At 74.1% G+C, this 57,115-nt stretch carries 48 protein-coding genes and 1 tRNA gene (1 of these 49 only partly in view); 22 read left to right on the forward strand and 27 right to left on the reverse strand.

Annotated elements, in window-relative coordinates:
• Window positions 1-108 precede the first annotated feature (108 nt).
• The gene (locus Sdia_RS28615) at window positions 109-894 is read right to left on the reverse strand and encodes an SDR family NAD(P)-dependent oxidoreductase (protein WP_100456803.1); all 786 of its coding nucleotides are present in this window, start codon (window positions 892-894) and stop codon (window positions 109-111) included.
• Between the two features lie 525 nt (window positions 895-1,419).
• On the opposite strand from Sdia_RS28615, the gene Sdia_RS28620 reads away from it, so the two are divergent.
• Window positions 1,420-1,821 (forward strand): nuclear transport factor 2 family protein, encoded by a 402-nt coding sequence (locus Sdia_RS28620; RefSeq protein ID WP_223123504.1) that lies wholly within the window; start codon window positions 1,420-1,422, stop codon window positions 1,819-1,821.
• A gap of 68 nt (window positions 1,822-1,889) precedes the next feature.
• On the opposite strand, the gene Sdia_RS28625 is transcribed toward Sdia_RS28620, so the two are convergent.
• Window positions 1,890-4,397, reverse strand: coding sequence for an SUKH-4 family immunity protein (locus Sdia_RS28625; RefSeq protein ID WP_115067868.1), 2,508 nt, complete (start codon window positions 4,395-4,397; stop codon window positions 1,890-1,892).
• Window positions 4,398-4,402: 5 nt separating this feature from the next.
• On the reverse strand, window positions 4,403-5,380 hold the full coding sequence (locus Sdia_RS28630) for an SMI1/KNR4 family protein (protein WP_100456806.1): 978 nt from the start codon (window positions 5,378-5,380) through the stop codon (window positions 4,403-4,405).
• An 896-nt stretch (window positions 5,381-6,276) separates the two neighbouring features.
• Here Sdia_RS28630 and Sdia_RS30455 point away from each other — a divergent pair.
• Both Sdia_RS30455 and Sdia_RS28640 read left to right on the forward strand, forming a co-directional pair.
• Window positions 6,277-6,711: a YwqJ-related putative deaminase gene (locus tag Sdia_RS30455; protein ID WP_164381548.1), complete on the forward strand. Its 435-nt coding sequence runs from the start codon at window positions 6,277-6,279 to the stop codon at window positions 6,709-6,711.
• Window positions 6,711-7,226 (forward strand): SUKH-3 domain-containing protein, encoded by a 516-nt coding sequence (locus Sdia_RS28640; protein ID WP_100456808.1) that lies wholly within the window; start codon window positions 6,711-6,713, stop codon window positions 7,224-7,226. The genes Sdia_RS30455 and Sdia_RS28640 overlap by 1 nt, the downstream gene beginning before the upstream one ends.
• A gap of 446 nt (window positions 7,227-7,672) precedes the next feature.
• On the opposite strand, the gene Sdia_RS28645 is transcribed toward Sdia_RS28640, so the two are convergent.
• Window positions 7,673-9,007 (reverse strand): sensor histidine kinase, encoded by a 1,335-nt coding sequence (locus Sdia_RS28645; RefSeq protein WP_115067866.1) that lies wholly within the window; start codon window positions 9,005-9,007, stop codon window positions 7,673-7,675.
• Window positions 9,008-9,245: 238 nt separating this feature from the next.
• Between Sdia_RS28645 and Sdia_RS28650 the strand changes: the two genes are divergently transcribed.
• The 4 genes from Sdia_RS28650 to Sdia_RS28665 all read left to right on the forward strand — a co-directional run bounded on the left by Sdia_RS28650 (window position 9,246) and on the right by Sdia_RS28665 (window position 12,473).
• A tRNA-Gln gene (locus tag Sdia_RS28650) sits at window positions 9,246-9,316 on the forward strand.
• Window positions 9,317-9,458: 142 nt separating this feature from the next.
• Window positions 9,459-10,904 carry a bifunctional UDP-N-acetylglucosamine diphosphorylase/glucosamine-1-phosphate N-acetyltransferase GlmU gene (gene glmU, locus Sdia_RS28655; RefSeq protein WP_124287610.1) on the forward strand — a complete coding sequence of 482 codons (1,446 nt, stop codon included), beginning with the start codon at window positions 9,459-9,461 and terminating at the stop codon, window positions 10,902-10,904.
• 143 nt (window positions 10,905-11,047) lie between these two features.
• A complete protein-coding gene (locus tag Sdia_RS28660) occupies window positions 11,048-12,022 on the forward strand; it encodes a ribose-phosphate diphosphokinase (RefSeq protein WP_100456812.1) in 975 nt (324 codons plus the stop codon).
• Window positions 12,023-12,158: 136 nt separating this feature from the next.
• Window positions 12,159-12,473, forward strand: coding sequence for a hypothetical protein (locus Sdia_RS28665; protein ID WP_189500102.1), 315 nt, complete (start codon window positions 12,159-12,161; stop codon window positions 12,471-12,473).
• Between the two features lie 142 nt (window positions 12,474-12,615).
• On the opposite strand, the gene kilB is transcribed toward Sdia_RS28665, so the two are convergent.
• Window positions 12,616-13,062: a plasmid transfer protein KilB gene (kilB, locus tag Sdia_RS30920; RefSeq protein ID WP_487251285.1), complete on the reverse strand. Its 447-nt coding sequence runs from the start codon at window positions 13,060-13,062 to the stop codon at window positions 12,616-12,618.
• A gap of 252 nt (window positions 13,063-13,314) precedes the next feature.
• Between kilB and Sdia_RS28670 the strand changes: the two genes are divergently transcribed.
• The 3 genes from Sdia_RS28670 (at window position 13,315) to Sdia_RS28680 (ending at window position 15,311) form a co-directional block, all read left to right on the forward strand.
• Window positions 13,315-13,896, forward strand: coding sequence for a 50S ribosomal protein L25/general stress protein Ctc (locus tag Sdia_RS28670; protein ID WP_100456814.1), 582 nt, complete (start codon window positions 13,315-13,317; stop codon window positions 13,894-13,896).
• A gap of 160 nt (window positions 13,897-14,056) precedes the next feature.
• A complete protein-coding gene (gene pth / locus Sdia_RS28675; protein ID WP_115067865.1) occupies window positions 14,057-14,644 on the forward strand; it encodes an aminoacyl-tRNA hydrolase in 588 nt (195 codons plus the stop codon).
• Between the two features lie 136 nt (window positions 14,645-14,780).
• Window positions 14,781-15,311 (forward strand): hypothetical protein, encoded by a 531-nt coding sequence (locus Sdia_RS28680; RefSeq protein WP_229830845.1) that lies wholly within the window; start codon window positions 14,781-14,783, stop codon window positions 15,309-15,311.
• 86 nt (window positions 15,312-15,397) lie between these two features.
• Here the strand turns inward: Sdia_RS28680 and ppc are convergent, their stop codons facing one another.
• Complete coding sequence (gene ppc / locus Sdia_RS28685; RefSeq protein ID WP_107488285.1) at window positions 15,398-18,076, reverse strand: phosphoenolpyruvate carboxylase; 2,679 nt, start codon at window positions 18,074-18,076, stop codon at window positions 15,398-15,400.
• 351 nt (window positions 18,077-18,427) lie between these two features.
• Here ppc and Sdia_RS28690 point away from each other — a divergent pair, with 351 nt between their 5' ends.
• Together Sdia_RS28690 and Sdia_RS28695 are read left to right on the forward strand one after the other, a co-directional pair.
• A complete protein-coding gene (locus tag Sdia_RS28690) occupies window positions 18,428-19,417 on the forward strand; it encodes an acyl-CoA desaturase (RefSeq protein WP_115067864.1) in 990 nt (329 codons plus the stop codon).
• Window positions 19,414-20,091, forward strand: a complete 678-nt coding sequence (locus tag Sdia_RS28695) for a TetR/AcrR family transcriptional regulator (protein ID WP_100456818.1) — start codon at window positions 19,414-19,416, stop codon at window positions 20,089-20,091. The genes Sdia_RS28690 and Sdia_RS28695 overlap by 4 nt, the downstream gene beginning before the upstream one ends.
• Before the next feature lie 74 nt (window positions 20,092-20,165).
• Here the strand turns inward: Sdia_RS28695 and Sdia_RS28700 are convergent, their stop codons facing one another.
• On the reverse strand, window positions 20,166-20,540 hold the full coding sequence (locus tag Sdia_RS28700; protein ID WP_189500103.1) for a VOC family protein: 375 nt from the start codon (window positions 20,538-20,540) through the stop codon (window positions 20,166-20,168).
• Entirely contained in the window at window positions 20,540-21,370 is an 831-nt protein-coding gene (locus tag Sdia_RS28705; protein ID WP_100456820.1) for a trans-aconitate 2-methyltransferase, read from the reverse strand. Before Sdia_RS28705 ends, Sdia_RS28700 begins: the two co-directional genes overlap by 1 nt.
• A gap of 122 nt (window positions 21,371-21,492) precedes the next feature.
• On the opposite strand from Sdia_RS28705, the gene Sdia_RS28710 reads away from it, so the two are divergent.
• Window positions 21,493-21,990, forward strand: coding sequence for a MarR family winged helix-turn-helix transcriptional regulator (locus Sdia_RS28710; RefSeq protein ID WP_026048349.1), 498 nt, complete (start codon window positions 21,493-21,495; stop codon window positions 21,988-21,990).
• A gap of 265 nt (window positions 21,991-22,255) precedes the next feature.
• Here the strand turns inward: Sdia_RS28710 and Sdia_RS28715 are convergent, their stop codons facing one another.
• The 4 genes from Sdia_RS28715 to galT all read right to left on the reverse strand — a co-directional run bounded on the left by Sdia_RS28715 (window position 22,256) and on the right by galT (window position 26,667).
• The gene (locus tag Sdia_RS28715; protein WP_100456983.1) at window positions 22,256-23,014 is read right to left on the reverse strand and encodes a LuxR C-terminal-related transcriptional regulator; all 759 of its coding nucleotides are present in this window, start codon (window positions 23,012-23,014) and stop codon (window positions 22,256-22,258) included.
• Between the two features lie 334 nt (window positions 23,015-23,348).
• Window positions 23,349-24,560 carry a galactokinase gene (galK, locus tag Sdia_RS28720; protein ID WP_100456821.1) on the reverse strand — a complete coding sequence of 404 codons (1,212 nt, stop codon included), beginning with the start codon at window positions 24,558-24,560 and terminating at the stop codon, window positions 23,349-23,351.
• Entirely contained in the window at window positions 24,557-25,603 is a 1,047-nt protein-coding gene (galE, locus tag Sdia_RS28725) for a UDP-glucose 4-epimerase GalE (protein WP_100456822.1), read from the reverse strand. Before galE ends, galK begins: the two co-directional genes overlap by 4 nt.
• Window positions 25,600-26,667: a galactose-1-phosphate uridylyltransferase gene (gene galT / locus Sdia_RS28730; RefSeq protein ID WP_100456823.1), complete on the reverse strand. Its 1,068-nt coding sequence runs from the start codon at window positions 26,665-26,667 to the stop codon at window positions 25,600-25,602. Before galT ends, galE begins: the two co-directional genes overlap by 4 nt.
• A gap of 299 nt (window positions 26,668-26,966) precedes the next feature.
• On the opposite strand from galT, the gene Sdia_RS28735 reads away from it, so the two are divergent.
• Together Sdia_RS28735 and Sdia_RS28740 are read left to right on the forward strand one after the other, a co-directional pair.
• On the forward strand, window positions 26,967-28,640 hold the full coding sequence (locus Sdia_RS28735) for a sodium:solute symporter family protein (protein WP_100456824.1): 1,674 nt from the start codon (window positions 26,967-26,969) through the stop codon (window positions 28,638-28,640).
• Between the two features lie 33 nt (window positions 28,641-28,673).
• The gene (locus Sdia_RS28740; RefSeq protein WP_100456825.1) at window positions 28,674-29,030 is read left to right on the forward strand and encodes a hypothetical protein; all 357 of its coding nucleotides are present in this window, start codon (window positions 28,674-28,676) and stop codon (window positions 29,028-29,030) included.
• Window positions 29,031-29,085: 55 nt separating this feature from the next.
• Here the strand turns inward: Sdia_RS28740 and Sdia_RS28745 are convergent, their stop codons facing one another.
• From Sdia_RS28745 to rsmI, 10 genes are all read right to left on the reverse strand, one after another.
• A complete protein-coding gene (locus Sdia_RS28745) occupies window positions 29,086-29,820 on the reverse strand; it encodes a helix-turn-helix transcriptional regulator (RefSeq protein WP_100456826.1) in 735 nt (244 codons plus the stop codon).
• A 251-nt stretch (window positions 29,821-30,071) separates the two neighbouring features.
• A complete protein-coding gene (locus Sdia_RS28750; RefSeq protein ID WP_100456827.1) occupies window positions 30,072-31,982 on the reverse strand; it encodes an outer membrane protein assembly factor BamB family protein in 1,911 nt (636 codons plus the stop codon).
• Between the two features lie 106 nt (window positions 31,983-32,088).
• The gene (locus tag Sdia_RS28755; protein WP_115067861.1) at window positions 32,089-33,870 is read right to left on the reverse strand and encodes an outer membrane protein assembly factor BamB family protein; all 1,782 of its coding nucleotides are present in this window, start codon (window positions 33,868-33,870) and stop codon (window positions 32,089-32,091) included.
• A 150-nt stretch (window positions 33,871-34,020) separates the two neighbouring features.
• Window positions 34,021-35,829: an ABC-F family ATP-binding cassette domain-containing protein gene (locus Sdia_RS28760; protein ID WP_100456829.1), complete on the reverse strand. Its 1,809-nt coding sequence runs from the start codon at window positions 35,827-35,829 to the stop codon at window positions 34,021-34,023.
• A 69-nt stretch (window positions 35,830-35,898) separates the two neighbouring features.
• Window positions 35,899-36,843: a 4-(cytidine 5'-diphospho)-2-C-methyl-D-erythritol kinase gene (locus Sdia_RS28765; RefSeq protein WP_100456830.1), complete on the reverse strand. Its 945-nt coding sequence runs from the start codon at window positions 36,841-36,843 to the stop codon at window positions 35,899-35,901.
• Between the two features lie 55 nt (window positions 36,844-36,898).
• Window positions 36,899-37,762 carry a 16S rRNA (adenine(1518)-N(6)/adenine(1519)-N(6))-dimethyltransferase RsmA gene (gene rsmA, locus Sdia_RS28770; RefSeq protein WP_100456985.1) on the reverse strand — a complete coding sequence of 288 codons (864 nt, stop codon included), beginning with the start codon at window positions 37,760-37,762 and terminating at the stop codon, window positions 36,899-36,901.
• Between the two features lie 339 nt (window positions 37,763-38,101).
• Window positions 38,102-38,992, reverse strand: coding sequence for a TatD family hydrolase (locus Sdia_RS28775; RefSeq protein WP_100456831.1), 891 nt, complete (start codon window positions 38,990-38,992; stop codon window positions 38,102-38,104).
• Between the two features lie 64 nt (window positions 38,993-39,056).
• Window positions 39,057-41,042 (reverse strand): glycoside hydrolase family 84 protein, encoded by a 1,986-nt coding sequence (locus Sdia_RS28780; protein WP_189500104.1) that lies wholly within the window; start codon window positions 41,040-41,042, stop codon window positions 39,057-39,059.
• A gap of 173 nt (window positions 41,043-41,215) precedes the next feature.
• Window positions 41,216-41,695 (reverse strand): FmdB family zinc ribbon protein, encoded by a 480-nt coding sequence (locus Sdia_RS28785; RefSeq protein ID WP_100456833.1) that lies wholly within the window; start codon window positions 41,693-41,695, stop codon window positions 41,216-41,218.
• Between the two features lie 150 nt (window positions 41,696-41,845).
• Window positions 41,846-42,712 (reverse strand): 16S rRNA (cytidine(1402)-2'-O)-methyltransferase, encoded by an 867-nt coding sequence (rsmI, locus tag Sdia_RS28790; RefSeq protein ID WP_100456834.1) that lies wholly within the window; start codon window positions 42,710-42,712, stop codon window positions 41,846-41,848.
• A gap of 125 nt (window positions 42,713-42,837) precedes the next feature.
• Here rsmI and Sdia_RS28795 point away from each other — a divergent pair, with 125 nt between their 5' ends.
• Entirely contained in the window at window positions 42,838-44,574 is a 1,737-nt protein-coding gene (locus tag Sdia_RS28795; protein ID WP_100456835.1) for a dolichyl-phosphate-mannose--protein mannosyltransferase, read from the forward strand.
• Window positions 44,575-44,770: 196 nt separating this feature from the next.
• Entirely contained in the window at window positions 44,771-45,148 is a 378-nt protein-coding gene (locus tag Sdia_RS28800; RefSeq protein ID WP_229830860.1) for a hypothetical protein, read from the forward strand.
• A gap of 3 nt (window positions 45,149-45,151) precedes the next feature.
• Here Sdia_RS28800 and Sdia_RS28805 read toward each other — a convergent pair whose 3' ends face one another.
• Complete coding sequence (locus Sdia_RS28805; protein ID WP_100456859.1) at window positions 45,152-45,496, reverse strand: DUF1330 domain-containing protein; 345 nt, start codon at window positions 45,494-45,496, stop codon at window positions 45,152-45,154.
• Window positions 45,497-45,795: 299 nt separating this feature from the next.
• Here Sdia_RS28805 and Sdia_RS28810 point away from each other — a divergent pair, with 299 nt between their 5' ends.
• Window positions 45,796-47,415 carry a penicillin-binding transpeptidase domain-containing protein gene (locus Sdia_RS28810; RefSeq protein ID WP_164494971.1) on the forward strand — a complete coding sequence of 540 codons (1,620 nt, stop codon included), beginning with the start codon at window positions 45,796-45,798 and terminating at the stop codon, window positions 47,413-47,415.
• Between the two features lie 127 nt (window positions 47,416-47,542).
• A complete protein-coding gene (locus tag Sdia_RS28815; RefSeq protein ID WP_100456861.1) occupies window positions 47,543-49,255 on the forward strand; it encodes a penicillin-binding transpeptidase domain-containing protein in 1,713 nt (570 codons plus the stop codon).
• Between the two features lie 351 nt (window positions 49,256-49,606).
• On the opposite strand, the gene Sdia_RS28820 is transcribed toward Sdia_RS28815, so the two are convergent.
• Window positions 49,607-49,930, reverse strand: coding sequence for a hypothetical protein (locus Sdia_RS28820; protein WP_100456863.1), 324 nt, complete (start codon window positions 49,928-49,930; stop codon window positions 49,607-49,609).
• Window positions 49,931-50,054: 124 nt separating this feature from the next.
• Window positions 50,055-51,068 (reverse strand): restriction endonuclease, encoded by a 1,014-nt coding sequence (locus tag Sdia_RS28825; RefSeq protein ID WP_189500105.1) that lies wholly within the window; start codon window positions 51,066-51,068, stop codon window positions 50,055-50,057.
• 167 nt (window positions 51,069-51,235) lie between these two features.
• On the opposite strand from Sdia_RS28825, the gene Sdia_RS28830 reads away from it, so the two are divergent.
• Together Sdia_RS28830 and Sdia_RS28835 are read left to right on the forward strand one after the other, a co-directional pair.
• A complete protein-coding gene (locus tag Sdia_RS28830) occupies window positions 51,236-51,799 on the forward strand; it encodes a YbaK/EbsC family protein (protein WP_100456866.1) in 564 nt (187 codons plus the stop codon).
• A complete protein-coding gene (locus Sdia_RS28835) occupies window positions 51,796-52,647 on the forward strand; it encodes an EamA family transporter (RefSeq protein WP_100456868.1) in 852 nt (283 codons plus the stop codon). The genes Sdia_RS28830 and Sdia_RS28835 overlap by 4 nt, the downstream gene beginning before the upstream one ends.
• Before the next feature lie 651 nt (window positions 52,648-53,298).
• On the opposite strand, the gene Sdia_RS28840 is transcribed toward Sdia_RS28835, so the two are convergent.
• A complete protein-coding gene (locus Sdia_RS28840; RefSeq protein WP_189500106.1) occupies window positions 53,299-54,531 on the reverse strand; it encodes a serine hydrolase domain-containing protein in 1,233 nt (410 codons plus the stop codon).
• A 308-nt stretch (window positions 54,532-54,839) separates the two neighbouring features.
• On the opposite strand from Sdia_RS28840, the gene Sdia_RS28845 reads away from it, so the two are divergent.
• Window positions 54,840-55,292 (forward strand): SsgA family sporulation/cell division regulator, encoded by a 453-nt coding sequence (locus Sdia_RS28845; RefSeq protein WP_100456871.1) that lies wholly within the window; start codon window positions 54,840-54,842, stop codon window positions 55,290-55,292.
• Window positions 55,293-55,373: 81 nt separating this feature from the next.
• Here the strand turns inward: Sdia_RS28845 and Sdia_RS28850 are convergent, their stop codons facing one another.
• A protein-coding gene (locus tag Sdia_RS28850; protein ID WP_115067838.1) for an MMPL family transporter crosses the window boundary here: on the reverse strand, window positions 55,374-57,115 show its 3' portion. It continues 520 nt past the right edge of the window; the window shows 1,742 of its 2,262 coding nt (coding positions 521-2,262); its start codon lies off the right edge, out of view — the gene reads right to left on this strand; the stop codon is at window positions 55,374-55,376.

Genomic DNA, 57,115 nt, shown 5'->3' on the forward strand with positions numbered 1-57,115 from the left:
TCGCCCGCCTCACCCGCGCCCGTCATGTCGGCATGATCCGGCGGGCGGGGCGGCGGCGCAGGGCGGACAGGGCGGATGGCGTACGCCCGGCCGGGGCCCTGCGCGGCGTCACGCTCCGCGCAGCGCCTGGAGCAGTGGCTGGTTGCTGTTGAGGACGCCGCCGTCCACGGGCAGCGTGACGCCGGTGATCCAGGCGGCGTCCCGGGAGGCCAGGAACGCCACGGCCGCCGCGACGTCCTCGGGCCGGCCGACCCGCCCGAGCGGGTAGTGCGCGGCGGCCGCCGCCAGTCCCGCCTCGCGCCCGGCCCAGGCCGGGGTGGCGACGGTGCCGGGCGCGACCAGGTTCACCCGCACCCCGCGCGGCGCCGCGTGCCCCGCGAGGGTCCGCGTCAGTCCGGCGAGCCCCGCCTTGGCGGCGCTGTACGCGTGGCCGCCGAAGTCCTGTTCCCCGTTGACCGAGCCGACGCTGACCACGGCGCCGCGTCCGCCGGGGGCGGCCGCGAGGTGGGGCAGGGCGGCGCGGGCGCAGCGGTAGGCGCCGGTGAGGGTGATGTCGAGGTCCCGCTCCCACACCTCGTCGGTGCCGTCCTCGAAGAGCGGCGGGTCCTGACCGGCCGAGCAGGCGTTGTTCACCAGCACGTCGAGCCCGCCGAACCGCTCGACCGCGTACGCCACGGCCGCCTCGACCGCCGCCCGGTCCGCCACGTCGCAGGCGAGCGCCGCCGCCTCGCCGCCCGCCGCCCGCACCCCGGCCGCCGCCTTCTCCGCCCGCTCCGCGTCCAGGTCGGTGACCAGCACCCGCGCGCCCTCGGCGGCGAACCGCCGGGCGACGGCCTCGCCTATCCCCTGTCCGGCGCCGGTGACCAGGACGCCGTATCCGTCGAATCGCTCCATGCGCTCGTGGCTACCCGTCACCGCCGCCCGCGAACCAGCGGCTGCCGCGCCGCGGCCAGGCAGCCGTTCCGCCGTCCCGCCCCTGACGCGGGGTGTCCCCGTGACGGCTCCGCCACCCCCTCGAAGCGCTCGCCCGCCCCACCGGGGCCGCGGTGGACGCCGCCGTCGCGGAGACGGGGCCGCGACCTCGGCCCGACGGTGGCCGGCTCCCGGGCCCGCTCCTCCTCTTCCCGGTCGGCGTCCACCTCGCCCCCGGTCGAGACAGGCGCCCCCGTCGTCCCGCCGCCCGTCGAGGTCCCCGAGACCTGACCCGCCGCCGGGAGACCTGACCCGGTAGCCGGCCCGATGGTGGAGGGCGTGGCGGGAGCCGCCGTTCGCCGGCGGGGGCGAGGGCCGGTGGCGGCCGGCCGCTCCACGGGCCCCGCACCTCGGCCCCGCGCCTCGGGCGGCGACATTTCCCTTGCCGCCGCGCTCCTCCCGTGCTCGACTGGCCACCCCGTGACCCGAGCCAGGAGGACGAGCCACGTGGCCACCGCCGACTCCGCCCACACCCCTGACCGGTCCGTCTCCGCCGCGATCCGGGGCGAACTGGCGCTCCTCGGACGGGAGGTCCGCTCGGCCCCCGACCGGGCGGCCCGGCTCCTCGACCCGGAGTTCTCCGAGACCGGCGCGTCAGGCAGGCGCTGGACCCGCGAGGCCCTCCTCGCCGCGCTGCCCACGTTCGAGGCCGACGACGAACCGGCCGCCGAGGTGGGGGAGATGAGCGGCAGGCTGCTCGCCCCCGGGTGGGTGCAGCTCCGCTTCACGACGGTGCGCGGGGAGCGGCGGGTGCACCGGACCTCGCTGTGGCGGCTGGGCGAGGACACCGAGGGCGGGGAGCGCTGGCGGTTGTACCACCACCAGGGAACGCCGGCCGCGACCGGGTGACGCCCGAGGCCCCCGTGCGCGACGGACGCGTACGGGGGCCTCGGCGACGGGTCCGGCGGGGGCCCGGGTCAGAACAGCCCGTCCCACATCTGCTCCAGGACCACCGACCACCAGTTCTCCGGCGAGCCGAGGGCCGCCGGGTCGAGGGCGGCGAGCTGGGCCTGGAAGTCGACCGTCCAGCGGCCCGCCTGCTCCTGGTTGAGCCCGAAGCGCAGGTGCCACATACGGGCCAGCAGGGCCAGGCAGCGGACGAACTCGGGCAGCCCGCTGTTGACGAACTGCGGCGGTACGGGCGCACCGCCCGGCCCCGCCTCCACCGGCACCGCCACGATGTGCGCGGTGCCGTACTGGACGCAGAGCGCCTTGCCGAAGTCACTGCCCATCACCAGGTACGACCCGGCGTCGGAGGCGGGCTGCACGCCGCGCTCCTGGGCCAGTTCGGCGAGGGTCGGGACGGGCCGGCCGGGCTGGGCCTGGGCCCAGAAGAACGGGCCGAGGTCCAGCGGCAGCCCGGCCCAGACCAGGGTGTGCGCCACGATGTCGGGGACGCCCTGCCGGGAGACGGCGTGCTGGTCGAAGCGGAAGACGCCCTGCGGCCCGACGGCACCGGCCAGTTCCTGGGCGATGACGTCCGGCCCGACCTGCGGCGCCGGGGGCACCGGCGGCAGCGGCGCGCGGACCGGCGCCGGACGGGCCGGCCCGTCCGCCACCTGGTGCAGCTCGCCCTGGTGTTCCAGGAGTTGGCGCATGCCTTCCTGACGGGAGGCGTGGTCGCGACCGTACGGGGCGATGGAGGTGATGCGGGCCTGCGGGAAGGTCTCGCGGATCATCCGGGCGCAGTAGGCGCCGGGCAGTTCGCAGGATTCCAGCTCGGTGTGGAGTTCCAGCACCTGCTGCGGCGGTACGCCCATCGCCCGCAGCTCGTGCAGCATCTGCCACTCGGGGTGCGGGGTGCCGGGCGCGGAGCGGCGGATGAGCTGCTGCTCGGAGCCGTCCTGGGCGCGGTAGCGCAGCACCGCCTGGTAGCCGGGGCCCACGGTGGGCAGCCCGCCGGGCTGCTGGGGGTAGCCGTAACCGGCGCCGGGCGCGGGGCCCTGCGGCGGGGGGGCGGGCGGGCCGGGAGGGCGCGGCACGTCGGGGCCCTGGCCGGGGCCGGGCCCGGCCAGCATGGTCGGGGCGTGGTGGACGCCGCCGGGCGGGGTGCCAGGTGCGGCCGGGGGCGGTGTACCGGGGGCGCCGGGCGTACCGGGCGGACCGGGAGGGTGCGGCACGTTCCCGCCCTGACTCGGACCGGCCAGCATCGTCGCGGCATGGTGGACGCCGCCCGCGGGCGTACCCGGGGCACCGGGCGGAGGCGGCGGCGTACCCGGGGCACCGGGCGTACCGGGCGGACCGGGAGGGTGCGGCACGTTCCCGCCCTGACTCGGACCGGCCAGCATCGTCGCGGCATGGTGGACGCCGCCCGCGGGCGTACCCGGGGCACCGGGCGGAGGCGGGGGCGTACCGGGGGCACCGGGCGTACCGGAGGTGCCGGGGGCCGGCGAGTCCGGAAGCGGGGAGGCGAGTTGCGTCGGCAGGTGGGCCGCGCCGCCGCCCTGCGAGCCCGTTCCGGCCGGGGCGCCGGGGGCACCCGGCGGCGGAGGCGGCGGCGGGGTCGCACCAGGGGCGCGGGGGCCGCGCGGGGCGGCCTCGGCCTTGCTGGTGGCGGCGTCCGCGATGTCCTCGGCACCGGGCGGGACCGGGCGGCCCGGCTCGGGGGCGGGCGGCGCGGCGGGCGCCGAGGGAGCGGCGGCCGGCGGGCCGGCCGGGATGTCGTGGGCGGGGACGACCGCGGTGGCCGGCAGGGCGCTGCCGCCGGAGATCAGCGCGGTCTTGGCGTCCGGGGAGACCCCGGGCGGCGGCGTCCGCCCGTCGTCGTCCGCACCGCTGAGCGGCGGGGCGAAGACCGTGGCGGGCGCGGGCACGGCCCGGTCCTCGTCGGTGTCGCTGGTGTCCGTGCCCGCCCACGGCGTCGCCTCCGCGGCCGCGCCGTCGGCCGACGCCGCGGCGGGCCAGGGTGTACCGCCGCCTGGCGTCCCCCCGGGCGGCGCCGGGTCGGCGGACGGCTCGGGGGCGGGCGGGGCCTGGGTGTCCGTACCGGTGCCCGGGTCCCGCCCCGGGTCCGTGCCGCCGCTCGTGCCCGCCGCCTCGCCGCGCCGGTCCGGGATGCCGAGCTTGTCGGCGGCCTCCTGGAGCCACTCGGGCGGGCTCAGCAGGAAGGAGGTCTGTTCGAGGTCGCCGCTGCGGGGCGGTGCGGGCGGCTCGGCGGCCTGTCCGGCACGGCCGTACTCCTCCTCGTACCGGCGGACCACCTCGCCGACCGGCAGGCCCGGCCACAGGGTGGTGTCGCCGCTGTCCCGGGCGATGACCAGGCGCTGGCGACCGCCGTCGGAGACGGGCCCGCCCTCACGGTCCTCGGCCCAGACCACGAACCCCAGGTCGAACTCGCGGACCTTCACCTCGCGGTGCTGGTACGCGGGCAGATCGGCGTTGATCCACTCCTCGGCGCGCTCCTGCGCCTGTGCGAAGGTCACCATCGGGCTCACCCCTCCACCGGGACGGCCTCGGCGAAGCCGCCGTCCACCATCAGGTCGGCCACGGTCTCCAGCTCCGGCGGGCTGCCCGCCAGCCGGTCCAGGAACGCGTCGAAGTCGTCACCGCAGGGCAGCAGCAGCCGCTCCACACGGTCCTGCACCGACCAGCCGTCCTGGTCGCGCGCGTCGTCGTAGGCGCAGAACCACACCGAGCCGGTGCGCTCACCGCGCACCTTGACCGCGAGCAGGCCGCCCTGGACGAAGGCGACGCCCAGGTAGTCCTTGGTGAGGTGGTCGCGCAGGCACTTGTTGGCGTACACCAGGTCGTTGACGGCGGCCTGGTCGCGCAGGGTCAGGAAGGGCTGGTCGACGAGGAGGCCCAGCTGCGGGTCGAGCGCCACCCCGGCGGGAGCGCAGCCGCCGGCCGCCTTGAGGAAGTCACGGAAGGCGCCCGGCAGGCGGTAGCCCAGGTCCTCCTCGGCGGCCAGCACCTGCTGCTCGCTGACGGCCGTACCGCCCTTGGGCAGGGCGAAGTGGGCCGGCCGGGTCTCCTGGAGCGGGCGGGTGCCGCGCTTGCCGTGGTCGACGGCGGTGGTGGCGAGCCCGGCGTGGTGCCGCAGCAGCGCCTTGACCTCGACGGGGACCAGTTCGAGCCGGCGGGTGCGCGCGACGTGGTGCCAGGTCCAGCCGTGCGGGGTGGCGACGGCGGGAAGCGTCTCCCACAGTTCGTGGCCGGCGGCGGCGAGCGCCGCGTTGGCCGACACGTAGTCCGTCAGGCGCAGTTCGTCCACCCCGAAGCCCTCGGGCGGTTCGGCGATCTCGACGGCCGCGCGCGCGTACGGCGAGAAGTCCGGGTAGCCGTCGCCGTCGACGCGCACCCCGGCGGGGTGGCGCTTCGCGCGGACCGGGTCCGGGAAGTGCACGACCTGCCCGGCATAGGCCGCGTTCGGCGGCGCGGCCTGCTGCCCGAGCCGACCTGTCGTCATGGCGGTTGCCCCCTGCGGCACTGTGTTTGGTTCGCGGACAGCGACAGCCTATGCGGTGGTACCGGGCGAGGTCACCGGCCGCCCGCCCCCGAAGCGGGCGGTGACAGGGCCGTCACGAGACCTCCCGTCCGCCCGCCCGAACCCTCCCCGGGGGACCGGCCCCCGCGCCGCCCGCCGGTCGCCCGCCCCTTCGTACGCGCTTGCGCCCCCGCCCCCCTCCGTGGGACCCGCCCGGCCCGCGCCCCGGCCACCCACCCACCTCCCCACGAAAGCCGCATCACGCCCCAACCAGCACCAACACCCGATCCCGGGCCGCCTCTTGACCCCGTGCCGGTCGCGCACCCCGTGTCCCGGCACCGCCACAACCTCGCGACACGTACGCCGCAACCCGGCCCCCGCTTCGCCCCGGGCCCCCCGATTTGGCAGGGTGGACCCGCAAACCGGGGGGCGTGGCACCCGTGGCGGCGACCACGGGCACGGGAGGGACGAGCACCACGATGCGTACCGTTTGGCGCAGTACCGACGACGAGACACCGGCAGGCCGGACCGGCGACTCCGGCCCGGCCCCCGGCCGCACCCCGGGCCCGGAACGCCTCGGCGTACGCCCCGGGCACACCGGGCACCTCGGCGCGCCCGCGGCGTCCGGACCGGCCACCCGGCCCCGGGGAGCCGACCGCTCCTTCGGCTTCACCGCCCCGGCGAACGTCCGGCCCGCCGCCCGCTTCGGCTCCGCCGCCGGGGACCCGGGCCGGGCAGCGCGGACCGGCGGCCCCACCCTCACCCTCGCCACCGGCACGGCCGCCGAGCCGGCCGCCGGTGCCCCCGGCGTCCCCGCCCCGTCGCCCTCGCCGGAGGCGGCGGGGGACCCGCGGGTCGGCTGGAGCAGCACCGCGCCGGTGCCGTTCCTGCGCCACCGGCGGGACGGCATCCTGCCCGCGGTCGCCGCCGCGCTCTCCTGCCGCGGGATCACCCTGACCGCGACGGCGAGCCGCACCGACCGGACGCCCGGCCTGCACCCCCTCGTCCAGGACTTCCTGGACACCCTCACCAGCGACCGGCGGGAACGGTTCACCGGGCGGTGTGCGGAAACGATCCTGATCTCGCGCCGCATCACCGGGGCGGACGAGACGCGCTCCAAACGCGCCGCCCGCAAACCGATGACGGTGGGCGAGGCCCGCAAAGCGCTCAAGCACGCCAAGCTCACCACCCGCCGCATCCGCGAGGACGGCGACCCGCTGCACGGCGCCTTCGCCCCGCCCTGCCGCAGTTGCGCCGCGCTCGCCGCGCACTTCGGCGTCCATGTCGTCGACCCCGCCCCGGACGAGAGCTGATGCCGAACCGCACCTCCACGACCCGCTTCCCCATCACCGTGGACGCCGCACTGCGCGCCGCCGGGTGGCAGCCGGGCCGCTGGGACATCGAGCAGGCGGAGATCTGGGCCGACGCCCTGCGCGCCCACACCACCCCCGGTGGCCACCAGCACTCCGTCACCCCGGCCGCCGTGGAGTCCTGGGCGGAATTCGGCGGCCTGCGCATCGCCCCCAAGGGACCGGGCCGCCAGCTGACCCCGAGCACCTTCCGCATCGACCCCTTGGCCGGCCTGCACATGGCCCGCACCCTCGGCGACCTCGGCCGCGCCCTGGAGAGCGAGCTGTGCCCCCTCGGCGAGGAGAGCACGGGCGACGACACGGCCCCCCAGGCCCTCCTCGCCATCGACACCGAGGGCCGCGTCTACGCCATCGACCACACCGGCGACTGGTACCTCGGCGCCGACATCGACGCCGCCCTCACGACCCTCCTCTCGGGCACTCCGCCGATAAGGCTCACGGTGACGTCGGCCGAGTAGGACTCGCGGCAAAGGAACCGGGCAGGGCTCATGGCGGGGTGACCGAGCAGGCCCACGGCGGAGACGGACCGAGCCGGTCCGGCACCGGGTCGAACCCAGCCGTCCGGCGCCTGAGGACACCGCCCGCCCGGCACGGGGACGGACCGGCCCGGCCGGCGCAGGAGCAGACCACCCGTCCGGCACGAGGACAGAACCGGTCCCGCCGGCGCATGAGCACACCGTCGGCGCGGGCCTGGCGCGCCCGGGCCCGAGGGAGCGGCCCAGTCGGCGCCGCCCGGCCCCGACGGCCTGTCCGGCGGATCCTCGGGGCACGGCCCGCGGCGTCCGGTGCGTGCTCCCGGCGTGCGCCCGGCTCTCCCTCGTACCGCACGTACTCGGGGCATTCGGGCGTGCGGCGAGAGTGGGTGCCAGGCGTCGCGGGCCCGCGAGGATCCGCCGGACAGGCCCTAGCCCTCGCGCGCGGCCGGCACCGCGGGGCGGGCGGGCAGCACGGCCGACACCCGGAACCCCCCGGCCTCGGTCTCGCCGGAGACGAACACCCCGCCCAGTGCGAGCACCCGCTCGCGCATACCGACCAGCCCGTTGCCCCCGCTGGGCAACAAGGCCGGGGCCTCGTCCCGGGCGGGCGGCGGCCCGTTCTCGACCTGCATGGCGACCTCGTCCCCCCGGTGCGCGAGCCGCACGACCGCCCCGGCCCCCGCGGCGTGCTTGTGGACGTTGGTCAGCGCCTCCTGCACCACCCGGTACGCGGTCTGCTCGACCTCCGGCGCGTACGCCCGCTCCTCACCCTGCACCGACAGCTCGACGCTCATCCCGGCGGCCCGGGAGTGGCCGAGCAGTTCCTCCAGCTCGGCCAGCGAGGGGCCGTCCTCGGCGGCGCCCGCCCGGGTCGCGGCCGCGGCCGCGGCCACACCGACGGCCGCGAGCGGCACGACCGCGCGCACCGAGCCGCCGAGCGCCTCCCCGGCGCGCAGCACGCCGAGCATCTCCCGCAGCTCGGTGAGGGCCTGGCGGCCCATGTCGCCGACGAGTGCCGCGTTCTTCACCGCCTTCTGCGGGTCCTTGAGCGCGACCGCCTGCACGGCCGCGGCGTGCACCACCATGAGGCTGACCCGGTGGGCCACCACGTCGTGCATCTCGCGGGCGATCCGGGTCCGCTCCTCGCCGCGCGCCCAGTCGGCGCGTTCCTCGGCCCGTTCGGCCAGGAGCTGCAACTCGGTCTCCAGGCTGTCCGCCCTGTCCCTGAGGCTCTCCATCAGCCGGCGCCGCGCTCCCACGTACAGCCCGAGCAGCACGGGGGGCGCGGTCATCGCCACCGAGGCCAGGACGGACATCAGCGGGACGAACCAGGTGTCGATACGGGTGCCGGACATGCCCCCGCCGACGCCCTGGTGGGTCCGCATCAGCGTGACGATCAGGGTGGCGGCCAGGGACATCCCCGTGGTCACCCCGATGATGCGGCGCGGCACCTGCGAGGCGGCCAGGGTGTAGAGGCCGACCGTCGCCAGCAGGAACCCCATCTCGGCCGGCGTGACCGCGATGGCGACCAGCACCACCGCCACCGGCCACCGCCGCCGCACCACCAGCACGGCTCCGGCGACGACGCCGAGCAACACCCCGATCCCCGCCGGGAGCCCGGCGCCCTCGGCGAACGGCACGCCCTCCACAGCGCATTCCAGGGCCGACCCCAGGGCCAGCCCCACGTCCAGGACGGCGCTTCGCCGCCGCTCCCACCACCACGGCCCCCCGGCCGCGCGGTGCTCTTCCCCCGTCGTGGTCATACGCCCCAGCGTACGGGTGCGGCCTGCGACAATTCCGGCGAGTACGGCGTCCCGCGCCGGACTCCCGCCGTCCCGGCCCCGGCGGCGGCCCGGCCGCCGGACCGGCCGGAGGGGCCCGTGCGTACCGGCGGGGGCGCCTGGCCGGGGTGGATCGTCGCGCCGAGGCGCGAGGTTGGGGCATAGTGGTGTCGCGCGGACAGGGGCCGATCATGGATGGGCCCCTCGCGCGGGCGTACCGTCCCGGGTCGTCTAATGGCAGGACAAATGGTTTTGGTCCATTGAATGAGGGTTCGATTCCTTCCCCGGGAGCACGTCGGCTCCTTCTCGGGAGCACCCAGCGGGTCCCGGCCGTGTCGGCCGGGACCCGCTGCGCGTTCCGGGGCGCCCGGGCTCCGCGGAGGCTCCCCGGTATCCTGCGGGTGACCATCACCCGAAGCCGAAGGGCACATCCGTGAGCGCCATCCGCCCGGCAGCCGTCATCGTCCTCGCAGCGGGTGAGGGCACCCGTATGAAGTCGGCCACTCCCAAGGTCCTGCACGAGATCTCCGGCCGTTCGCTGGTGGGCCACGTGCTCACCGCCGCCCATGAGCTGGACCCGGCCGAGCTGGTCGTCGTCGTCGGCCACGCCCGCGAGCGGGTCACCGCCCATCTCGCCGAGGCGCACCCCGGCGTCCGCACCGCCCACCAGCAGGAGCAGAACGGCACCGGCCACGCCGTCCGTACCGCCCTCGCCGAGCTGGGCGGCTCCGTCGACGGCACCGTGGTCGTCGTCTGCGGCGACACCCCGCTGCTGACCGGCGCCACGCTGGCCGCGCTGGCCGAGGGCCACGCCAAGGACGGCAACGCCGTCACCGTGCTGACCGCCGAGGTCCCCGACGCCACCGGGTACGGCCGGATCATCCGGGACACGCAGGGCGCGGTCACCGCGATCGTCGAGCACAAGGACGCCACCGCCGAGCAGCGCTCCGTACGCGAGATCAACTCCGGCGTCTTCGCCTTCGACGGCCGCCTGCTCGCCGAGGCGCTGGCCGCCGTGCGCACCGACAACAGCCAGGGCGAGGAGTACCTCACCGACGTCCTCGGCATCCTGCGCGGCGCGGGCCACCGGGTGGGCGCCTCGCTCGCCGCCGACCACCGCGAGATCGCCGGCATCAACAACCGCGTCCAGCTCGCCGCCGCCCGCCGCGTCCTCAACGACCGCCTGCTGGAGCGCGCCATGCTGGCCGGCGTCACGGTGGTCGACCCGGCCTCCACCTGGATCGACGCGACGGTCACTTTCGGCCAGGACGCCCTGGTCCACCCCGGCACCCAGTTGCTGGGCACCACGCACGTCGCCGAGGGCGCGGAGGTCGGCCCGAACACCCGGCTGACCGACACCGCGGTCGGCGAGGGCGCCCGGGTCGACAACACGGTCGCCCTCGGAGCGGAGATCGGACCGGAGGCCAGTGTCGGCCCGTTCGCCTACCTGCGCCCCGGCACCCGCCTGGCCCGGTCCGCGAAGGCGGGCACGTACGTCGAGATGAAGAACGCCACGATCGGCGAGGGCACCAAGGTCCCGCACCTGAGCTACGTGGGCGACGCCACCATCGGCGACCACAGCAACATCGGCGCCGCCAGCGTCTTCGTCAACTACGACGGCGTGAACAAGCACCACACCACGATCGGCAGCCACTGCCGCACCGGATCGGACAACATGTTTGTGGCACCGGTCACGCTCGGGGACGGCGTCTACACCGCCGCCGGGTCCGTGATCACGAAGGACGTGCCGTCCGGCGCTCTGGCCGTGGCCCGGGGCCAGCAAAGGAATATCGACGGCTGGGTGGCCCGCAAGCGGCCCGGCAGCGCCGCCGCGAAGGCCGCGGAGAGCGGCGCCGAGGAGACTCCGGCCGAAAGCTGACCGGAAACGGCCGCGCCTGACACGGCGTACCGTGATAGATGCACGCGATTTGGCTGGCTCGCAGTTCCGAGGTCTGGCACGTCAGGGGTGTCCGGACCGGGGCGGGTGCAGCGGCGGAAGATTCGTCTGAGGAGACAAGTGCTGTGACCGGGATCAAGACGACCGGCGAGAAGAAGCTGATGCTCTTCTCCGGCCGCGCCCACCCCGAGCTTGCCGAGGAGGTCGCCCACCAGCTGGGGGTCGGTCTCGTACCGACCAAGGCATTCGATTTCGCCAACGGCGAGATCTACGTGCGGTTCCAGGAGTCCGCGCGCGGCGCGGACTGCTTCCTGATGCAGAGCCACACCGCCCCGATCAACAAGTGGATCATGGAACAGCTGATCATGATCGACGCTCTGAAGCGGGCCTCCGCGCGGAGCATCACCGTGATCGTCCCGTTCTACGGCTATGCCCGCCAGGACAAGAAGCACCGCGGCCGCGAGCCCATCTCGGCCCGCCTCATCGCGGACCTGCTGAAGACGGCGGGTGCCGACCGCATCCTCACCGTCGACCTGCACACCGACCAGATCCAGGGCTTCTTCAACGGCCCCGTCGACCACCTCTTCGCCCTCCCGATCCTGGCGGACTACGTGGGCACCAAGGTCGACCGCTCCAAGCTCACCATCGTCTCCCCCGACGCCGGCCGTGTCCGCGTGGCCGACCGCTGGTGCGACCGCCTCGGCGCCCCGCTGGCCATCGTCCACAAGCGGCGCGACAAGGACGTGGCCAACCAGGTCACCGTCCACGAGGTCGTCGGTGACGTCGAGGGCCGCGTCTGCGTCCTGGTCGACGACATGATCGACACCGGCGGCACCATCTGCGCCGCCGCCGACGCCCTCTACGCCCACGGCGCCGAGGAAGTCATCGTCACCGCCACCCACGGCGTCCTCTCCGGCCCCGCCGCCGACCGCCTGAAGAACTCCAAGGTCAGCGAGTTCGTCCTCACCAACACCCTCCCCACCCCCAACGAACTGGAGCTGGACAAGGTCACCGTCCTCTCCATCGCCCCCCTGATCGCCCGCGCGGTCCGCGAGGTCTTCGAGGACGGCTCGGTCACCAGCCTGTTCGAGGAGGAGTAACCACTCCCCGTACGGAGCCACCCGCCCGGCAGACCGGGGGAGACTCCGCAGGAACGCTTTTGCGACGCAAGGCCCGGCACCCTTCCAGGTCCGGGCCTTGCGCCTACCCGGCCGGCCCCGCTGCCAGGACGGCCCCGTGGACCACGTGGAACGCGCCAGGACCGAGACCGTCGCCCACTACCGGGCCCTCGACGAACACGCCGCCTTCCGGCAGCACTTCCGCCACGCCGACGAGGACGGCAACCTCTGGTACTTCGAGGCCGTCCCCGACCGCGGCGAACTGGTCGTCGTCAGGCAAGCCGAACTGACCCCGTCCGGCCGACTCCTCCGCTACGACTGGCGACACCTGGAGGACGAACACGGCTTCCTGACGGACCAGCCGATCGACCTCGCCGAGGACCCGGTCGAGGTCATCGCGGCGGAGGAGTTCCGGCGGGTGTGGGCGGGGTGAGCGTGCCGCGCTCCGGGCACCGGTCCGCCACCCCGCTGAAGGGGCCGCCGGAGACGGCCACCGCCTGGCAGGCACCCCGGAGCGGGGCACGGGCCCCTGATCCGTGCGGCCACCGCCCCGCGCCCCGGGCTCGCCGACAGCCTCAGAGCTGCCGCTTGGCCTCCCTCACCGGCCCGGCTGTCCCGTCCCTGGTGCGCTCCCGCCGCCCGTCCAGATCCTCCCGGTCCCGCGCCCTGTGCACCTCGGAGACCTCGTCCGGCAGGCGGGAGCCCGTGCGCCCCAGTCCCTCGTCCGCGGTCAGCGTCTGGACGCGGAAAGGAGCCTCCTGGGCGCGGGTGCGGAGGTCGTAGCCGCGGATGCGGACCGCGTCGGGGTCTTCCGGGGCGGGACTCGTGACGGCGGAACCAGAGGTGGATGAGGCAGCGGCGGTGGTCGACGAGGCGCCGGCGTAGGTGACGTAGGCGTCGAGGCGTTCCTGGCGGAGTTTTTCGTCGCGGGTGAAGCGGTGGCCGCGTTCGGCGGTGCCGCGCTGGGTGGCGGCGGAGCCGAGGAGCGTTCCCAGGACGGCTGTCGCGCCGGCGCGACGGATTCCACCCGGTACGGGATCACAGGCGCGGCCGCTTGTCTCCGGTGCGGGCGCGGTCCGCCGTCATCACGGCGCCGGGTGATCGATTTCCGCCGGTTCCCCGCCCCCGGGTACACTCCCCCTGTTGCTCGGCGAGGGACGCCAGCCCGGTTCTCCGGCTCGTGGTCCGTTATCGACGCGCTCTTCGTAGCAGGCCGGTCGTGTCAGTCGTGGCCGAGTGACCACCACCGTCGTACCGCTACACGAGGAGTGCACATGGCTGACGTCAACATCACCGCCGAGACCCGCACCGAGTTCGGCAAGGGTGCGGCCCGCCGCATCCGTCGCGATGCCAAGGTTCCCGGCGTGGTCTACGGCCACGGCGCCGAGCCCGCGCACGTGGTCCTGCCCGGTCACCAGCTGATGATGGCCCTGAAGACCTCCAACGTCCTGATCGCCCTCGAGGTCGACGGCGAGACCGAGCTGGTCATCCCGAAGGCCGTGCAGCGTGACCCGCTGAAGGGCTTCCTGGTCCACATCGACCTGCTCACCGTCAAGCGCGGCGAGAAGGTCCAGGTCGAGATCCCGATCCAGGCCGAGGGCGACCTGGCCCCCGGTGCCAACCTGCTGGAGTACGTCCTCTCCGCTCTGCCGGTCACCGCCGAGGCCACCAGCATCCCCGACTTCCTGACCGTCTCCATCGCCGGTCTGGACGCGGGCGACGCCATCCTGGCCAAGGACATCACGCTGGCCGAGGGTGTCGCCCTGGACGTCGAGGACGACACCGTCGTCCTCCAGGTCCTGGCCGCGCAGGCCGAGGAGGCCCCGGCCGAGGGCGAGGAGGGCGCCGAGGCCTGACCGGTCCCGGCCCCGCAGTAGCTCCGCAGTACCGAACCGCCGTCCCGCGCGACGCCTCGCGCCGGGACGGCGGTTCGCTGTCGGGCACCGCGCACCGGTGCCCGTACGTGCACACGTACCTACGCTTCCCGCTCCCTCCCCCGCTCCGAGGAGAACGTCAGTGACGGACGACAGCCCCTGGCTCGTGGTGGGCCTCGGCAACCCGGGCCCCGAGTACACGGCCAACCGCCACAACGTCGGCTTCATGGTCGCCGACCTGCTCGCCGCCCGGGCGGGCGGCAAGTTCAAGGCGCACAAGGCGCGCGCCCAGGTGCTGGAGGCACGGATCGGCGCCCCCGGGCCGGGCGGCAGGCGGATCGTGCTCGCCAAGCCGCAGTCGTACATGAACCTCTCCGGCGGGCCGGTGACCGCGCTGCGGGACTTCTACAAGGTGCCCACCGAGCGGATCGTCGCCGTCCACGACGAGCTGGACATCGACTACGGGGCGCTGCGCCTGAAGCTCGGCGGCGGCGACAACGGGCACAACGGCCTCAAGTCCATGACCAAGTCGCTCGGCCCCGACTACCACCGGGTGCGGTTCGGCATCGGCCGGCCACCCGGCCGCATGCAGGTCGCCGACTTCGTGCTGAAGGACTTCTCGTCCACGGAGCGCAAGGAACTGGACTACTTCGTGGACCGCGCCGCCGACGCCGTCGAGGCGCTGGTGGTGGCGGGCCTGGAGCGGGCGCAGAGCTCGTACAACACGTAGCCGTCCCCGCGCGGCCGTCCCCGCGCGGCCGCGCGGACGCCTGTCCCGTACCTCCCCGGTCGTCACCGAACGTCCACAGGGACGAAGGTTGGCCGGAAGATTGACCGGCCCCGGGGCTACGGCCCAGTATCCCGCCATGCCCTCGTCAGCCAAGGCCGCGTCCTCGAAGAACCCCCGGCGCAGCCGCACGCGCCGCGCCGGGGAGAGCGCCTACGGGCTGCTGCTGCTCGGCGGGCGGGCCCTGATGGGGCTCCTCGCCGTGCTGCTGCTGGTCGCGGGAGCCTGGGCCTCGTGGCCCGCAGCCCAGCACGTGATGTTCCCGCAGAGCCGCGAGCACGGCACGATGACCGTCGTGCGGTGCGGGGAGGAGCACTGCACCGGCCCGTTCGCCCCGGCCTCCGACAACGCCACGCGGCGCGGCAAGGTCAGCATCGAGCGCTCGGTCGCCGCCGACGAGGGCGCCGAACTCCCCGTCGTCGTCAAGCCCGGCACCACCGCCGTGGTCCGCTCCGGCTTCCCCGGCCTGCTGCACGCCTGGGTCCCCCTGGGCGGCGCCCTGCTGCTGGCCTCCGTGGTCGTCGCCGGGGGGATGCGGATGCGCCGCACGGCCTGGGGGCTGGCGGGCGCGGGGGCGCTGCTGCTGACGGGGGCGTTCCTGCTGCTGTGAGGGGCCGGGAGCCCCGGTGCGCGCGACGGCGCCCGCCCCCACCCCGCGAGGGTGGAGCCGGGCGCCGTCGCGCGCCGCCTACCGGGTCAGCCGGTGTTGCGGAGCCCCGCCGCCACGCCGTTGACGGTGAGGAGGAGGGCACGGGAGAGGAGCGGGTCGGGTTCCTCACCGCGTTCGGCGGCGGCGCGCTGGCGGGCGAGGAGGGAGACCTGGAGGTAGGAGATGGGGTCGAGGTAGGCGTCGCGGATGGCGAAGGTCTGCTGGAGGACCGGGTTGCTGTCGAGCAGTTCCTCGCCGCCGGTGACGCGCAGGATCTCGGCCACGGTGAGCGCGTGTTCGGCCTCGATGGCGTCGAAGACGTGGCGCAGCTCGTCGGGGACGAGGGTGTCGACGTAGTGGCGGGCGATCCGCAGGTCGGTCTTGGCCAGCGTCATCTCGACGTTGGAGACGAAGTTGCTGAAGAAGTGCCAGTGCTCGTACATCTCGCTGAGCACTCCGTCGAGGCCGGCCTCGCGCAGCGCCTTGAGGCCGGAGCCGACGCCGTACCAGCCGGGCACGATCTGCCGGGACTGGGTCCAGCCGAAGACCCAGGGAATGGCCCGCAGCCCGTCGAGCGAGACGCCCGAGCCGGGGCGGCGCGAGGGGCGCGAGCCGAGGTGCAGCTCGGCGAGCTGGTCCACCGGCGTCGACGCGAGGAAGTACGAGGGCAGGGCCGGGTCCTCGACGAGCTCGCGGTAGGCGGTGTGGGCCGCTTCGCTCACCACGTCCATGGCGGCGTCCCAGCGGGCCAGCGCCTCGACCGACTGCCGGGGCGCGGTGTGCAGGGCGGAGGCCTGGAGGGTGGCCGCGACCGTCAGCTCCAGGTTCTCCCTGGCCAGGGAGGGGACGAGGTACTTGTCGGAGATCACCTCGCCCTGCTCGGTCACCTTGATCTCGCCCTCCAGGGTCCCCCAGGGCTGGGCGAGGATCGCGTCGTGCGAGGGGCCGCCGCCGCGGCCGACGGTGCCGCCGCGGCCGTGGAAGAGCCGCAGCCGGACGCCGTAGCGGTGCGCGACGTCGCGCAGGCGGCGCTGGGCGCGGTGGATCTCCCACTGGGAGGTGGTGATGCCGCCGAACTTGGAGGAGTCGGAGTAGCCGAGCATGACCTCCTGGACATCGCCGCGCAGCGAGACGAGCAGGCGGTACGAGGGGTCGGCGAGCATCTCGTCGAGGATGACGTCGGCGGCGCGCAGCTCGTCGGTGGTCTCCAGGAGCGGCACGATGCCGATCTTGGCCCAGCCGGCGTGCAGGTCGATCAGCCCGGCCTCGCGGGCGAGGACGGCGGCGGCGAAGACGTCGTCGGCGCCCTGGCACATCGAGATGATGTACGACTCGACGACCTCGGGTCCGAAGACGGCCAGCGCCCGCTTGACGGTGTGGAAGACGTCGAGGGTCTTCTCACCGGCGGCGTCGAGCGGGGCCGGGCTCGGGGCGAGCGGCCGGCGCGAGCGGAGTTCCTTGGCGAGCAGCCGGGTGCGGTAGTCGCGCGGCATGTCGGCGTACCGCCAGGACTCCTCGCCGAGCCGGTCGAAGAGCTGGCCGAGGGCGTGGTGGTGGGCGTCGGCGTGTTCGCGGACGTCCATGGTGGCGAGCTGGAGGCCGAACGCGGCCAGGGTGCGGATGGTGCGGTTCATCCGGCCGTCGGCGAAGAGGCCGCCACGGTGCTCGCGCAGCGAGTCCTGGATGAGGGTGAGGTCGGTGAGGAGTTCGGCGGTACCGAGGTAGTCGCGGCCGGGCTGGTGCGTGGTGCCCCGGGCGAGGCGCTCCTTGGTGTTCTCCAGCTTCTGGCGGATGCAGGTGGCCTTGAGCCGGTACGGCTCCTCGGCGTTGAGCCGCTTGTAGCGCGGGCTGATCTCGGGGAGGTGGTCGAGGTCGGCCTGGAGGGAGGCGAGGAGTTCCTCGGTGGCGCCGGTGTAGCGGATGGAGTTGGAGAGGAAGCCGCGCAGTTCGTCGACGACGTCGAGGGCGTCGTTGATGCCGTGCTCGTGCTGGAGGATCAGCACGTCCCAGGTGACCTGGGGAGTGACGTTCGGGTTGCCGTCACGGTCGCCGCCGATCCAGGTGCCGAAGGTCAGCGGCCGGGAGTCCTCGGGCAGCTCGACGCCGACCCGGGCCAGCTCGGCGGTGAGGTCCTCCAGGACGTCGCCGACGGCGCCGGAGTGCAGCTCGTCCAGGTAGTAGACGGCGTTGCGGGCCTCGTCGGCGGGCTCGGGGCGGACCACGCGCAGTTCGTCGGTCTGCCAGACGAGGTCGATGTTCTCGGCCAGCCGGGTGTCGTGGCGGCGCCGGTCTGCCTCGATCACCGGGGTCTCCAGCAGCTCCGCGACGCGGCGCAGCTTGTTGAGGACCGAGCGGCGGGCGGCCTCGGTGGGGTGGGCGGTGAAGACCGGCCGCACGTTGAGGTGCTGGACGGTCTCCCGCAGGTGTTCGGGGTCGGCGTCCTTGAGCCGGTCGGCGGTACGGGCCAGCAGCCCGCCCTCCTCGGCACGGCGGGCGCGCAGCTCGCGGCCGCGGTGGACCTGCTCGGTGACGTTGGCGAGGTGGAAGTAGGTGGAGAAGGCGCGGACCAGCTTGGCCGCGATCTCCAGTTCGAGGCCGCCGAGGAGTTCGGCGGCGGCCTCCCCGTCCGTACGGGTCAAGGCGCGGACGCGCTCGACGAGGTCGAGGAGTTCGTGCCCCTCCTGGCGTACCAGGGCCTCGCCCAGCAGATCACCCAGCCGGCGGATGTCGGCGCGGAGTTCGGGGCTGGTGGTACGGGCGGGGTCAGGGGTTTCGGTGGGCCCAGGGCGGCCGGTGGCGCTGGTCGTGGTGGCCTGGGCGTCGGCACTGCTCACAGGTGCGGCTCCTTGCAGTGTGTCGAGCACGTTCTGGAGGTGGCGGACCGCGCTGTCCGACGGGTCAAGGATAGGTCGGTGGGGCAGGCGGCAGGAGACACCCCCGTTCGGGGCCACTTGCCGCGAGGCCGGTCGCTGCCATACTTACGTCACCGTAGGTTACGGAACCGTAGGTGGCCGATGCCCTCCTCTTCACCGGTTCCTCGGCCACCGACCGCATACCCTCAACCCTCAGGGGCGCCCATGACCTCGACCTCCGAAATGATCGACGAAAAGCCTCGGACCTCACCACCGGATTCCGCCTCGGCGCCGTCCGCCACGCTGGGTGGCGACCGGAAGGGGACGGTGGAGCAGCTCGCCCTCCTCCTCTTCATCGTCGTGCCGTTCCTGGCACTGCTGGCGGCGGTGCCGCTGGCCTGGGGCTGGGGGGTGAGCTGGCTGGACCTCGGGCTGATGGTCTTCTTCTACTTCCTGGGGTGCCACGGCATCACCATCGGCTTCCACCGGTACTTCACGCACGGCTCGTTCAAGGCGAAGCGGCCGCTGCGCATCGCACTGGCCATCGCCGGGTCGATGGCGGTGGAGGGCCCGCTGGTGCGGTGGGTGGCGGACCACCGCAAGCACCACCGCTTCTCCGACGCGGAGGGCGACCCGCACAGCCCGTGGAAGTACGGCGAGACGGTCCCGGCCCTGCTGAAGGGCCTGTGGTGGGCGCACATGGCGTGGATGTTCGACGAGGAGCAGACGCCGCAGCAGAAGTACGCCCCGGACCTGATCAAGGACCCGGCGATCCGCCGCATCTCGCGGCAGTTCGTGCTGTGGACGGTCGTGTCGCTGGCGCTGCCCCCGCTGATCGGCGGACTGGTGACGATGTCGTGGTGGGGCGCGTTCACCGCGTTCTTCTGGGCCTCCCTCGTCCGGGTGGCGCTGCTGCACCACGTCACCTGGTCGATCAACTCGATCTGCCACGCGGTCGGCAAGCGCCCCTTCAAGTCCCGGGACCGCTCGGGCAACGTCTGGTGGCTGGCCGTGCTCTCCTGCGGCGAGTCGTGGCACAACCTGCACCACGCCGACCCGACCTCGGCCCGGCACGGCGTACAGCGCGGCCAGATCGACTCCTCTGCGCGGATCATCCGCTGGTGCGAGCAGCTGGGATGGGCCCACGACGTGCGGTGGCCCTCGGCCTCGCGCATCGAGTCCCGCCGTCAGCGGAAAAGTGCCGACCCGGCATGATGGAGGGCGTGGCGACCGACTCGAGCAACAGCACCAGCAGTGAGAAACCGCGCCGGACCCGGCGGACCCGGATGACGGGCGCCGAGCGGCGCGAGCAACTGCTGGACATCGGTCGTACGCTGTTCGCCGCCAAGGGTTTCGAGGGCACCTCCGTGGAGGAGATCGCGGCGAAGGCCGGGGTCTCCAAGCCGGTGGTGTACGAGCACTTCGGCGGCAAGGAGGGGCTGTACGCGGTCGTGGTCGACCGGGAGATGCGCCAGTTGCTGGACATGGTGACGGGCGCGCTCACCGCGGGCCACCCGCGCGAGCTGCTGGAGCAGGCGGCCTTCGCCCTGCTCGACTACATCGAGTCCTACACCGACGGCTTCCGCATCCTGGTCCGGGATTCGCCGGTGGCCCAGTCGACGGGCACCTTCGCCTCGCTGATCAGCGACATCGCCACCCAGGTCGAGGACATCCTCGGCACCGAGTTCAAGAACCGCGGCTTCGACGCCAAGCTGGCGCCGCTGTACGCGCAGGCGCTGGTGGGGATGGTGGCGCTGACCGGCCAGTGGTGGCAGGACGCCCGCAAGCCGAAGAAGGCCGAGGTCGCCGCCCACCTGGTGAACCTCGCCTGGCACGGCCTGGACGGCATGGAGCAGAAGCCCCGGCTGATAGGGCACCGCAAGAACTGAACCACCGCCGTAGGTGACGAGGGCGGGCAGGGCACCCGGGTGCCCTGCCCGCCCTCGTCACGTACGCGCCCCGCTCATCCCTCCGTCTCCGCGTCGGGCTCCAGGAACTCCAGGCGGTTGCCGGCCGGGTCCTGGGCGTAGAAGCGGCGGTGGCCCGGCAGGTTGTCGTCCCAGGTGACCTCGGCGCCGTGGGAGGCGAGACGGGCGGCGAACGCGTCGATGCCGGTGACGCGCAGGCCGGGGTGGGCCTTGGGCGAGGGACGGTGGCCGGGGTCGGCGCCCAGGTGGAGCTGGACGCCCCCGGCCTCGAACCAGCAGCCGCCGCGCGCGGCGAGCACCGGCGGCTTGGGGATCTCGGTCATGCCGAGCGCGTCGGCGTAGAAGCCTCGCAGGGTGTCCTCGGTGCCGGGAAGGGCGGCGAGCTGGACGTGGTCGACGGCTACGAGCATCAGGGAACCTCCTGGCCGGCCCGGGTGGCCGGCATCGTGGTGACCGCGAAGACGCGGCGGAAGGGGAACGGGGTGGTGCCGTCGGCCGTCGCCGGGTACGCCTCGCGGAGCTGGGCGCGGTAGGCGTCGGTGAAGGCGGTGCGGGCGGCCGGGTCGTCGGCCAGGGCGTCCAGGACGGGCCGCAGACCGGTCCCGGTCACCCAGTCGAGGACGGCGTCCGGGCCGGTCAGCAGGTGCAGGTAGGTGGTCTCCCACAGGTCCGTGGTGCGGCCGGGCCCGGCGAGGTACGGCAGGTAGCCGGCGGGCTCGAGTACGGCGTCGGCGCCGCGCAGCACCCCCGTCAGCCGCTCGCCCCAGGGGCCCTCGCTCGCGGCGAGGCGGCGCATCAGGGCGTGGCTGGGGGCGTCGAAGTTGCCCGGGACCTGGAAGGCGAGGGTGCCGCCCGGGACCAGGGCCGCGGCCCAGTCGGCGAGCCGGTACTGGTGGCCGGGGACCCACTGGAGGGTGGCGTTGGAGGTGATCACGTCGTACGGCTCGTCCGGCGTCCAGGTACGCAGGTCCGCCCGGGCGAAGTCGGCGCCGGTGTCCGCGAGGTCGGCGCGGGCGCGGGTCAGCATGGCGTCGGAGTGGTCGTAACCGGTGACGTGGGCCTCGGGCCAGCGTTCGGTGAGCAGGCGGGTGGAGTTGCCGGGGCCGCAGCCGAGGTCGGCGATGCGCAGGGGGCGGTCCGCCGGGGCGGGCGGCTCCGGGACGCGGGCGAGGAGGTCGGCGAAGGCGCGGGTGCGGTGGTCGGCGTGGCGCAGGTACTGGACGGGGTCCCAGGTGGGCATGGGTGCCTCCTCGGCGGGGCGGGTCGGGAAGGGCGGCCTCTTCCCCGGGCGGGCCCATCCTCACCGGGAAGTCTCTTGACGTCAAGAGACTTCACGTCGACAGACCTACTACACTGATCCGCATGGAGGACGAGGTCGATCGGCTGGTCGCAGCGTGGCGCCGGGAGCGCCCGGACCTCGACGTGGAGCCGCTGGAAGTGCTCAGCCGCGTCAGCAGGCTGGCGCGGCATCTCGACCGGGCCCGCAGGATCGCTTTCGCGGAGCATCAGCTCGAACCCTGGGAGTTCGACGTGCTGACCGCCCTGCGGCGGTCGGGGGTGCCGTACCAGCTCTCGCCCGGGCAGTTGCTGACCCAGACCCTGGTGACCTCCGGGACCATGACCAATCGGATCGACCGGCTCGCCAAGAAGGGGTTGGTCGAGCGGTTGCCCGACCCCAGTGACCGGCGGGGCGTGCTGGTGCGGCTCACCGACGAGGGGTGCGACCGGGCCGACCGGTCCCTGGCCGGGCTGCTCGCGCAGGAGCGGGCCATCCTGGCCGAGCTCGCGCCGGCTCAGCGGGCCGAACTGGCCCGCCTCCTGCGCGCCCTCACGGCCCCGTTCGACAACATCCCGGGCTGACCCCTCCCTCACCGGCCCGGCCGGCGCTTGAGGCCGGTCAGGGCGCGGCCCGGTCGCGCCGGAGCCGGGCCGCAAGCAGACCCGCCCGGACCTGTCCGGCGGATCTTCGTGGGCCCGCGACGCCTGGCACGACTCTCGCCGCAGGCCCGCATCACCCGAGTACATCCGGTACGAGGGAGATCCGGGCGCACGCCGAGAGCACGCACCGGACGCCGCGGGCCGTGCCACGAGGATCCGCCCGGACAGGCGCTCATGATCAATACAGCTAGCCCGCGCGGACCCCGTTCGGGGGCGTGGCCAGGTCGGCGGGGCCGACGCCGGCTCGGCGGGCCAGGGCTACGGCGGCCAGGGTGGAGTGGACGCCGAGCTTGCCGAGGACGTTCTGCATGTGGGTGCGCACGGTGTGCGGTGAGAGGAAGAGCCGCTCGGCGACAGCCTTGCGCCCGAGCCCGGCCACCATGCAGCGCAGCACCTCCCGCTCGCGGGGCGTCAGGGACTCGACCAGGCGTTCGCTGTCGCTGCGGTGCCTGCGCGCGGCGGTCAGCTCGCGCAGCACCCCGGTGAGCAGGGCGGGCGGCAGGTGGGTCTCGTCGCGCAGGACGCCCCGGACGACGGTCAGCAGACGCGAGAGGGAACAGTCCTTGGCGACCCAGCCGACGGCCCCGGCCTGGAGGGCGAGCGCGGCCCGTCGTGGGTCGTCCCGCTCTGCGAGGACGACGGTACGCACCCCGGGCTGCACCGACCGCACCCCCGCGACCAGCGCGATCCCGTCGACGGGCGCCCCGTCGCCTCCCGCCTCGCGCAACGGCCCGGGCTGCGGCGGACGTGCCGCGCCGAGGTCGGCGTCGACCAGCAGGACGTCGTACGGCCGGCTCTCCACGGCGGCGCGCTCCAGGCAGCGCAGGGCGGCCGGGCCGCTCCCGGCGGCCGATACGTCGACGTCCGGCTCGGCGGTGAGCGCCGCCGCCAGGGACTCGGCGAAGATGCGATGGTCGTCGACGACCAGGACTCGGATACGGACCACCTTGCGTAACCCCCACTGGCCGGGGGAACGGACGGTCACGGTCGCGGTACCCGGTTCCTCCGCTCGCCGCGGAGGGACCCGGGGCCACCCGGCCGCCGCCCGGTTCCCGTCCCCGCTCACGGACCGGACCCGACGGTCTCGCCCCTGAACGGCACCGGCCCCCACCGGCGCTGCTCCTCAGAGTACGGACGGGGCTCGCGGGGGGAAGCGGATTCGCAGAACTGGCCACCAACGGGCCGGCACCGGGCGGCCGGTGCGTGACGGGTGGGGTCGAGGGGACGGAAGGGACCGGAGTGCGCCGACTCCGGTCCCCTTTGGGCCCGCCGGGCCCTTCTCAGCTGATCCGGCGTGCCCCCGCCGAGGGCAGCGCCGGGAAGATCCGGGGCTCGGGGTGCCCGGCGGTCGCGAAGGCGGCGCGGACCGCCTCGCCGATACGGCCGGCCGCGTCCGCCTCGGTGAGGACCACCGCCGAGCCGCCGAACCCGCCGCCGGTCATCCGGGCGCCCAGCGCCCCGGCCGCCAGCGCCGACTCCACGACCAGGTCGAGTTCGGGGCAGGAGACCCGCAGGTCCTCGCGGAGGGAGCGGTGGCCCTCGGTGAGCACCGGCCCGACCGCGCGGACCTCGCCCGCGTCGAGCAGGGCGATGACCTCGCCGACGCGGTGGTTGTCGGTGACGATGTGGCGGACGTAGCGGACGACGTGCTCACCGGCGTCCGCGAGCCGCTCCAGTGCCTCGGCCAGTTCGGCGTGGGGCACGTCCCGCAGGTGGCTCACGCCCAGGCGCCGGGCGCCCTCCTCGCATCCCGCGCGCCGTTCGGCGTACGCCCCGTCGCCCAGCGCGTGCTGCACGCGGGTGTCGACCACCAGCAGGGCGAGTCCGTCGTCGGCGGGGGCGAAGGGGACCTGGCGCAGTGAGAGGTCCCGGGTGTCGAGGTGCAGCGCGTGGCCGTCGGTGCAGCAGGCGGCGGCCATCTGGTCCATGACGCCGCAGGGGACGCCGACGAACTCGTTCTCGGCGCGCTGGGCGAGCCTGGCCAGTTCGGCCCGGCCGAGTCCGAGGCCGTACAGGTCGTTCAGGGCGAGGGCGGTCACCACTTCCAGGGCCGCCGAGGAGGAGAGCCCGGCGCCGGTCGGCACGGTGGAGGCGAGGTGCAGGTCGGCGCCGCCCACGGCGTGGCCGGCGGCGCGCAGGGCGTACACGACCCCGGCCGGGTAGGCGGCCCAGGAGGTGTCGCAGCCGGGGGTCAGGTCGTCCACGCGGAGTTCGGTGACGGGGTCGGGGAGGTCGGCGGAGTGCACGCGCAGGACGCCGTCGTCGCGGCGGGCGACGGCGGCGACGGCCGTGTGCGGCAGGGCGAGCGGCATCACGAAGCCGTCGTTGAAGTCGGTGTACTCGCCGATGAGGTTGACCCGGCCGGGGGCGGCCCAGACGCCCTCCGGGTCGCGGCCGTACAGCGCGCGGAACCCTTCGGCGACCTGCTCGGCCCGGCGCGTCTCGTCCTCCGGGGCGGTCTCGGCCCCGGCGCGGACTTTGGCGGCGCTCACGCGGCGCCCCCGGCGGTCGTGGCCTGCCCGGCGTCGCGGGTGCGCCCGTGGCGGGCGAAGTCCCAGGCGTCCTGGACGATCGCGTCGAGGCCGGGGCGGGTCGGCACCCAGCCGAGGCGGGTGCGGGCCCGGTCGGCGGAGGCGACGAGGACGGCCGGGTCGCCGGCGCGGCGCGCGGCGGAGGTCTCGGGGACGGGGTGGCCGGTGACCTCGCGGACCGTCTCGATCACCTCGCGGACGGAGAAGCCGTTGCCGTTGCCGAGGTTGCAGACCAGGTGTTCGCCGGGGGTGACGGCGTCCAGGGCGAGCAGGTGCGCCTCGGCGAGGTCGGCGACGTGGATGTAGTCGCGCACGCAGGTGCCGTCGGGTGTCGGGTAGTCGTCGCCGTAGACGGAGACGGCCTCGCGGCGGCCCTGGGCGACCTGGAGGACGATCGGGATGAGGTGCGACTCGGGGTCGTGGCGCTCGCCGCAGTCGCCGTAGGCTCCGGCGACGTTGAAGTAGCGCAGGGAGGCGGCGGCCAGGCCGTGGGCGTGGCACTCGCCGCTGATCATGTGGTCGACGGCGAGCTTGGAGGCGCCGTAGGGGCTGGTCGGCGCGGTGGGGTCGGTCTCGGTCAGCGGGACGGAGACCGGCTCGCCGTAGGTGGCGGCGGTGGAGGAGAAGACCAGCCGGCGCACCCCGGCCTCCCGCATCGCGGCGAGCAGCGCGGTGGTGCCGCCGACGTTGTTGACCCAGTACTTCTCGGGGTCCACGACGGACTCGCCGACCTGGGAGAAGGCGGCGAAGTGCAGGACGCCGTCGTAGCCGGCGTCGAGCAGGCGGGCGGCGTCCTGGACGCGGCCCTCGACGAACTCGGCGCCGTCGGGGACGCCTTCGCGGAAGCCGGTGGAGAGGTCGTCCAGGACGACCACCTGGTGGCCGGCTTCCAGCAGGTGCCGGGCGACGACGCTGCCGACGTAGCCGGCGCCTCCGGTGACCAGGTACTTGCCCCGGGCACCCGGTGCCGTACCGCGCTGCCCTGCCTCGCTGCTGACGCTCATGAACTCGCTACCTCTCGCAGTCGCCGCGCCGCGGCCTCCGGCGGCACATCGTTGATGAACACACTCATGCCGGACTCCGAACCGGCGAGGAACTTCAGCTTTCCCTCGGTGCGTCGCACGGTGAAGAGTTCCAGGTGGAGCGCGAACTCCTCGCGCGCCACGTCCGGCTCGCCCGGCCGCGGCTCACCGAAGGGCGCCTGGTGCCAGCCGGAGATGTACGGCGTCGGCGGCCGTCCCTCGCCGAAGATCCGGTCGAAGCGGCGCAGCAGCTCCAGGTAGACGGCCGGGAACTCGGCGCGCGCCGCCTCGTCCAGCGCGACCAGGTCGGGGACCCGGCGGCGCGGGTAGAGGTGCACCTCGTAGGGCCAGTGGGCGGCGTACGGGACGAAGGCGGTCCAGTGCTCCGTCTCCAGGACGATCCGCTCGCCGTCGGCGCGTTCGCGCGCGACCAGGTCGTCGAAGAGGTTGCGGCCGGTGGCGGCGCGGTGCTCGGCCACCGACTGGAGCATCAGCCTCGTCCGGGGGGTGACCTGCGGGTATCCGTAGATCTGGCCGTGCGGGTGGCCGAGGGTGACGCCGATCTCGACGCCCCGGTTCTCGAAGCAGTAGACCTGGCGGACCGCCTCCAGCCGGGAGAGACCCTCGGTGCGGTCGCGCCAGGCCTCCAGGACGAGGCGGGCGGATTCCTCGTCGAGGCCGGCGAAGGAGGTGTCGTGGTCGGAGGTGAAGCAGACGACCTCGCAGCGGCCGGTGGGGCCGGAGAGCGAGGGGAAGCGGTTCTCGAAGACCACCACGTCGTAGTCGCTGTCCGGGATCTCGCCCTGGTGGCCGCCGGGCCGGGCCGGGCAGAGCGGGCAGGCGTCGGCGGGCGGCAGATGGGTGCGGCCCTGGCGGTGCGAGGCGATGGCGACGAAGTCGCCGAGCAGCGGGTCCTGGCGGACCTCGGAGGCGGTGGCGACCTGGTCGGCGGGGCGCGGGTCGGGAGCGTCGCGCTCCCGCCGGCCGTCCCGGTCGTAGTAGATGAGCTCGCGGCCGTCGGACAGCCGGGTCGAGGTCTTCTTCACGCGAGCACCCTCACACACCCCTATCAATCAACATAACCGAACACAACCAATCACAGCACAACAGCGCCGTCAACGCCCGGGAAGCCTCGGGCCCGCCCCGGGGCGCGGGAGTCGCACCGGAACCCACCCCTCCACGACCGCAACCCGCAGGACACCGACAGCGAACCAGCGGAAACAGGGAGGAAACGCCCGGCCCCATCACGATCAAACAAAGAAAACCAACAAAACTGTTCAGATCTTGACGCCAACCGCGTAGGTTCCCGTCTCGTTCAGTTCGCGCAACGAAGCGAGTTCCCCCCATGCTCTATCTCGCCGAGGGGCTCCGGCTCCCGACCAACGGGCTCGACTACACGATCCTGGCGATCTACTTCGCCGTGGTCCTGGGCATCGGCTTCGCCGCCAGGCGTTCGGTGAAGACCAGCCTCGACTTCTTCCTCTCGGGACGCTCCCTGCCGGCCTGGGTGACCGGGCTCGCGTTCGTCGCGGCCAACCTCGGCGCCACCGAGATCCTCGGCATGGCGGCGAACGGCGTGCAGTACGGCGCCTACACCGTGCACTGGTACTGGATCGGCGCCATCCCGGCCATGGTCTTCCTGGGCCTGGTGATGATGCCGTTCTACTACGGGTCGAAGGTCAGGTCGGTCCCCGAGTTCCTGCTCCACCGGTTCGGGCCCTCCTCGCACCTGCTCTCCTCCGTGATCTTCGCCGTCTCCTCGGTGCTGATCGCGGGCGTCAACCTCTACGCCATGGCGATCGTGCTGGAGGCGCTGCTCGGCTGGCCCGAGTGGGTCGCCATCGTCGTCGCCGGCTTCTTCGTCCTCGCCTACATCACGATCGGCGGGCTCTCCTCGGCGATCTACAACGAGGTCCTCCAGTTCTTCGTGATCCTGGCGGCGCTGATCCCGCTGACCGTCGTCGGTCTCAAGCGGGTCGGCGGCTGGGAGGGCATCACCGACTCGCTCTCCGCCTCACAGGGCGGTGACTTCCTCACCGCCTGGGACGGCACGGGCATCGGCGAGGCCAACCCGCTGGGCGCCAACTGGCTGACCATCGTCCTCGGCCTCGGCTTCGTCATGAGCTTCGGCTACTGGACGACCAACTTCGCCGAGGTCCAGCGCGCGCTCTCCGCGAAGAACCTGTCGGCCGCCAAGCGCACTCCGCTGATCGCCGCCTTCCCGAAGATCCTCATCCCGATGGTCGTCGTGGTGCCCGGCTTCATCGCGCTGGTGATGGAGCCCACCATCGGCCAGGCCGGCAGCGGGCTCGACTACAACGACGCCATCCCGGTCCTCATGCGCGACCTGCTGCCCAACGGTGTCCTCGGCATCGCGGTCACCGGTCTGCTCGCCGCCTTCATGGCGGGCATGGCGGCCAACGTCTCCTCGTTCAACACGGTCTTCACCAACGACATCTGGGCCGCCTACCTGAAGAAGGGCCGCGAGGACGGCTACTACCTGAAGGTCGGCCGGGTCGTCACCGCCGTGGGTGTGCTGATCGGCATGGGTACCGCGTTCATCGCGGCCGGGTTCAGCAACATCATGAACTACCTGCAGACGCTCTTCTCCTTCTTCAACGTCCCGCTGTTCGTGGTCTTCATCATCGGCATGTTCTGGAAGCGCACCACCCCGGCCGCCGGTTTCTGGGGGCTGCTCTCCGGCACCGTCGCCGCCATGGTGAACTACTTCTGGCTGTACCAGCAGGGCATCATCGACATCCCGAGCGACCAGGGCGCCAACTTCGTCTCCTCGATCGTCGCGTTCGTCGTCGGTGGCATCGTCATGGTGGTGGTCACCCTGGTGACGAAGCCGAAGCCGGTCGAGCAGCTCGCCGGTCTCGTCTACGGCACCAAGTCGCCCGGCCTCGACCTGGAGGGCGCCGAGGAGGGCGACGAGGTCTGGTACCGCAAGCCGGCCCTGCTGGGCTGGGGCGCGATCATCCTCGCCGCCATCTGCTACGTGCCGTTCTCCTTCTGACCCGGCCCGCACCCACGCCAAGGACGCCCCACCATGACCGAGAAGCAGAATCCGCCCGCGGAGGGCCACGCCTTCCAGGACGAGGTCACCGAGCTGGAAGCCAAGTCGGCCACGGCCGCCCGGCTGTTCGACATCCGCCGCATCATCGGCGCGCTGTTCGTCGTCTACGGCCTGATCGTCAGCGCCGCCGGGATCTTCGCCACCGACGCCGACCTGGAGAAGGCCCAGGACATCAACATCAACCTGTGGACCGGGCTGGGCATGCTCGCCCTCGGCCTGTTCTTCCTGATCTGGGTCAAGCTCCGGCCGACCGTCCCGCCCACCCCGCCGCTCCCCCAGGAGGCGGTCGACGCCGCCGGGGGCGAGAACGGGCCGTCCGCGGCGGGCTGACCCCGCCGGGCCCGGCCGGTCCGCACGGCGCGCACCCCGCGGGGGCCGCGGTTCTTCACGGGGACCGCGGCCCCCGCGGCCTTTCCGGGACGCCGGTGCCGCCGGCCCGCTGCTCCGGGACGACCGGCGGCGCCGCCCGGTCCAGCAGCCCGGTGCGGGCGGCGAGCGCGGCGGCCTCCAGCCGCGAGCCGACCCCCAGCTTCATCAGCACCCGCTGGACGTGTGTCCGGGCGGTGCTCGGCGCGATGCTCATGCCGGCGGCGATCACCCGGGTGTCCTCGCCCTCGGCGACCCGGACCAGCACCTCGACCTCGCGCGGGGTGAGCAGGGCGAGCAGCCGCCGGCCCTCGTCGTCGGGCTGGGCCGCCGGGTCGAGCAGCTCGGCGAAGGCGCCCGCGAGGAGCTGGGGGGCCACCACCGCCTCGCCCTTGCAGGCCCGGACGATGGCCCGCTCGACACCCTCTATCCGCTCGTCGTGCCGCACGTAGCCACAGGCTCCGGCCGCGAAGGCGGCGGCGATCCCGCGCGGGCTGGGCACCGGGCCGAGCACCACCACGGCGACCTGCGGCGCCTCGGCGCGGATACGGACGACCGGGTCGAAGATGCCCGGTTCGGCGGGGGTGGCGGTGCCGATGAGGCAGACCTCGGGTGCCCGGGCGATCACGAGGTCGGCGGCGCCCGAGGCGGGGGCGGTGGCGGCGAGCACCCGGTGCCCGCGCAGTTTCAGCGCCGAGGCCAGTGCCTCGGCCAGCAGCCGGTGGTCGTCCACCACCATCACCCGCACGCCCATCCGGCCGCCTTCCACGCAGTCCCCCGCCCCGGCCCACCGGCCGCACGTCTCCCGGAAGTTACACGCTCGCCCGCGGCCGTGGCCTGGTTTCCCGGCTTTCACCGCCCGTACGCCACACACCGGCCGCCCCCAACCTCTCCACGGCGACCGCCCTCTCAAACACCGGGCCCGGAAAGCGGCCTGCCCCGCCCCCGGGATCCGGGGACGGGGCAGGCGCACGCGACTCGCCCTGAGCGGGCCGAAGGCTCACCTCACGACGTGCCGAAGGCGATGGCCAGGTACTCGGGCTCCTTGGTCACCTTGCTCGGTTCGCGGACGTACAGGGTGGACATGAAGAGGCGGCCGTCGCCGTAGACGACCTCGCCGAACTCCGGGAGGAAGTTCCGCTCGACGTTGCGGACGGCCTCGGTGGCGGGGTTCTCCATCAGGACCGTCTCCTTGCCGCCCGGGTCGATGGTGACGATCTGCCCGCCCTTGTTGTACGGCGGCGCCTTGTAGGCGAGGACGTTCTCGCCGTCCATCCGCAGCGGGTAGATCTTGTACTTGCCGCCGGCGTCGAAGCGGTCGCCGGTCTGCTTGCCGGTCTTCAGGTCGAACGACAGGATCTCGTTGGTCCGGCCGTACTCCTCGCCCTTGGCGTCGTGTTCGGCAGTGGGGACGTAGAGCTTGCCGTTGCCCGCGAGGATCTGCTTGCAGTCGTGGACCTTGTTGACGTCGCAGTCGTGCGCGTACTTGCCGTCCTCCAGGGCGAAGCGGCTCTGGAGGCCGCCCTTGTCGTCGAGGGTGAAGACGTCGGTGACGCCGGAGGCGGTGATCTCCTGCGAGTCGGTGCCGAAGACGACCGGGTCGACGGAGATGACCTTGGCGTTGTCGAGTCCGGCGGGGAGCTTGTAGCTCCACTGCGGGGTGCCGTCGGAGGCGTCGAGGAGCTGCACCTCCATCTTCGGGTTGTCGTAGCTGCCGCACTTGCGGACCGCCACGAGCGCCTCGCCGCCCCGGTAGCCGAGGTCCTCGCAGGCGTCGCCGTTCTGCGGCTTCCACAGCTCCTTGCCGGTCTTCAGGTCGAAGGCGGCGCCACCGTCGGTACCGCCGCCGACGGCCACCGTGCCGCCGCTGATGGAGACCTCGTCGTACCGCGCGGCCCGCGAGCTGACCTCGACCGACTCGGTCCACAGGATCTTGCCGGTGCCCAGGTCGATGGCGGAGATCTTGTCGCAGCCGGGGTACTTGTTGTCGTCCGTCGCCTTGGCGTTCTGGTAGACGACCGCGGCGATGTCCCCGTCGCCGACCTCCGGGGAGGAGGCGCAGTGCTGGCCGGAGAGCGGCGTGGTCCAGGTGACCTTGCCGGAGTCCAGGTCGTAGCCGTTGATCTCGGAGAGGCCGGGCTTGGCGAAGACCTTGCCGGTCAGCCAGGAGCCCTCGACCGGGTAGCTGCTGTCGCCCTTGACCTTGGGCGCGGGGAGCTGGAAGAGGACCTTGGAGGCCGGGTCGGAGGGCACCTTCTCGTCGCCGCCGCCGGAGCCGCCGGGCGCGTCACCGGAGCCGCCCTTGCCCTCGCCGGTCTCGCCCTGCCCGCTGCCGCCGGCGGTGGTCTCGCCGTCCTGCGAGGACTTGTACCAGATGCCCCCGCCGACGATCAGCGCGATGGCCACCACGGCCGCCGTGATGATCATGGCCTGCGGGCCGAACTTCCGCCCGCCGCCCGGCGAACCCTGGGCGCTCATCGGCACGGTGTTCGGCTGCGGGTAGCCGTAGGGCTGCTGCGGCTGGCCGTACGGCGGCTGCGCCGGCTGGCCCGGGTAGCCGTATCCCGGCGCTCCCTGCGGGGGCTGGCCGGGCTGCTGCGGGAAGCCGTGGCCGGGCGCCTGCTGCGGAGACCCGCCGGGCTGCTGCGGGTAGCCGTAGCCCGGCTGGGCGGCCGGGGGCGGCGGGGTCTGCGGGTAGCCGTAGCCGGGACCGCCGGGCTGCGGGGGCTGCTGGGGCTGGTCACCGTCGGTGGCGGGGCCGTCCTTCTTGTCGAGGGACGGCGGCGCGGCGGGCGGCGGGGTCTGCGGCGGCTGGGCCGGCGGGGGCGCGCCGAATCCGCCGGGAGGCGGGTCCTGCGGGGCGCCGAACCCGCCCTGCGGCGGCTCGTTGGGCGGCTGGGACGGCGGCTGGGTCATGGCGTGGGTACCTCGGTGCGCGTGGGGACGTGGGGAGAGGACGGGAGGGGGGGCGGGGGCGCCGGCGGCCCCGGGCGCGCGGCCCGGTGCGGGCGCCCCCGGTGGGTCACTCGGCGTAGGCCAGCATCAGTTTCTCCGCCGCGTCGTCCTTGCCGTTCAGGCGGGTGGTGGAGATGTAGAAGCGTCCGTCGACGTAGTCGACGTCCCGGGAGAAGAAGCCGCGCTCGATCGCCGCCGTCCCCTCGGGCAGTTGCAGGAGCGTGGTCGGCTCGCCGCCGGAGGTGGGGATCGAGACGATCTGCCCGCCCTTGCTGTACGACGCCTCGACGTAGGCGATGAGCTTGCCGCCCTCCATCTTCAGCGGCAGCATCTTCCGGCCCTCGGGGGCCTCGACGGACCACTTCTTCTTGCCGGTGCTCAGGTTGGTGGCGACGATCTCGTTGGCGCCGCCCTTGGCCTCGGTCGGCAGGTAGAGCGTGGTGTCGTCGGCGACGGCGCCCACGCAGCCGCGCAGCGCGCGGGACATGACGGCCCAGCCGCACTGCGGACTGAAGGAGACCTTCGACTCGACCTGGGTGGCGATCTTCCCGTCGCTGACGCGGGAGATGTTCCAGGCCTCCTTCTCCTTGTTGGTCGAGTAGATGACCAGCGGGTCCATCGAGTAGACGCGCTCGACGCGCCAGCCCTTGGCCACGGCGAGGTTGGAGGTGACCTTGCCGGTGGCCGGGTCGAGGACGCTCACCTCGTCGTGCTCGGCGGGCTTGCTCGCGGCGCAGGAGGAGACCATGACGAGCCGGTCGCCCTCGCCGGCCCAGGCGCTGGGGAAGCAGGACTGGCCGTACTTCTTCTTGGTGTACAGCTCCTTGCCGTCACTCAGCCGGAAGGCGACGCCGGACATGTCGCGCCCGGCGATGACGGTGTCCCCGGCGATGACGACGTCGAGCTGGAGGGTGCTGTCGAACAGGGCGCCCTCGTCGAGGGTGTTGGTCCACGCGCTCTTGCCGGTGGCGAGGTCCAGCTGCATCAGCTGGTTGCACTTGGACTTGTCGGTGTTGCCGTTCTTGTGGGCGATGACGACCTTGCCGTCCACGGCCTGCTCGCTCGCCGCGCAGACCGGGCCGGGCAGTTCGACCTCGTCCCAGCTGGGTTTGCCGCCCTCGATGTCCCAGGCGAGGACGGAGCGGTAGGCGGCCTTGACGGCGGTGGTGTCGGTGATCCACATGCCGGGGGCGTCGGCGCCCCGGCCGGGGGCGTCGGGCGCCTCCTTGTACCAGAGGACCTCCGCCTCACCGGACTTGCGGCCCTCGTTCAGGTCCTCCGTCTCGGCCTTGCGGTCGCCCTTGCCGTCGCCCGGGTTGTCCGGGGCGGAGGGGGCGGCGCCGCTGGCGGAAGGGGCCTTCGAGGGCGAGGCGACCGGGTCCTTCTCGTCGTCGCCACCGGTCAGCATGACGACGCCGACCACGGCGAGCACCGCCACGGCCACCGCGCCGCCGACGATCGCCGCCGTCCTCCCCTTGAACGGACCGCGTCCGCCGCCGGGTCCACCCGCACCGGGCGGACCCGGGACGGTCGGCGGCTGGCCCGGGTAGCCGTACCCCGGCTGCGGCTGGCCGTAGGGGCCGGGCTGGGCGTACGGACCCGGCTGCTGGGGAGCGCCGTAGGGGCCGGGCTGCTGGGGGTAGCCGTAGCCGGGCTGCGGGGCCTGCGGGGGCTGCGGGGGCGGGCCGTAGGGGCCGGGCTGCTGCGGGTAGCCGTAACCGGGCTGGGCGGCCGGGGGCTGCGGGGGCTGGGCGGGCGGCGGCCCGCCGTCGTTGCCGGGCCCGGGCTCGGGTGGTGGCCCGAAACCGCCCTGCGGCGGCTGCGGAGGCTGGTTGGGCGGCTGACTCATCAGCGGCTCCCCCTCTTCACTGATATTTCGGCACGCCAGTGCTGGCCCACTTTTCTACCACTCGAACAGGAGAACGCGCGGAAGCGGTCCAGCCCTTGTTCCCAAGGGAGGACCGGTCCGTGATGCGTCCGTTACGCCGCCGCGCGGCCGCTACTCGGCGTCCTCCGCCAGCTCCAGCCAGCGCATTTCCAACTCCTCGCGTTCGCCTGAGAGTTGACGCAGCTCCGCGTCCAGCTCGGCCACCTTCGCGAAGTCTGTGGCGTTCTCCGCGATCCGCGTGTGCAGCTTCTGCTCGCGCGTGGAGATCTTGTCGAGCTGCCGCTCCAGCCGCTGGAGCTCCTTCTTCGCGGCCCGCTGGTCGGCGGCCGGCTTCTCCTTGCGCCCCTCCTCCTGGACGGGGGCCGGGGCCGGGCTCGCCGTCTCGGCCATCCGCTGCCTGCGCTCCAGGTACTCGTCGACACCGCGCGGCAGCATCCTCAGGGCTCCGTCGCCGAGGAGGGCGAAGACCCGGTCGGTGGTGCGCTCGATGAAGAACCGGTCGTGGGAGATGACGATCATCGAGCCGGGCCAGCCGTCGAGCAGGTCCTCCAGCTGCGTGAGCGTCTCGATGTCCAGGTCGTTGGTGGGCTCGTCGAGGAAGAGGACGTTGGGCTCGTCCATGAGGAGCCGGAGGATCTGCAGGCGGCGGCGCTCACCGCCGGAGAGGTCACCGACCGGCGTCCACTGCTTCTCCTTGGTGAAGCCGAACTTCTCGCAGAGCTGCCCGGCCGTCATCTCCCGGCCCTTGCCGAGGTCGACCCGGTCCTTGACCTGCTGGACGGCCTCCAGGACCCGGGTGGCCGGGTCGAGTTCGGCGACCTCCTGGGAGAGGTGGGCGAGCTTGACCGTCTTGCCGACGGCCACCTTGCCCGCGACGGGCTGGACCTCGCCGCCGGTACGGGCCGCCTCGGTGAGGGTGCGCAGCAGCGAGGTCTTGCCGGCGCCGTTGACGCCGACCAGGCCGATGCGGTCGCCGGGGCCGAGCTGCCAGGTCAGGTGCTCGAGCAGCACCTTGGGCCCGGCCTGCACGGTGACGTCCTCCAGGTCGAAGACGGTCTTGCCGAGCCGGGCGGAGGCGAACTTCATCAGCTCGCTGGTGTCGCGCGGCGGGGGCACGTCGGCGATCAGCTCGTTGGCCGCCTCGATGCGGTAGCGGGGCTTGGAGGTGCGGGCCGGGGCGCCGCGGCGCAGCCAGGCCAGCTCCTTGCGCATGAGGTTCTGCCGCTTGGTCTCCTCGGTGGCGGCCCGCCGTTCGCGCTCGGCGCGGGCGAAGACGTAGTCGCTGTAGCCGCCCTCGTACTCGTGGACCGTGCCGCGCTGCACGTCCCACATACGGGTGCAGACCTGGTCGAGGAACCAGCGGTCGTGCGTGACGCAGACGAGGGCGGAACGGCGGGCCCGCAGGTGTCCGGCGAGCCAGGAGATGCCCTCGACGTCGAGGTGGTTGGTCGGCTCGTCCAGGACGATCAGGTCGGGTTCGCCGATGAGCAGCTTGGCCAGCGCGATGCGGCGGCGCTCGCCGCCGGAGAGCGGGCCGATGACCGTTTCCAGGCCCTGCGGGAAGCCGGGCAGGTCCAGTCCGCCGAAGAGGCCGGTGAGCACGTCGCGGATCTTGGCGTCGCCCGCCCACTCGTGGTCGGCGAGGTCGCCGATGATCTCCTGGCGGACGGTGGCGGCCGGGTCGAGCGAGTCGTGCTGGGTGAGGACGCCGAGCCGCAGTCCGCCGCTGTGGGTGACGCGGCCGGTGTCGGCCTCCTCCAGCTTGGCGAGCATCCGGACGAGGGTGGTCTTGCCGTCGCCGTTGCGGCCGACGACGCCGATCCGGTCGCCCTCGGAGACCCCGAGCGACACCCCGTCGAGCAGGGCACGGGTGCCGTAGACCTTGCTGACGGTCTCGACGTTGACCAGATTGACGGCCATTTCACTCCTGTACGGGGATGGGTGCGGCCTCCAGCGTAAACGCGGTGGGACCGGTGCTGCGGGGGCGGTTCAGCGCTGGTCGGCGCCGCGCGCGGCCACGGTGTCGCGGTCCGGGTCCTGGCCGACCACCGTGGCGCCCGGGGCCGGGGAGGCGGCGACGCGGGCGCTGCGGCAGGTGCCGGAGGCGGTGAGGGCCTCGGCGATGCGGGCGGCGGCCGGGGCGTCCTCGGCGAGGAAGGCGGTGGTGGGGCCGGAGCCGGAGACCAGCGCGGCGAGCGCCCCCGCCCCGGTGCCCGCGGCGAGGGTGGCGGCGAGCGCCGGGTGCAGGGAGAGCGCGGCCGCCTGGAGGTCGTTGCCGACGGCGGCGGCCAGGGCGTGGGGGTCGCCCTCCCGCAGGGCGGCCAGCAGCTCGGGGGAGGCGGTCGGCGCGGGCACCTCGCGGCCCTCGCAGAGCCGGTCGTACTCGCGGTAGACCGCCGGGGTGGACAGGCCGCAGTCGGCGGCGGCGAAGACCCAGTGGAAGGTGCCGCCGACCTCCAGCGGCTGGAGCCTCTCGCCCCGCCCGGTGCCGAGCGCGGCCTCGCCGACCAGGCTGAACGGCACGTCGCTGCCGAGGTCGGCGCAGATGCTGAGCAGCACCTCGTGCGGGGTGTCCAGGCCCCACAGGGCGTCGCAGGCCACCAGGGCGGCGGCCGCGTCGGCGCTGCCGCCGGCCATGCCGCCGGCCACCGGGATGTCCTTGGCGATGTGCAGGTGCACGTCGGCGGTACGCCCGGCACGCTCGGCCAGCGCCAGGGCGGCGCGGGCGGCGAGGTTGGAGCCGTCCAGGGGGACCTGGGCGGCGTCGGGGCCGGTGACCGTGAGGCGCAGGCCCTCGGCGGGGGTCGCGGTGACGGTGTCGTACAGGCCGACGGCGAGGAAGACGTTGGCCAGGTCGTGGTAACCGTCGGGGCGCGGGGCGCCCACCGCGAGCTGGACGTTGACCTTGGCGGGGACGCGGACCGTGATGCTCACTGCGGAGTGGGCCTTCCGGGAGGGGTCGGGGGTGGGGTGCGGCGTGCGGGCCGGGTCAGCGGGCGGGAGCGTGCTCGGCGATGGCGGCGAACTCCTCGACCGTCAGCGACTCGCCCCTGGCCTGCGGGGAGATCCCGGCGGCGACCAGCGCGGCCTCGGCGGCCGCGGCCGACCCGGCCCAGCCGGACAGGGCGGCCCGCAGCGTCTTGCGGCGCTGGGCGAAGGCGGCGTCGACCACCGCGAAGACCTGCTCGCGGCGGGCCTTCGTCGCCGGGGGCTCGGCACGGCGGACCAGGGAGACCAGGCCGCTGTCGACGTTGGGCGCGGGCCAGAAGACGTTCCGGCCGATCGCGCCGGCCCGCTTGACCTCGGCGTACCAGTTCGCCTTCACCGAGGGCACGCCGTACACCTTCGAGCCGGGGGCGGCGGCGAGCCGGTCCGCGACCTCGGCCTGCACCATGACGAGCGTCCGCTCGATGGTGGGGAACCGCTCCAGCATGTGCAGCAGCACGGGGACGGCGACGTTGTACGGCAGGTTGGCGACGAGCGCGGTGGGCGGCGGGCCCGGCAGCTCGGTGACGCGCAGGGCGTCGGCGTGGACCAGCGCGAAGTGCGCCGCGCGCGCGGGGAGCCGGGCCTCCACGGTGGCGGGGAGCGCGGCGGCGAGGGTGTCGTCGATCTCCACCGCGACCACCCGGTCCGCGGTCTCCAGGAGGCCCAGGGTCAGGGAGCCGAGGCCCGGGCCGACCTCCACCACCACGTCGTCGGGGCGGACGTCGGCGGTGCGGATGATCCGGCGGACGGTGTTCGCGTCGATGACGAAGTTCTGGCCGCGCTGCTTGGTGGGGCGTACGCCCAGGGCCGTGGCTAGGTCGCGGATGTCGCCCGGGCCGAGGAGGGCGTCCTGTCCGGGGGACAGGGGGGTCTCCCGCGGCTGGGGGTCAGTGGGGCTGGTCACCGGTCAAGCGTACGGGGCTCCCGCCGGGGGGTTGCCGCAGGCGCCGGCTGGGCGGTCCTCGGCCGTCCGTCCCGTTCGGCCCCGCCGGTCCGTGACGGCCTCCAGCGCCGGCCGGGCCGGGGTGGGGGTGGCTCGTCCCCGACCGCACCGGTCACAGATGGCCTCGAACGCCGGCCGGGCTGAGGTGAGGGCTGGGGCTGGTCCGACGGGATGGTCGCCGGCCGTGGCGGTCGCCGGTTGGCTTCAGGCGCCGGCCGGGGTGTCAGCAGGGTGGCTCGTTCGCTGGTGGTGGGGGCGGGGTCAGTCTCCGAGGGGGTAGCCGAAGGCTCGGGCGGTGTTGGCGGCGAGGGCCTTGGCCAGCTCCTCGGTGGATTCCTCCCGGGTCTTGGCCATGGCGCGGACCGTGAGGGGGATGAGGTACGGGGCGTTGGGGCGGCCTCGGTGGGGGGCCGGCGTGAGGAAGGGGGCGTCGGTCTCCACCAGGAGGAGTTCCCGCGGGGCGGCCTTGAGGGCGTCGCGCAGCGGCTGGGCGTTCTTGAAGGTGATGTTTCCGGCGAAGGACATGAAGTAGCCGTGGCGCGCGCAGGTCTCGGCCATCTCGGCGTCGCCGGAGAAGCAGTGGAAGACGGTGCGGTCGGGGGCGCCCTCCTCGCGGAGGATGCGCAGGACGTCGGCGTGGGCCTCGCGGTCGTGGATCACCAGGGCCTTGTCGTGGCGCTTGGCCAGTTCGATGTGGGCGCGGAAGGAGTGTTCCTGGGCGGCCATGCCCTCGGGGCCGGTGCGGAAGTGGTCGAGGCCGGTCTCGCCGACGCCGAGGACCTGGGGCAGGGCCGCCAGTGCCTCGATCTGGTCGAGGGCCTCGTCGAGGGCGGCCTCACCGCCTGCCGGGCGCGCACCCTGGCGGGACCAGCCGTCGGGGTCGCCGAGGACGACGCGCGGGGCCTCGTTGGGGTGCAGGGCGACGGCGGCGTGGACCCGCTCGTACTCCCCGGCGACCTCGGCGGCCCAGCGGGAACCAGCCACGTCGCAGCCGACCTGCACCAGCGTGGTCACACCGACGGAGGCCGCCTTGGCCAGGGTCTCGTCCATCGAGTCCGCCTGCATGTCGACATGCGTGTGGGAATCGGCGACCTCGACCGTCAGCGCCTCCGGCAGCGGCGGCGCCCCTTGTTCACGACCTTCACGACTCATGCCTCCGATGCTACGGAGCCCGGCGGCGGTCCCGTTCACCGCCGCCCGGCCCCGGTGCCTCGGCTCAGGCCAGGCGGTCGGCGGCCTCGGCGAGGAAGGCGTCCAGGACGCCGTCCCCGACCTTCGGCCGGACCGCGCCCCAGGAGTTGCGGGGCGGGTCGACGCGGACGGCCCGGGCCTGCTCCTGGTAGCCCTCGGACTCCCGCACCAGCCGGCGGGCCTCGTCCTGGTCCCCGGACTGCCAGGCGTCGAGGGCGCCGGTCATGGCGACGGCCGCCTCGCCCCAGAGGGCGGTGGCGTCGAGCCACGGGGCGGCGTCGGTGACGAAGCCGGGCTCGACGGCGCCGCTCCGGATCGTGGCGGGCGCCTCGGCGATCGCCTTCGCGTACGGCCTGAGCGCGCGGACGGCGCCGGCCTCCTCGCCCGCGTCCCAGGTCCGCCAGAAGGCGGCGGTGCGCCGGGCCAGCTCGGGCGCCTGGGGCTGCCAGGGGGTGTCGCCGAAGGTGGGCGCCAGGTGTTCCAGGTCGCCGAGGACCAGCAGCGCCCCGGTCGCCCGGCGGTCGCCGCCCGCCAGGTACGCCATCGCCTGCCGCCAGGTGGCCTCGGCGTCGTACGCGGTGTCGTTCCAGGTGAAGGCCGCCGCGCCGAAGACGGCGGCCTTGCTGGCGTACGGCTGGTTCATCGGGTTGGCGACGATGCCGGCGAGGTGGCCGGAGAGGCCCGCCTCACGCTTGTCGTAGGGGGCGAGCAGCAGACGGCCGCTGGTGTTGCCGAAGTCGTTGACCGGGTAGTTGTCCCAGACGAAGACCTTCCGGCCGAACAGCGCGGAGGCCGCCTCGGCCTGGTCGTTGGTGATCTCCGGCGGGACCACGTCGGTGCCGGTCCACATCACCTCGACCTCACCGTCGAGCCGCGTGCGGAGCGTCTGCTTGTAGGCGGTGTCGGTGAGGTCGCCGTACTCGGTGGGGACCGTCTGGAGCGGGTGGCTGCCCTCGTGGGTGGCGATGAAGGTGCGCTGCACGTCGTTGAGGAGGTCGCTCTGGGCGCGGGCGGCCGCCTCCCGGCCGGGTTCGCCGTAGGCGGCGCGGTCCGCCTCGCAGTTCCAGCTCGTGTAGTCGATGTCGTCCAGCGGGACGGAGAAGGCGCGGGTGCCGAGGTCGTAGAGGGCCTGGAGTTTGGCCTTGAGGTCCTCGACGTGGTCCGGGTCGGAGTAGCAGACCGAGGCGCCGGGTGAGACGGCGAAGGTGAAACGGACGTGGTTGGCGGTGGCGCGCTCGACCAGTTCGCCCAGCTCGGCGGCCTTGTCCTCGGGGTAGGGCTCCCGCCACTTGTCGCGGTGGTAGGGGTCGTCCTTGGGGGCGTAGATGTAGGTGTTGGCCTTCACGTCGCCGTGGAAGTCCATCTGGTCGAGGCGTTCGGCGTGGGTCCAGGGGGTGCCGTAGAAGCCTTCGACGGTGCCGCGCAGGGGCATGGCCGGGTGGTCGGAGACGGCGGCACCGGCGATCCTCCAGGCGCCGCCGGCCCGCTGGAAGAGCTGGCGCAGGCTCTGCACCGCGTAGAACTGCCCGGTGGCGTCCGTGCCCGCGAGCGTCACCGAGCCGCCGGAGCGGCCTCCCGCGACCCGCAGGGCGTACCCCTCCGCCTGCCCGGGCACGGAGGTCCCCGCCAGCGAGCGGGCGATGTCGCCGCGGACGGCCGGTCCGAGGCGTACGGTCAGCGACTTCGCGGCCGGCCCCGGTACGGCGTCGGGGGCGACCACGTCGACGCGGTGCGCCCCGTGCGCCTTCAGCTCGCGGACCAGGCGGTCCCGGGCGGCGGCGTCGGTCTCCTCGTCCGCGACCACGGTCACCCGCCGGGTGACGGCGGCGTCGTCCCCCACGCGCTCCATGGACCGCGGGGTGGGCGACACCGGGGGCAGCCGGACGTCGGCCGCCTCGGCCGCCCCGGCGGGCGAGGAACGGGCGGCCGCCACGGGGGCCAGGCAGGAGAACGCGGTCGCGGTGGCGACGAGCAGGCAGGTGCTGGTGGAGCGGTGACGACGACGAGGCACGACTACTCCTAGTGGTCTGAACCAGTCACTCAGACCCCAGGAGCGTCCCGCTCCGCATACGCCCCGTCAAGGGACCGCGCCCGAAGCCGGGCCATCACGGCCGGATTCCGGCCGTCGGGCCGGGCCCGGGGCCGGTCCGGCCCCGGGCGGACCGTCGCCCGGCTGACCGGCGGCTACCCCGCCCCGAAGATCCGGGACCACAGGGACCGGCGACGCCCGCCCGAGGCCGCGCCGCCTCCGTCGTCGCGGGGCCGGGACCGTTCGCTGGGCACGTGCGCCTCCATGCCGCCCCGCGCGGAGTCGGTGTCACCCGAGGCGGTGCCGCGCAGGGCCGCCTTGGCGGCGGCCACCCGCCCCGCCTGCATGATCCGCACGACGTGGCCGCCGCAGTTGAGGCAGGTGGGCCGCGTCAGCGGCGAGGGCACCCGGTGCCCGTCGGCGAGGTGGAGGAAGAACTCGTGCCCGTCCTGGTCGACGAAGCGCTGGACGTCGTACTCCTGCTCCCACCCGTGTCCGCACCGCAGGCAGGCGAACGAGTACGCCTCGTGCACGGTGTCGACGGGCTCGCGGGGGATCGGGGCCTCGGGGGCCCGGGATCGGGAGGTCGGGCCGGAAGTACCGGAGGGGGTACCTGTCCGCGATGTCTGGCTCATGCCGACTCCTTCGGTCGTCTCCCACCAGTGGACTCCTGCGGGGACCGGGGCGCATCGGGGCCAGTCGCATCATGGACGGGATTTGGGGCCGCCATGGCGGGGCGGCCTCGCCGATGCCCCCCGCTTTACCTTTCAGGCTAGCCCTTTACCTCACTTCGGTCCGTTTCGTTCCGCGTTCTTTGCCGCGACGACGGCATCGAAGACCTGCCGCTTGGGCAGCCCCGCCTCGGCGGCGACGGCGGCGATGGCCTCCTTGCGGCGCTCCCCCGCCTCCTCGCGGTCCCGGACCCGGCGCACCAGCTCCGCGTCGTCCAGACCGGCGGGCCCGGCCTCGGGCGCCCCCTCGACCACGATCGTGATCTCGCCGCGCACCCCCTCCGCCGCCCACACGGCCAGCTCGCCGAGGCCGCCGCGCCGCACCTCCTCGTACGTCTTGGTCAGCTCCCGGCAGACGGCGGCGCGGCGCTCGGCGCCGAAGACCTCGGTCATCGCCTCCAGGGTGGCGGTGAGCCGGTGCGGCGCCTCGAAGTAGACCAGGGTGCGGCGCTCGCCGGCGACCTCGCGCAGCCGCCCGAGCCGCTCCCCGGCCTTGCGCGGCAGGAACCCCTCGAAGCAGAACCGGTCCACCGGCAGTCCGGAGAGGGCGAGCGCGGTCAGGACGGCGGACGGGCCGGGCACCGCGGTGACGCGCAGGCCCCGCTCGACGGCGGCGGCGACCAGCCGGTAGCCGGGGTCGGAGACCGAGGGCATGCCCGCGTCGGTGACCAGCAGCACCCGGGCGCCCTGGGCCAGCTCCTCGACCAGCTCGGGGGTGCGGGCGCTCTCGTTGCCCTCGAAGTAGGAGACGGTGCGTCCGGTGGTGTGGACGCCGAGGGCCTGGGTGAGGCGGCGCAGCCGGCGGGTGTCCTCGGCGGCGATGACGTCGGCGCGCTCCAGCTCGGCGGCGAGCCGGGGCGGGGCGTCGGCGGTGTCGCCGATGGGGGTGCCTGCGAGTACGAGGGTTCCGGTTCCTGTCACCGCTCCATCCTCGCAGCCGCGGGCGGCGCCCTCGCGGCCGGACGGAAGGGACGTTTCCGCCCGGCTGCCGCACGGCACCGGCACGGGGGCGGGACCTGTCCGGGGCGGTTCCCTACGATGACCCGGTGACCAAGACCGCCTCCTCGACCGGGGCCCCCACGGACCGGCCCGACCCGACCTCGCAGCTGTGGCCGCAGCGGCTGCGCAGATTCGGGTACACGGCGCGCCCGCGACAGGGGGTGCGGGAGCGGCTGGTGCCGCCGTACACCGAGCCCGATCCGCGGCTCTGGCGCCACCTGGGCATCGGCGAGGCGACGGCGGGGCGGCTGGTGGCCCTCTCCGCGTGGGGCGGGCCGCTGCTGGTGGCACTGGTCGCCGGGGTGCTGCGGTTCTGGAACCTGGGCAGCCCGAAGGCGGTGATATTCGACGAGACGTACTACGCCAAGGACGCGTGGGCGCTCATCCACCGGGGCTTCGAGGTGAGCTGGCCGAAGAACGCCGACTCCTCCGTCCTCGCCGATCCGTCCGCCGTCCAGATCCCCACGGACGCCTCGTACGTCGTCCATCCGCCGGTCGGCAAGTACGTCATCGGGATCGGCGAGTGGCTGTTCGGGTTCGAGCCGTTCGGCTGGCGGTTCATGACCGCGCTGCTCGGCACCCTGTCGGTGCTGATGCTCTGCCGGATCGGCCGCCGCCTGTTCCGCTCCACCTTCCTCGGCTGCCTGGCCGGGCTGCTGCTGGCCGTCGACGGCCTGCACTTCGTGATGAGCCGCACCGCCCTGCTCGACCTGGTGCTGATGTTCTTCGTCCTGGCCGCCTTCGGCTGCCTGCTCATCGACCGCGACAGGGCGAGGGCCCGGCTGGCGGCGGCGCTCCCGGTCGGCGCGGACGGCGTCACCCGCCCCGACTCCGGCATCGCCGGCACCCTGCGCCTCGGCGGGCGCCCCTGGCGCCTCGCGGCCGGCCTGTGCCTGGGCCTCGCCTTCGCCACCAAGTGGAACGGCCTGTACATCCTGGCCGCCTTCGGCCTGCTCACCGTCGCCTGGGACGTCGGCGCCCGCCGTGTCGCCGGAGCCCGCCGCCCCTACGCCGCCGTGCTCCGCCGCGACATCCTCCCCGCCTTCGTCTCCACGGTCCCGGTCGCGATCGCCACCTACGTCGCCTCCTGGGCCGCCTGGATCGCCTCCCCCGCCGACGGCACCGGCGGCTACTACCGCGACTGGGCCGCCACCGCCGGGCAGGGCGGCTCCTTCACCTGGCTCCCCGACTGGCTGCGCAGCCTGTGGCACTACGAGAACAAGGTCTACGACTTCCACGTCGGCCTGAACTCCGGCCACACCTACGAGTCCAACCCCTGGTCCTGGCTGGTCGCCGGCCGCCCCGTCTCGTACTTCTACGAGTCCCCGGCCCCCGGCAAGGACGGCTGCCCCGCCGGCACCGTGGACAAGTGCGCCCGCGAGGTCCTCGCCCTCGGCACCCCCGCCCTGTGGTGGGCCGCCTGCTTCGCCGTCGCCTACTGCCTCTGGCGCTGGGGCCTGCGCCGCGACTGGCGCGCCGGCGCCCTCCTGTGCGGCGTCGCCGCGGGCTACCTCCCCTGGTTCGCCTACCAGGAACGCACCATCTTCGTCTTCTACGCCGTCGTCTTCGTCCCCTTCCTCTGCCTCGCCCTCGCCATGTTCCTCGGCGCGCTCATCGGCCCACCCGGCTCCTCGGAACGCCGCCGCATGGCGGGCGCCGCGACGGCAGGCGTGATCGTCCTCCTCGTCCTGTGGAACTTCATCTACTTCTGGCCGCTGTACACGGGGGAGCCGATCCCGGTGGACCAGTGGCAGCAGAGGATGTGGCTGGACACCTGGGTGTAGGGGGCGCGGTCCGCCGGGAGGGGCGGCTCCCGGCAGGCGTCCGGTCAGGCGCACGGCCGGGGCCGTCGGGGGGCGCGACTGCTGCGGGGCGATCTTCCGGTCCGGCAGGAGGTCCGCGAAGGTCCGCGAACGCGGAGCCCGTGTCGCCCGTCCACACCTGACGACGGCTGTGGAACGTGCCAAGTTCCGGCGGGAGATGACCACCCGATGGGACGAGCGGAAGCTCGACACGTACATCCAGTACGTGACGTGCGTCAAGGAGATCAGTCGCGCGGCCATGGCTGCCGGACGGGCCCGCGATCAGGGAACGGACCCGTCCGAGGCGTTGTGGGAGATGGAGACGAGCGAGAACAAGAGGTCGATCCTCTTCGAGACGTTCGTCCTGCTCGGCAACGACAAGGCCGCCACCGCCGCGCACGAGGTCAACCGGCGGACGTGGGAGTTGCTGCGGGCCGCCCGGAAGCCCGACAGCGGGGCTGCCGCACTCGACGTGCCTCTCGTGGAGGCGCTCAACGGGCTGCACCAGGCGGCGCGGGCGGACCTGACGACAGGGCGGCCGGCCAGCTGCAGGTGAGTGCTATTCGCCCGCCGCCTCCCGCATCGCCTTCGCCGTCTCGGTCGGGTCGTACCCCTCCGGGACCCCTTCGACGATGATGATGTCGCCCTCGATGTGCCGGGAGCGCAGGGGGGCTGCCTCCTGGTACGCCGGCGAGTTCCACCAGGCCCTGGCCTGGGGGAGGTCGGGGAAGCCGATCATGACGACGGCGCCGGGCCAGGTGCCCTCGACCGTCTCGTGCGGGGTGACGTGGACGAGGAAGCGGCCGCCGTACGGCTCGAAGGTCGCGGGGAGGCGTTCGATGTACTCGGCGATGTCGGGGTGCGGCGCGGAGTCCTGGAGATGGGCGATGACGTACGCGGGCACGGGTGTCCTTCCGTCCGGGCTGGCGACCTACCGGGCGATCATGTCAACGCCCGGGCAGGGAGGGGGCGTTGTCCGCTGACCGCTGAAGCGGGGGCGGCGGTTCCGGCTGCGAACGTACCGACGGGCGGAGGCGGCGGAGCGGGTGGAGCCGGGCGGCAGGTGACGGAATGGCCTATTCCAGGGTACGTTCGCCGCTTTTTCACCTCCGGGTGACCGCGCCTGCGCCTAAAGTGCACCCGGAGGGCGGCTGGTTGAACACGTTCAAATAGTCGCCGGGGACACGGGGAGGGGACGATTCCGTGCGCAACGGAGCCAAGGCCGCGCTGGTCGGCGGGGTGTTTCTGGGCATGGTGGGGGCCGCCGGGTTCGGCATGTACGAGCTGGTCGGGGACCTGGGAGGGAAGGACGAGGCCGAGGCCGCCGACGAGAAGCCTTCCGGGCCGCCGACCCGCGCGGAGACGGCCGAGGCGGCGAAGGCGTTCTTCGCGGCCTGGTCCCGCCAGGACGCGCCCGGGGCCGCGCAGCTCACCGACAACGCCGTCGCCGCCCGGAGCGCGCTCACCGACTACTTCGAGGCCGCCCACGTCAGCCACGTGCGCGTCACCGCCGAGGAGCCGGTCGGCCGCACCGTCGGCTACGCGGTCGAGGCCACCGTCTCCGTCGGCGAGCACCGGGGCACCTGGAAGTACGAGGGCGAACTGGAGGTGGTCCGGGGGGAGACGACGGGCCGGCCGCTGGTGGACTGGGCGCCCCAGGTGCTCCACCCGGACCTCCAGGCGGGGGACACCCTGGGGTCGGGGGAGGCCGAGGTGCCGCCGATCCGCCTCGTCGACCGGGCGGGCCAGGAGCTGAAGCGCTCCGAACACCCCTCGCTGAGGCCACTGCTGGACACGTTGCGGGACCGGTACGGCAAGCAGGCGGGTGGCGAGCCCGGCGTCGAGCTGTGGATCGACCCCGGGAGCAGCGCGCCCCGGCAGACCCTGCTGACCCTCGCCGAGGGCAAGCCCGGCACCGTGCGCACCACGCTCTCCGCCCCCGCCCAGCGCGCCGCCGAGCAGGCGGTGGCCGGGCGGGCGGAGGCGTCCGTGGTGGCACTGCGGCCCAGCACCGGGGAGATCCTGGCCGTGGCCGACCATCGTGCGGACGGCTTCCACGCGTCCCTCCTCGGCCGGCTCGCACCCGGGTCGACGATGAAGATCGTCTCGGCCTCGCTCCTCATCGACAAGGGCCTGACCGCCGCCGACCGGCCCGCGCCCTGTCCGCCCTCGGCCACCTGGCAGAGCCAGACCTTCGGCAACCTGCCGGGCCTCGCGCCCGACGAGAACGCCACCCTCGCCGGCAGCTTCGCCCGCTCCTGCAACACCGCCTTCGTGAAGTTCGCCGACGAGCTGAGGGTCGACGACCTCACCCGCCAGGCGCAGGACGTCTTCGGCCTCGCCCGCGACGACTGGCGCATCGGCGTGCCCTCCTTCGACGGCGAGGTCCCCGCCTCGGGCGGTCCGGACACCGCGGCCGCCCTGATCGGGCAGGGCCAGGTCCAGCTGAACCCGCTCACTCTCGCCTCGGTCACCGCCACCGCCCGTACCGGCGCGTTCCGCCAGCCGGTGCTGGTTCCGCGCGAGCTGATCGACGGACCGCTGGCCGAGGCGCGTGGTCTGGCGCCGGGCACCGCGGCGCAGTTGCGCGCCATGATGCACCGGACCGCGACCTCCGGCAGCGCGGCCGGCGCCCTGGCCGGGCTCGGCGGGGACATCGGCGCCAAGACCGGCTCGGCCGAGGTCGACGGGCAGGCGACGGCCAACAGCTGGTTCACCGCCTACCGGGGCGATATGGCCGTCGCCGCCGTCGCCGAGCGGGGCGGGCGGGGCGGCGAGAGCGCCGGCCCGATCGTCGCCGCCGTCCTGCGCTCCGGCGCCTGACCGGGGTACGGAACGGGACTGCGAGCGCCCCTCCCCGGGTACCCCGGCCAGGGGGCGGGTTGTCCGCCCTCGGCACTACGCTGGGGCGCGTCGGTGCCGAGGGGGCGGCGGAGCTGCGGAGGGGACTGTGGGCAAGAGACGACGTGCGGTGGAGCACGAGCCGAGGGGCAACAGCAGGAAGTACGCGGTGATCGGTGCGGCCGCCGCCGTGGTGATAGGCGCCGGCGTGGGTGCCTGGGCGTTCACCGGCGGGGACGAGGCCGCCGACCAGGCCGACGCGGTGCCCACCGGTCCGCTGACGGCGGCCGAGGTGAAGAGTGCCGCGACCCGCTTCCTCGACGCGTGGGCGGCGGGCGAGCCCGCCGAGGCCGCCCGCCGGACCGACGCCCCCGCCGCCGCCCGGGCCGCCCTGGAGGCGTACGCGAAGAGCGCGAAGACGGGTCCGGTGGAGATCCGGGCGGGCAAGCGCGCCAAGACGAAGGTGCCCTTCTCGGTGGCGACCACGGTCACCTGGGAGAAGACCGGCAAGCCGTGGGCGTACGAGTCGGAGCTGACCGTGGTGCGGCGCGCCGCCGACGGCCGGCCGCTGGTGCACTGGCGGCCCTCCGTCCTCCACCCCGACCTCGCCGAGGGTGACAAGCTGGTGACCGGCGAGGCCGGCACGCCCCCGATCCGCGCTCTCGACCGGGACGGCGGGGAGCTGACGAAGGAGAAGTACCCCTCGCTCGGCGCCGTCCTGGACAGCCTGCGCGAGCGGTACGGCGACAAGGCCGGCGGCTCCCCCGGTGTCGAACTCCGCATCGTCCGGGCCGAGAAGTCCGACGCGGAGAAGGAGGCGGCCAAGGATTCCGACGACAAGCCCGGCGCCAAGTCCCAGGACGCCGACGACGTCCCCGACAAGACCCTCGTGACCCTCACCGAGGGTGAGGAGGGCACGCTGCACACCACGCTCAGCGCCAAGGCCCAGGCCACCGCGGAGAAGGAGGTTGCGGAGCGGAAGAAGGCGTCGGTGGTGGCGCTGCGCCCCTCCACCGGGGAGATCCTCGCCTTCGCCAACTCCAAGCCGGAGGGGTTCAACGTCGCCCTCCAGGGCTCGCTGGCCCCCGGCTCCACGATGAAGATCGTCTCGGCCTCGATGCTGCTGGAGAAGGACCTCGCGGGCATCGACAAGAAGCACCCCTGCCCCAAGTACTCCTCGTACGGGGGCTGGAAGTTCCAGAACGTCGAGAAGTTCAAGATCACCGGCGGTACGTTCCGGGACAGCTTCGGCGCCTCCTGCAACACGGCCTTCATCAGCCAGGCGAAGAAGCTGAAGGACGACGACCTGACCAAGCAGGCGCAGCAGGTCTTCGGGCTGGGCAAGGACGACTGGGCGATCGGGGTGCCCACCTTCGACGGCGCCGTGCCCGTCCAGTCGGACGCCCCGATGGCGGCCTCGCTCATCGGACAGGGCGGCGTCCGCGCCAACCCGCTGAACATGGCCTCCGTCATAGCCACCGCCAAGACCGGCGAGTTCCACCAGCCCTACCTGGTCTCCCCCGAGGTCGACGGCCGGTCGACGGCCAAGGCCGAGCGGAAGCTCTCGGCGTCGGCGCAGAGCCAGCTCAAGGCGCTGCTCACGCACACCGCCGTCGCCGGGTCCGGGGCGGAGCCCATGGCCGGGCTCGGCTCGGACGTCGGTGCCAAGACCGGCAGTGCCGAGGTGGACAACCAGAAGAAGCCGAACGGCTGGTTCACCGCCTGGCGCGGGGACGTCGCGGCCGCCGCGGTCATCCAGGAGGGCGGCCGGGGCGGAGCGTCGGCAGGGCCGTTGGTCCGGGCGGTGCTGCTGGGCTCCTGAGGGGGTAGGGGTGAACGGGGGCCGGTCCACCGGGCCGGCTGGGTCCGGTCCGGCCCGCCTCCGGCCGGGCCGGCTCGGTCCGGTCCTCGTTCGTCTCCCCAGCCTGTTGGAGGGTGCCTCGTGGAGTCGCAGTCCGTGCGCAAGGTCGTTCTGTTGGGGACGCTCGTGGTGGGGCTCGTGCTGATCACTCTGGTGGCGGGGGCCATCGCCTGGGTCGACGCCACGCGGTGACCCGCGCGTGCTCGGCGGGGCCGAGGGGTGGCCTCAGGCGCCGGCCGGACTGTTCGTGGTCGTTCGTGGCCGGGCTGTTCACGACCCGGCCGCCGTGCGACCTGCCGGTCACGGGTGGCCTCAAACGCCGGCCGGGCTGATGGCGGCCGGGGCCTCGGCGGCCGAGGCGGTGGTCGCCTGGCCGCCGGCGGCCGATGCGGTGTTGGCCGAGGCGGTGGTCGCCTGGCCGCCGGCGGCCGATGCGGTGTTGGCGCGGCTGCCCTGTGTCGTCATGCAGGGCGGGCAGGCGTAGAGGGTGGTGGCGGGGCCGCAGGTGCTGCGGATGGTGCGGAGGGGGACGGGGCTCTCGGTGAGGCGGTGGCAGTGCATGCAGCAGGCGACGCCTACCGAGATCACGGTCCGGCCCCGCTCCTCGCGCGGCACGGCAAGGGTGCGGTCGTACACAGTGGTTCAGCTCCTCCTGGGCTCGCGCCACCGTACGGGCTGAACGCATAGCCATGTCACCGCACGCATAACCTGTCCGGATGCCGTCGCAGGGTTGGCCGGTTGTACGCGGCCCGGGGGCGGGTCAGCCGACGGTCGCCCCCGGCCCCCAGGGGGCGGGGCCACGCCCCTCCGCCCAGGCGGCGAGTCCGGCGCCGTCGACGCAGCGTATGCCGCAGGAGTCGGCGTACTCCTGGGCGGGCGTGGTGAACTCACTGGTCGTCACGAGGACGGCGAGCTGGGCGCCGTGCACGCTCCAGCAGGTGCCGCCGAAGCGCTGGAGGTCCTGGGAGCCGACCTTGTTGTCGGGGCCGTACCGCTTGCACTGGATGACCACGCGCCGCCCGTCCGGGGCGGTCGCCAGGACATCCGCGCCGAGGTCGCCCGCGCCGCCGACGGTCTCGGCGTCGGGGCAGCCGTCGCGGCGGCACAGGGCGGCCACCGCCTCCTCGAAGCCGTCGGCGTCCAGGGCCTCGTAGTCGAGCGCGGCGAGGTCGACTGCGTCGAGGCCGGCCGCGGTGAGAGCGGCGGTCTCCGGCGCGGGCGCGTACGGCTCCTCCGCCGGCGGGGCGGGTTCCGGCAGCGGGGCGGTACGGCCGTCGCGGAAGGGGGCGACCAGGGTCGGTTCCTCGGCGCCGGGGCGTGGGGGTGCCTCGCCGGCCGCGCGCACCGCGGCCTCCGCGCGGGGGCCCGCCGGGGGCTCCTCGGCCCGGGCGGTCCGGGCAGCGATCACCGCGTCGGCCTCCGCCTCCGCCATGCCCGCGCGCGCCGCCCGGCGCAGTTCCCTGCCGCGCGGCATCCCCCGCAGCAGGGCGTACACGACGGGTACGGCGACGAGCCCCAGCAGCACGGCCCAGCCGGGATGCTCCCCCGCCCACCGGGCGAATCCCTGGAAGGCCAGGCCCAGTCCGACCAGGAGGGCGACGGCGAGCGCCACCGCCACCGAGCCGGACCGCACCGTCAGCCGGGACCGCCACGCCCCCGCGCTCCCGCCCCGCGCCCGCCGGGCGCCCCGGCGCTTCCGCACGGGCTCCGGCCCCTCTCCGCGTGGTCCGCGTGGTCCGCGTGGTCCGCGTTCCGGTGCCACCTCGTCGATCATCTTCTGCCCACCCCTGTCAGCGGCTCTCAGCGGCTCCTGCACCTGACACCCCGTCTGCCCGCGACCGGCCGAACCATGATCGACCGGCCTCCGCGCGCTCCCCGTGCACCCCCACCACCGGGGGACACCCTCGCGTGGCGGCCGCACCCCCCGTTACGGTGCGCCTCATGAGCACATCCGAGACCACCGCGCCGGCCGTCCCGGAGGGCGTGCCGGAAGCCGCCCCCTCCGTCGTCCTCCCCCGCTTCGCCGAGGCTCTGCGGGAGCTCGGCCTGGCCGGGGTGGCCGCACGCGTACGGAAGTTCCCCGAGGCGACCCGCACCGCCGAGGAGGCCGCGGCGGCCGTCGGCTGCGAGCTGGACGCCATCGTCAAGTCGCTGATCTTCGCCGCCCACGGCCTGCCCGGCGCGGAGGGGCCCGTGCCCGTGCTGGTCCTCCTCGACGGCGCCTCGCGCGCCGGCCTCGACCAGGTCCGCGACGCGCTCGGCGCCACCAAGGTGACCCGCGCCAAGGCCGACCTGGTGCGGGAGACCACCGGGTACGCCATCGGCGGCGTACCGCCGTTCGGCCACCGCACCCGCACCCCGGTCCTCGCCGACCGTCGCCTGCTGGCGCACCCCGAGGTGTGGGCCGCCGCCGGCACCCCGCACACCGTCTTCCCGATGGCCCCGGCCGACCTGGTCCGCCATGCCGGGGCGACCCTCGTGGACGTGCGCGAGCCGACCGCGTGACACCCGTGGTCGCGGCGGCCGTCCTGCTGGCCGCCTTCACCCACGCCGCGTGGAACGCCCTCGCCCACGCCATCAAGGACCAACTGACCGCGTTCACCTTGATCGGCGGCGGCGCCGCGGTGATCGGCGGGGTGATCGCCTGCTTCACCGCGCTGCCCGCCGCCGGGGCCTGGCCGTACCTGCTGGTGTCGGCGGCGCTGCACGTCGGCTACCAGTTGCTGCTGATGCGGTCGTTCTCGCTCGGCGACTTCGGCCAGATGTATCCGATCGCCCGCGGTACCGCGCCGCTGGTCGTCACCGTGCTGGCCGCCGTCCTGCTCGGCGAGCGGCTCGACCGCTGGCAGGGGGCGGGCGTCGTGCTCGCCAGCGCCGGGCTGCTGGGGCTCGCCCTCTGGGGCGTCCGCAGCTCCGGCCGGCGGCCCGACTGGCCCGCGCTGAGCGCCGCCGTGGCGACGGGGCTCGCCATCGCCGCGTACACCGTGGTGGACGGCGCCGGGGTGCGGGCCGCCGGGACCCCGGTCGGCTATCTCGCCTGGCTGATGATCCTGGAGGGCCTCGCCGTCCCTGCGTACGCCTTGGCCCGGCGGGGGCGCGCGCTGCTGCCCTCGCTACGGCCGCACGCCGCGCGCGGGCTGCTCGGGGCCGCGCTCTCCATGGCCGCGTACGGGCTGGTGCTCTGGGCGCAGACGCGGGCGCCGCTCGCTCCCGTGGCGGCGCTGCGGGAGTCCTCGATCATCGTGGGCGCCCTGATCGGGGCCTTCTTCTTCAAGGAGCGGTTCGGGGCGCCCCGCCTGGTGGCGGCAGCGGTCATGGCCATGGGCATCGGGCTGATGCTCCACGTCGGCTGACCCGGGCTCGGCCTCAGGCGCCGGCCGGGCTCCTCCCCTCGAACGCCGGCCGGGCTGCCGTCGTGGCCGGGCCCCGCCCTGCCCTTGCCGGTCCCCGACGGGCCTCAAGCGCCGGCCGGGCTGGAGTTGGGGCCGGGCCTCGCCCCGCCCGTGCCGCTCGAAGACCGGCCTCGACCGCCGGCCGGGCCGGCATTGCGGCCGGGCCACGCCTCACCTGTGCCGGTCCTGGACGGCCTCGAACACCGGCCGGGCTGAGGTCGCAGCCGGGTTTCACCTCGACGTGCCGCTGTCGCACCCTCCCGTCGCTGATCGGCCTCAGACGCCGGCTGGGCTGGGGAGTGACTGGGGTTCGCCCCGCCCTCCCGATGTGACCGTGCCGGTCACCGATCGGCCTCAGACGCCGGCCGGGCTGGAGAGTTCTCGGTCTCTCCGGGACATGGGTGGAGCAGGGCCACACGGCGAACGAGCCGCGCCCCTGACAGCCCGGCCGGCGCTGGACGCCAATCAAGGACCGGCACGGCCGGCACAGCTCCGCCCACACTCAGCCCGGCCGGCGCCTGAGGCCATCCTGAACCGGCACGGACAGCCGGAGCGCGGCCCGACGACAGTCCGGCCGGCGCCTGAGGCCAGAAGCCCGGCCGGCGCTTGAGGCTAGCCCTTGAGAACCCCGCGCACCGCGCGGATGAGTGCCTGGGCCCGGGGGTCGTTCGTGACCGTCCTCTGGAGGCCGTTGGTGACGTAGCCGAAGGAGATCCCGGACTCGGGGTCGGCGAAGCCGAGCGAGCCCCCGCGGCCCGGGTGGCCGAAGGAGCCGTCGGCGAGGAGGGGCGATGCGGGCCCGTGGAGCATGAAGCCGGGGCCGAAGCGGGTGGGGACGACGAGGACGCGGTCCGGCCCCTGGGACTCGACGGTGCGAGCGAGAGCCAGGGTGGCGGGAGCGAAGAGGCGTGGCCCGTGCTCGACGGCGCCGATCAGGGCGGCGTAGAAGCGGGAGAGGGCGTGCGCGGTGGCGATGCCGTTGGCGCCGGGGAGTTCGGCGGCGTGGTATTCGCGGCTGTTCTCGTCGGCGGGCGGGTGGACGGCGTCGAAGGCGCGCCGGGTGAGCGAGGCGGCGTCGCGGTAGGCGTCCTGGACGTTCCTCCGGGGCCGCAGCCGCAGGCCGGGCCCGGCGTGCTCGGGGGCCGAGACGGGCCCGGACCGCCCGACGCGGTCCTTCTCGGCGGCCGGCAGCCCGATCCACAGGTCGAGCCCGAGCGGCCCGGCGATCTCCTCGGCGACGTAGCGGCCGAGCGACGCCCCGGTGACGCGGCGGACGAGTTCGCCGGTGAGCCAGCTGTAGGTCTGCGCGTGGTAGCCGTGCTCGGTGCCCGGTTCCCAGACGGGGGCCTGCGCCGCGACGGCGGCGGCGCCCGTGCCGGGGTGGGCGGCCTCCTCGGGGGTGAGGGGCCGGTCGAGGACGGGGACGCCGGCGCGGTGGGCGAGCAGATGCCGGACGAGGGTCGGCCCCTTGCCCTCGGCGGCGTACTCGGGCCAGTACGTGCTGACCGGGGCGTCGAGGTCGAGACGGCCGCGCTGGTGGAGGAGGAGCAGGGCGGCGGCGGAGACGCCCTTGGTGACGGAGTGGACGACCTGCGCGGTGCCGCGCTCCCTGGGGACGGCGGAGTCGTGGTCGCGGGTGCCTGCCCACAGGTCGACGACGGGGCTGCCGTGGCGGTGGACGGTGACGGCGGCGCCGCGGTCGCCGCGGTGGGTGAAGTTGCGGGCGAAGGCGTCGCGGACCGGTTCGTAGCCGGGGGCGACCGTGCCGTGGACGGCGACGGGTTCCGGCGCGGAGTCCTGTTCGTCGGGGGCGGGGTGGCCGGTGGCCTCGGCGGTGTCGTTCACCGTCCCATGGTCACAGACGCGGTGGCCTTCCCGGACCGGGGTCCGGCGGCCTCCATCCGCCACGGAGGGCCGCCGGGAGCACACGGAGGGGGGAAGGGCCGAGAACTCCCCAGGAGGATTTCACCCGCTTATGGGATATTCGTCGCACAAGCGGCGCGCTTCCGGGCGATGACGGCACTGGAGTACGGAGATGTGAAGTGCAGGGGTCCCGTCGCCCGCCGGGGCGGGACCCGCCGGACGAGTCGCCGCGGCGGCCCCCGCACACCGGCCGCCTTCGCCGCGGCCCTCGCCTCAGGAGGACGGAAACGATGACCGCCGCAGTCGAGCAGCGCGCCCGTGGGTACATCGTCACCGACGGCGACGACCACCTCGCCGTCCCGGTCCTGCTGCGGTACGACCCCGACGCGGCGGCGGGCGCGGAGTGCCCCGTCGTCCTCCACTTCCCCGGCGGCGGGTACGCCTCACCCGACCGGAGGGTTCCGCGCGCCCTGCTGGAGGCGGGTCTGCGCACCACGCGTACCGAGGGTGCGGTCCGGGTGTGGCCGTGCGGGCGGGTGCAGACGGTGGTGGAGTTCCACGCGCCGGGCGAGGAGCCGCTGGTCATCCAGTTCGACTCGGTGGTCCTCATCCGCTTCCTGCGGCGCACGCACGCCGAGGGCCCGGCGGGTGAGCCCGCCGTGGCGGCCGCCGCCCACCGGCCCGGGCCCGCCGCCGCGACCACCGGCACCACCGGTACGACCCCGACCGGCGCCCCGGGCTGAGGCCGGCGGGCCCTTGGACGCGAGGGGGCCCCGCACCGGCTCCCGGTGCGGGGCCCCCGACGAGCGGGTCCAAGGCCACCGTCAGACGGAGACCGCCTCGCGCTCCTCCTTGCCCTCGCCGCCCTCGGCGACGGACTCGTCGAGCTTCTTGCGGAGCTTGTCGCCCTCCACGTCGAAGTCGGGCAGGGCCCGGTCCAGCCAGCGCGGGAGCCACCAGGCGTGCCGGCCGAGCAGGGCGAGGACGGCCGGGACGATCGCCATCCGCACCACGAAGGCGTCGAAGAAGACGGCGATGGCGAGGCCGAAGCCGATCATCTTGATCATCTGCTCGGTGGAGCCGATGAAGCCGGCGAAGACCGCGATCATGATGACCGCCGCCGCCGTGACGACGCGGGCGCCGTGGCGGAAGCCGGTGGTGATGGCCTGCGAGGGCGACTCGCCGTGGACGTACGCCTCGCGCATACGGGTGACGAGGAAGACCTCGTAGTCCATGGCGAGGCCGAAGACCACGCCGACCATCAGGATCGGCATGACGCTCATGATCGGGCCGGGCTGCTCGACACCGAAGAGCCCGCCGAGCCAGCCCCACTGGAAGACGGCGACGACGGCGCCCAGCGCGGCCACCACCGAGAGCAGGAAGCCGAGCGCGGCCTTGAGCGGCACCAGGATCGACCGGAAGACCACCATCAGCAGCAGGAAGGCGAGGCCGACGACGAGCGCCAGGTACGGCAGCAGCGCGTCGTTCATCTTCTGCGAGAAGTCGATGTTCATCGCGGTGGCGCCGGTGACGAAGACCTCGGCCCCGTCCTCGGCCTTGATCTTGTCGCCCAGCTCGCGGATGTCGTGGACGAGCGCCTCGGTCTCGGCGGAGTTGGGCCGGTCCTTGGGAATGACCTGGAACATCGCGGTGTCGCCGGCCTGGTTCGGCATCGGCGGTGTCACGGCGACGACGTGGTCGTTCTTCTGGATCTCCCCGGTGATCCGCTTCAGCACGGCGTCCTGGTCGTCGCTGCCCTTGAGGTCGACGGCGCCGACCAGCGGGCCGTTGAAACCGGGCCCGAACCCGTCGGAGAGCAGGTCGTACGCCTTGCGAGGCGAGCTGGACGTGGGCTGGGCGCCGTCGTCGGGGAGTCCCATCTCCAGCGAGGAGGCGGGGATCGCGATGACGCCGAGGCCGATCACACCGGCGAGCAGCACCATGACCGGGCGGCGCTGGACGAAGCGGGCCCACCGGGTGCCGCCGTTGTCGCGCGGCGTGTCGCCGACGAGGACCTCGCCGGTGGCGGCGGCCTGCTCGGCGGCGGCCTTGCGGGCCTTGCGGTCCTTCCGGGAGACGATCCGCTCGCCCGCGAAGCCGAGGAAGGCCGGGATGAGGGTGATGGCGACGAGGACGGCCAGCACGACGGTGCCCGCCGCGGCCACACCCATCTTGGTGAGGATCGGGATGTTGACGACGGCCAGGCCCGCCAGGGCGATGACCACGGTCAGCCCGGCGAAGACCACGGCGGAGCCGGCGGTGCCCACGGCCCGGCCCGCGGCCTCCTCGCGCTCGCGGCCCTCGGCCAGTTCGGCGCGGTAGCGGGAGACGATGAAGAGGGCGTAGTCGATGCCGACGGCGAGGCCGATCATCATGGCGAGGGTCGCGGTGGTGGAGCCGAGGTCCATCACGGAGGCGAGCGCGGTGATGGTGGAGACGCCGATGCCGACGCCGATCAGCGCGGTGATCAGCGGCAGTCCGGCGGCGACCAGCGAGCCGAAGGTGACGACCAGGACGATGCCCGCGACGACCACGCCGATGACCTCGGTGATGCCGGTCTCCGGCA

The sequence above is a fragment of the Streptomyces diastaticus subsp. diastaticus genome (assembly GCF_011170125.1).
Taxonomy (GTDB): domain Bacteria; phylum Actinomycetota; class Actinomycetes; order Streptomycetales; family Streptomycetaceae; genus Streptomyces; species Streptomyces diastaticus.

Excerpts from the sequence above, each read along its gene's own strand:
- Sdia_RS28615 (WP_100456803.1), bottom strand. The coding sequence starts at position 894 with ATGGAGCGATTCGACGGATACGGCGTCCTGGTCACCGGCGCCGGACAG.
- Sdia_RS28625 (WP_115067868.1), bottom strand. The coding sequence starts at position 4,397 with ATGGTGACCTTCGCACAGGCGCAGGAGCGCGCCGAGGAGTGGATCAAC.
- Sdia_RS28630 (WP_100456806.1), bottom strand. The coding sequence starts at position 5,380 with ATGACGACAGGTCGGCTCGGGCAGCAGGCCGCGCCGCCGAACGCGGCC.
- Sdia_RS28640 (WP_100456808.1), top strand. The coding sequence starts at position 6,711 with ATGCCGAACCGCACCTCCACGACCCGCTTCCCCATCACCGTGGACGCC.
- Sdia_RS28645 (WP_115067866.1), bottom strand. The coding sequence starts at position 9,007 with ATGACCACGACGGGGGAAGAGCACCGCGCGGCCGGGGGGCCGTGGTGG.
- Sdia_RS28670 (WP_100456814.1), top strand. The coding sequence starts at position 13,315 with ATGGCTGACGTCAACATCACCGCCGAGACCCGCACCGAGTTCGGCAAG.
- Sdia_RS28680 (WP_229830845.1), top strand. The coding sequence starts at position 14,781 with ATGCCCTCGTCAGCCAAGGCCGCGTCCTCGAAGAACCCCCGGCGCAGC.
- Sdia_RS28690 (WP_115067864.1), top strand. The coding sequence starts at position 18,428 with ATGACCTCGACCTCCGAAATGATCGACGAAAAGCCTCGGACCTCACCA.
- Sdia_RS28695 (WP_100456818.1), top strand. The coding sequence starts at position 19,414 with ATGATGGAGGGCGTGGCGACCGACTCGAGCAACAGCACCAGCAGTGAG.
- Sdia_RS28700 (WP_189500103.1), bottom strand. The coding sequence starts at position 20,540 with ATGCTCGTAGCCGTCGACCACGTCCAGCTCGCCGCCCTTCCCGGCACC.
- Sdia_RS28705 (WP_100456820.1), bottom strand. The coding sequence starts at position 21,370 with ATGCCCACCTGGGACCCCGTCCAGTACCTGCGCCACGCCGACCACCGC.
- Sdia_RS28710 (WP_026048349.1), top strand. The coding sequence starts at position 21,493 with ATGGAGGACGAGGTCGATCGGCTGGTCGCAGCGTGGCGCCGGGAGCGC.
- galE (WP_100456822.1), bottom strand. The coding sequence starts at position 25,603 with ATGAGCGTCAGCAGCGAGGCAGGGCAGCGCGGTACGGCACCGGGTGCC.
- Sdia_RS28735 (WP_100456824.1), top strand. The coding sequence starts at position 26,967 with ATGCTCTATCTCGCCGAGGGGCTCCGGCTCCCGACCAACGGGCTCGAC.
- Sdia_RS28740 (WP_100456825.1), top strand. The coding sequence starts at position 28,674 with ATGACCGAGAAGCAGAATCCGCCCGCGGAGGGCCACGCCTTCCAGGAC.
- Sdia_RS28745 (WP_100456826.1), bottom strand. The coding sequence starts at position 29,820 with ATGGGCGTGCGGGTGATGGTGGTGGACGACCACCGGCTGCTGGCCGAG.
- Sdia_RS28750 (WP_100456827.1), bottom strand. The coding sequence starts at position 31,982 with ATGACCCAGCCGCCGTCCCAGCCGCCCAACGAGCCGCCGCAGGGCGGG.
- Sdia_RS28755 (WP_115067861.1), bottom strand. The coding sequence starts at position 33,870 with ATGAGTCAGCCGCCCAACCAGCCTCCGCAGCCGCCGCAGGGCGGTTTC.
- Sdia_RS28760 (WP_100456829.1), bottom strand. The coding sequence starts at position 35,829 with ATGGCCGTCAATCTGGTCAACGTCGAGACCGTCAGCAAGGTCTACGGC.
- Sdia_RS28775 (WP_100456831.1), bottom strand. The coding sequence starts at position 38,992 with ATGAGTCGTGAAGGTCGTGAACAAGGGGCGCCGCCGCTGCCGGAGGCG.
- Sdia_RS28785 (WP_100456833.1), bottom strand. The coding sequence starts at position 41,695 with ATGAGCCAGACATCGCGGACAGGTACCCCCTCCGGTACTTCCGGCCCG.
- Sdia_RS28800 (WP_229830860.1), top strand. The coding sequence starts at position 44,771 with ATGACCACCCGATGGGACGAGCGGAAGCTCGACACGTACATCCAGTAC.
- Sdia_RS28825 (WP_189500105.1), bottom strand. The coding sequence starts at position 51,068 with ATGATCGACGAGGTGGCACCGGAACGCGGACCACGCGGACCACGCGGA.
- Sdia_RS28830 (WP_100456866.1), top strand. The coding sequence starts at position 51,236 with ATGAGCACATCCGAGACCACCGCGCCGGCCGTCCCGGAGGGCGTGCCG.
- Sdia_RS28845 (WP_100456871.1), top strand. The coding sequence starts at position 54,840 with ATGACCGCCGCAGTCGAGCAGCGCGCCCGTGGGTACATCGTCACCGAC.